General features: G+C 60.2%; 54 protein-coding genes, 3 tRNA genes and 1 pseudogene. 30 read left to right on the top strand and 28 right to left on the bottom strand.

Annotation, left to right across the window (positions count from 1 at the left end; all coding sequences use genetic code 11):
• Positions 1-123: 123 nt before the first annotated feature.
• The 4 genes from DUT91_RS12520 to DUT91_RS12505 form a co-directional block, all read right to left on the bottom strand.
• Positions 124-200 (bottom strand) — tRNA-Arg (locus DUT91_RS12520).
• Between the two features lie 47 nt (positions 201-247).
• Positions 248-553: an ETC complex I subunit gene (locus tag DUT91_RS12515; RefSeq protein ID WP_114440755.1), complete on the bottom strand. Its 306-nt coding sequence runs from the start codon at positions 551-553 to the stop codon at positions 248-250.
• A 31-nt stretch (positions 554-584) separates the two neighbouring features.
• A tRNA-Pro gene (locus DUT91_RS12510) sits at positions 585-661 on the bottom strand.
• Positions 662-937: 276 nt separating this feature from the next.
• A complete protein-coding gene (locus DUT91_RS12505; RefSeq protein ID WP_114440754.1) occupies positions 938-2,119 on the bottom strand; it encodes a cystathionine beta-lyase in 1,182 nt (393 codons plus the stop codon).
• A 165-nt stretch (positions 2,120-2,284) separates the two neighbouring features.
• Here DUT91_RS12505 and DUT91_RS26165 point away from each other — a divergent pair, with 165 nt between their 5' ends.
• From DUT91_RS26165 to DUT91_RS12475, 5 genes are all read left to right on the top strand, one after another.
• Entirely contained in the window at positions 2,285-3,088 is an 804-nt protein-coding gene (locus DUT91_RS26165; RefSeq protein ID WP_200834959.1) for a phosphatase PAP2 family protein, read from the top strand.
• 263 nt (positions 3,089-3,351) lie between these two features.
• Positions 3,352-4,383, top strand: a complete 1,032-nt coding sequence (locus tag DUT91_RS12490; protein WP_114440752.1) for an amino acid ABC transporter substrate-binding protein — start codon at positions 3,352-3,354, stop codon at positions 4,381-4,383.
• 199 nt (positions 4,384-4,582) lie between these two features.
• Entirely contained in the window at positions 4,583-5,776 is a 1,194-nt protein-coding gene (locus DUT91_RS12485; RefSeq protein WP_114440751.1) for an amino acid ABC transporter permease, read from the top strand.
• 1 nt (position 5,777) lies between these two features.
• Positions 5,778-6,947: an amino acid ABC transporter permease gene (locus tag DUT91_RS12480; RefSeq protein ID WP_114440750.1), complete on the top strand. Its 1,170-nt coding sequence runs from the start codon at positions 5,778-5,780 to the stop codon at positions 6,945-6,947.
• A gap of 69 nt (positions 6,948-7,016) precedes the next feature.
• Positions 7,017-7,766 (top strand): amino acid ABC transporter ATP-binding protein, encoded by a 750-nt coding sequence (locus tag DUT91_RS12475; RefSeq protein ID WP_245419726.1) that lies wholly within the window; start codon positions 7,017-7,019, stop codon positions 7,764-7,766.
• Positions 7,767-7,903: 137 nt separating this feature from the next.
• Here the strand turns inward: DUT91_RS12475 and DUT91_RS12470 are convergent, their stop codons facing one another.
• Complete coding sequence (locus tag DUT91_RS12470) at positions 7,904-9,193, bottom strand: FAD-dependent monooxygenase (protein WP_200834958.1); 1,290 nt, start codon at positions 9,191-9,193, stop codon at positions 7,904-7,906.
• Positions 9,194-9,242: 49 nt separating this feature from the next.
• On the bottom strand, positions 9,243-9,497 hold the full coding sequence (locus DUT91_RS12465; RefSeq protein WP_114440748.1) for a zinc-finger domain-containing protein: 255 nt from the start codon (positions 9,495-9,497) through the stop codon (positions 9,243-9,245).
• Positions 9,498-9,774: 277 nt separating this feature from the next.
• Between DUT91_RS12465 and DUT91_RS12460 the strand changes: the two genes are divergently transcribed.
• Together DUT91_RS12460 and ppx are read left to right on the top strand one after the other, a co-directional pair.
• Complete coding sequence (locus DUT91_RS12460; protein WP_200834957.1) at positions 9,775-12,003, top strand: RNA degradosome polyphosphate kinase; 2,229 nt, start codon at positions 9,775-9,777, stop codon at positions 12,001-12,003.
• Positions 12,000-13,517 (top strand): exopolyphosphatase, encoded by a 1,518-nt coding sequence (ppx, locus tag DUT91_RS12455; protein ID WP_114440747.1) that lies wholly within the window; start codon positions 12,000-12,002, stop codon positions 13,515-13,517. Before DUT91_RS12460 ends, ppx begins: the two co-directional genes overlap by 4 nt.
• Before the next feature lie 251 nt (positions 13,518-13,768).
• Here ppx and rnd read toward each other — a convergent pair whose 3' ends face one another.
• Complete coding sequence (gene rnd / locus DUT91_RS12450; protein ID WP_114441160.1) at positions 13,769-14,923, bottom strand: ribonuclease D; 1,155 nt, start codon at positions 14,921-14,923, stop codon at positions 13,769-13,771.
• Between the two features lie 257 nt (positions 14,924-15,180).
• On the opposite strand from rnd, the gene aspS reads away from it, so the two are divergent.
• Positions 15,181-17,088 (top strand): aspartate--tRNA ligase, encoded by a 1,908-nt coding sequence (gene aspS, locus DUT91_RS12445; RefSeq protein WP_114440746.1) that lies wholly within the window; start codon positions 15,181-15,183, stop codon positions 17,086-17,088.
• 153 nt (positions 17,089-17,241) lie between these two features.
• Here aspS and DUT91_RS12440 read toward each other — a convergent pair whose 3' ends face one another.
• A complete protein-coding gene (locus tag DUT91_RS12440; protein ID WP_147272179.1) occupies positions 17,242-18,444 on the bottom strand; it encodes a hypothetical protein in 1,203 nt (400 codons plus the stop codon).
• Positions 18,445-18,737: 293 nt separating this feature from the next.
• Here DUT91_RS12440 and parC point away from each other — a divergent pair, with 293 nt between their 5' ends.
• Complete coding sequence (gene parC / locus DUT91_RS12435; RefSeq protein ID WP_114440744.1) at positions 18,738-20,987, top strand: DNA topoisomerase IV subunit A; 2,250 nt, start codon at positions 18,738-18,740, stop codon at positions 20,985-20,987.
• 1 nt (position 20,988) lies between these two features.
• Here parC and DUT91_RS12430 read toward each other — a convergent pair whose 3' ends face one another.
• The 4 genes from DUT91_RS12430 to hemB form a co-directional block, all read right to left on the bottom strand.
• Positions 20,989-21,888, bottom strand: coding sequence for a DMT family transporter (locus tag DUT91_RS12430; RefSeq protein ID WP_114440743.1), 900 nt, complete (start codon positions 21,886-21,888; stop codon positions 20,989-20,991).
• Between the two features lie 108 nt (positions 21,889-21,996).
• Positions 21,997-22,743, bottom strand: coding sequence for an arginyltransferase (locus tag DUT91_RS12425; protein WP_114440742.1), 747 nt, complete (start codon positions 22,741-22,743; stop codon positions 21,997-21,999).
• A 125-nt stretch (positions 22,744-22,868) separates the two neighbouring features.
• Positions 22,869-23,339 (bottom strand): RDD family protein, encoded by a 471-nt coding sequence (locus DUT91_RS12420; RefSeq protein WP_114440741.1) that lies wholly within the window; start codon positions 23,337-23,339, stop codon positions 22,869-22,871.
• A gap of 116 nt (positions 23,340-23,455) precedes the next feature.
• Positions 23,456-24,499: a porphobilinogen synthase gene (gene hemB, locus DUT91_RS12415; RefSeq protein ID WP_114440740.1), complete on the bottom strand. Its 1,044-nt coding sequence runs from the start codon at positions 24,497-24,499 to the stop codon at positions 23,456-23,458.
• Positions 24,500-24,676: 177 nt separating this feature from the next.
• Between hemB and DUT91_RS12410 the strand changes: the two genes are divergently transcribed.
• The 3 genes from DUT91_RS12410 to ldtR all read left to right on the top strand — a co-directional run bounded on the left by DUT91_RS12410 (position 24,677) and on the right by ldtR (position 26,874).
• On the top strand, positions 24,677-25,762 hold the full coding sequence (locus tag DUT91_RS12410) for an enoyl-CoA hydratase/isomerase family protein (protein ID WP_114440739.1): 1,086 nt from the start codon (positions 24,677-24,679) through the stop codon (positions 25,760-25,762).
• Positions 25,759-26,181: a DUF6163 family protein gene (locus tag DUT91_RS12405; protein WP_114440738.1), complete on the top strand. Its 423-nt coding sequence runs from the start codon at positions 25,759-25,761 to the stop codon at positions 26,179-26,181. The genes DUT91_RS12410 and DUT91_RS12405 overlap by 4 nt, the downstream gene beginning before the upstream one ends.
• A gap of 177 nt (positions 26,182-26,358) precedes the next feature.
• A complete protein-coding gene (ldtR, locus tag DUT91_RS12400) occupies positions 26,359-26,874 on the top strand; it encodes a transcriptional regulator LdtR (protein ID WP_114440737.1) in 516 nt (171 codons plus the stop codon).
• 67 nt (positions 26,875-26,941) lie between these two features.
• Here ldtR and DUT91_RS25785 read toward each other — a convergent pair whose 3' ends face one another.
• Complete coding sequence (locus tag DUT91_RS25785) at positions 26,942-27,112, bottom strand: hypothetical protein (RefSeq protein ID WP_160113642.1); 171 nt, start codon at positions 27,110-27,112, stop codon at positions 26,942-26,944.
• 149 nt (positions 27,113-27,261) lie between these two features.
• Here DUT91_RS25785 and DUT91_RS12395 point away from each other — a divergent pair, with 149 nt between their 5' ends.
• The 9 genes from DUT91_RS12395 to DUT91_RS12355 all read left to right on the top strand — a co-directional run bounded on the left by DUT91_RS12395 (position 27,262) and on the right by DUT91_RS12355 (position 37,146).
• On the top strand, positions 27,262-28,548 hold the full coding sequence (locus tag DUT91_RS12395) for a L,D-transpeptidase family protein (protein ID WP_114440736.1): 1,287 nt from the start codon (positions 27,262-27,264) through the stop codon (positions 28,546-28,548).
• A gap of 191 nt (positions 28,549-28,739) precedes the next feature.
• Positions 28,740-30,059 (top strand): serine hydroxymethyltransferase, encoded by a 1,320-nt coding sequence (glyA, locus tag DUT91_RS12390; protein WP_114440735.1) that lies wholly within the window; start codon positions 28,740-28,742, stop codon positions 30,057-30,059.
• Positions 30,060-30,148: 89 nt separating this feature from the next.
• Positions 30,149-30,631 carry a transcriptional regulator NrdR gene (gene nrdR / locus DUT91_RS12385; RefSeq protein ID WP_114440734.1) on the top strand — a complete coding sequence of 161 codons (483 nt, stop codon included), beginning with the start codon at positions 30,149-30,151 and terminating at the stop codon, positions 30,629-30,631.
• A gap of 19 nt (positions 30,632-30,650) precedes the next feature.
• Positions 30,651-31,772 carry a bifunctional diaminohydroxyphosphoribosylaminopyrimidine deaminase/5-amino-6-(5-phosphoribosylamino)uracil reductase RibD gene (ribD, locus tag DUT91_RS12380; protein ID WP_425373794.1) on the top strand — a complete coding sequence of 374 codons (1,122 nt, stop codon included), beginning with the start codon at positions 30,651-30,653 and terminating at the stop codon, positions 31,770-31,772.
• Positions 31,772-32,386 (top strand): riboflavin synthase, encoded by a 615-nt coding sequence (locus tag DUT91_RS12375; protein ID WP_114440732.1) that lies wholly within the window; start codon positions 31,772-31,774, stop codon positions 32,384-32,386. Before ribD ends, DUT91_RS12375 begins: the two co-directional genes overlap by 1 nt.
• A gap of 262 nt (positions 32,387-32,648) precedes the next feature.
• A complete protein-coding gene (locus DUT91_RS12370) occupies positions 32,649-33,110 on the top strand; it encodes a 6,7-dimethyl-8-ribityllumazine synthase (protein WP_114440731.1) in 462 nt (153 codons plus the stop codon).
• A 3-nt stretch (positions 33,111-33,113) separates the two neighbouring features.
• Positions 33,114-33,617: a transcription antitermination factor NusB gene (gene nusB / locus DUT91_RS12365; protein ID WP_114440730.1), complete on the top strand. Its 504-nt coding sequence runs from the start codon at positions 33,114-33,116 to the stop codon at positions 33,615-33,617.
• On the top strand, positions 33,614-34,831 hold the full coding sequence (locus DUT91_RS12360; protein WP_114440729.1) for an MFS transporter: 1,218 nt from the start codon (positions 33,614-33,616) through the stop codon (positions 34,829-34,831). The genes nusB and DUT91_RS12360 overlap by 4 nt, the downstream gene beginning before the upstream one ends.
• Before the next feature lie 161 nt (positions 34,832-34,992).
• Positions 34,993-37,146 carry a sodium-translocating pyrophosphatase gene (locus DUT91_RS12355; protein ID WP_114440728.1) on the top strand — a complete coding sequence of 718 codons (2,154 nt, stop codon included), beginning with the start codon at positions 34,993-34,995 and terminating at the stop codon, positions 37,144-37,146.
• An 86-nt stretch (positions 37,147-37,232) separates the two neighbouring features.
• Here the strand turns inward: DUT91_RS12355 and DUT91_RS12350 are convergent, their stop codons facing one another.
• Complete coding sequence (locus DUT91_RS12350; protein WP_200834968.1) at positions 37,233-37,733, bottom strand: outer membrane protein assembly factor BamE; 501 nt, start codon at positions 37,731-37,733, stop codon at positions 37,233-37,235.
• Between the two features lie 100 nt (positions 37,734-37,833).
• Between DUT91_RS12350 and DUT91_RS12345 the strand changes: the two genes are divergently transcribed.
• From DUT91_RS12345 to DUT91_RS12320, 6 genes are all read left to right on the top strand, one after another.
• Positions 37,834-38,394 carry a ubiquinol-cytochrome C chaperone family protein gene (locus DUT91_RS12345; RefSeq protein WP_114440727.1) on the top strand — a complete coding sequence of 187 codons (561 nt, stop codon included), beginning with the start codon at positions 37,834-37,836 and terminating at the stop codon, positions 38,392-38,394.
• A 38-nt stretch (positions 38,395-38,432) separates the two neighbouring features.
• The gene (locus DUT91_RS12340; protein WP_114440726.1) at positions 38,433-38,987 is read left to right on the top strand and encodes a YceD family protein; all 555 of its coding nucleotides are present in this window, start codon (positions 38,433-38,435) and stop codon (positions 38,985-38,987) included.
• Positions 38,988-39,081: 94 nt separating this feature from the next.
• Positions 39,082-40,149, top strand: coding sequence for a phosphate acyltransferase PlsX (gene plsX, locus DUT91_RS12335; protein ID WP_114440725.1), 1,068 nt, complete (start codon positions 39,082-39,084; stop codon positions 40,147-40,149).
• Positions 40,150-40,216: 67 nt separating this feature from the next.
• Positions 40,217-41,188: a beta-ketoacyl-ACP synthase III gene (locus tag DUT91_RS12330; protein ID WP_114440724.1), complete on the top strand. Its 972-nt coding sequence runs from the start codon at positions 40,217-40,219 to the stop codon at positions 41,186-41,188.
• Positions 41,189-41,304: 116 nt separating this feature from the next.
• Positions 41,305-41,625 carry an integration host factor subunit alpha gene (locus tag DUT91_RS12325; RefSeq protein ID WP_114440723.1) on the top strand — a complete coding sequence of 107 codons (321 nt, stop codon included), beginning with the start codon at positions 41,305-41,307 and terminating at the stop codon, positions 41,623-41,625.
• A 224-nt stretch (positions 41,626-41,849) separates the two neighbouring features.
• Positions 41,850-42,389, top strand: coding sequence for a MerR family transcriptional regulator (locus tag DUT91_RS12320; RefSeq protein WP_114440722.1), 540 nt, complete (start codon positions 41,850-41,852; stop codon positions 42,387-42,389).
• Positions 42,390-42,877: 488 nt separating this feature from the next.
• Here DUT91_RS12320 and DUT91_RS12310 read toward each other — a convergent pair whose 3' ends face one another.
• From DUT91_RS12310 to DUT91_RS12300, 3 genes are read right to left on the bottom strand one after another with little or no spacing between them, the layout of a single operon-like run.
• A complete protein-coding gene (locus DUT91_RS12310; protein ID WP_114440720.1) occupies positions 42,878-46,069 on the bottom strand; it encodes an efflux RND transporter permease subunit in 3,192 nt (1,063 codons plus the stop codon).
• 26 nt (positions 46,070-46,095) lie between these two features.
• The gene (locus DUT91_RS12305) at positions 46,096-47,229 is read right to left on the bottom strand and encodes an efflux RND transporter periplasmic adaptor subunit (protein WP_114440719.1); all 1,134 of its coding nucleotides are present in this window, start codon (positions 47,227-47,229) and stop codon (positions 46,096-46,098) included.
• Between the two features lie 53 nt (positions 47,230-47,282).
• The gene (locus DUT91_RS12300; protein WP_114440718.1) at positions 47,283-47,903 is read right to left on the bottom strand and encodes a TetR/AcrR family transcriptional regulator; all 621 of its coding nucleotides are present in this window, start codon (positions 47,901-47,903) and stop codon (positions 47,283-47,285) included.
• Between the two features lie 249 nt (positions 47,904-48,152).
• On the opposite strand from DUT91_RS12300, the gene DUT91_RS12295 reads away from it, so the two are divergent.
• Positions 48,153-48,229: transfer RNA gene (locus tag DUT91_RS12295), tRNA-Pro, on the top strand.
• 125 nt (positions 48,230-48,354) lie between these two features.
• Here DUT91_RS12295 and DUT91_RS12290 read toward each other — a convergent pair.
• The 7 genes from DUT91_RS12290 to DUT91_RS27175 form a co-directional block, all read right to left on the bottom strand.
• Positions 48,355-48,966 carry a disulfide bond formation protein B gene (locus tag DUT91_RS12290; protein WP_425373788.1) on the bottom strand — a complete coding sequence of 204 codons (612 nt, stop codon included), beginning with the start codon at positions 48,964-48,966 and terminating at the stop codon, positions 48,355-48,357.
• Positions 48,963-49,226, bottom strand: a complete 264-nt coding sequence (locus tag DUT91_RS12285) for a hypothetical protein (RefSeq protein ID WP_114440717.1) — start codon at positions 49,224-49,226, stop codon at positions 48,963-48,965. The genes DUT91_RS12290 and DUT91_RS12285 overlap by 4 nt, the downstream gene beginning before the upstream one ends.
• Positions 49,227-49,338: 112 nt before the next feature.
• Complete coding sequence (gene rnk / locus DUT91_RS12280; RefSeq protein ID WP_114440716.1) at positions 49,339-49,776, bottom strand: nucleoside diphosphate kinase regulator; 438 nt, start codon at positions 49,774-49,776, stop codon at positions 49,339-49,341.
• 358 nt (positions 49,777-50,134) lie between these two features.
• A complete protein-coding gene (locus DUT91_RS12275) occupies positions 50,135-50,362 on the bottom strand; it encodes a hypothetical protein (RefSeq protein ID WP_114441156.1) in 228 nt (75 codons plus the stop codon).
• Positions 50,363-50,405: 43 nt separating this feature from the next.
• On the bottom strand, positions 50,406-50,837 hold the full coding sequence (locus tag DUT91_RS12270) for an SRPBCC family protein (RefSeq protein ID WP_114440715.1): 432 nt from the start codon (positions 50,835-50,837) through the stop codon (positions 50,406-50,408).
• Complete coding sequence (locus DUT91_RS12265) at positions 50,834-51,157, bottom strand: ArsR/SmtB family transcription factor (RefSeq protein WP_114440714.1); 324 nt, start codon at positions 51,155-51,157, stop codon at positions 50,834-50,836. The genes DUT91_RS12270 and DUT91_RS12265 overlap by 4 nt, the downstream gene beginning before the upstream one ends.
• Positions 51,158-51,274: 117 nt before the next feature.
• Positions 51,275-51,406, bottom strand: a complete 132-nt coding sequence (locus DUT91_RS27175; protein WP_281032611.1) for a glycine zipper domain-containing protein — start codon at positions 51,404-51,406, stop codon at positions 51,275-51,277.
• 155 nt (positions 51,407-51,561) lie between these two features.
• On the opposite strand from DUT91_RS27175, the gene DUT91_RS12260 reads away from it, so the two are divergent.
• Positions 51,562-51,948, top strand: a complete 387-nt coding sequence (locus DUT91_RS12260; RefSeq protein ID WP_114441155.1) for a DUF6152 family protein — start codon at positions 51,562-51,564, stop codon at positions 51,946-51,948.
• A gap of 10 nt (positions 51,949-51,958) precedes the next feature.
• Complete coding sequence (locus DUT91_RS12255; protein ID WP_114440713.1) at positions 51,959-52,429, top strand: DUF2214 domain-containing protein; 471 nt, start codon at positions 51,959-51,961, stop codon at positions 52,427-52,429.
• Here DUT91_RS12255 and DUT91_RS12250 read toward each other — a convergent pair.
• From DUT91_RS12250 to DUT91_RS12235, 4 genes and pseudogenes are all read right to left on the bottom strand, one after another.
• Positions 52,398-53,678 (bottom strand): O-antigen ligase family protein, encoded by a 1,281-nt coding sequence (locus tag DUT91_RS12250; protein ID WP_114440712.1) that lies wholly within the window; start codon positions 53,676-53,678, stop codon positions 52,398-52,400. The genes DUT91_RS12255 and DUT91_RS12250 overlap by 32 nt on opposite strands.
• Before the next feature lie 19 nt (positions 53,679-53,697).
• The gene (locus DUT91_RS12245; RefSeq protein ID WP_114440711.1) at positions 53,698-55,236 is read right to left on the bottom strand and encodes an undecaprenyl-phosphate glucose phosphotransferase; all 1,539 of its coding nucleotides are present in this window, start codon (positions 55,234-55,236) and stop codon (positions 53,698-53,700) included.
• 169 nt (positions 55,237-55,405) lie between these two features.
• Positions 55,406-56,572: a glycosyltransferase family 4 protein gene (locus tag DUT91_RS12240; protein ID WP_114440710.1), complete on the bottom strand. Its 1,167-nt coding sequence runs from the start codon at positions 56,570-56,572 to the stop codon at positions 55,406-55,408.
• A gap of 10 nt (positions 56,573-56,582) precedes the next feature.
• A pseudogene (locus DUT91_RS12235) lies at positions 56,583-56,711 on the bottom strand (polysaccharide export protein); the annotation flags it as partial.

The raw sequence follows: 56,711 nt of genomic DNA, 5'->3' as shown, positions 1-56,711 counted from the left end.
CCGATGGGCCGATGGGCCGAATCTGTCGCGGGAAGAAGGCTATCAGCCGTTTCTTCGCATTTGGTTACCGGCTGACGGGATGATCCGGCAAGCGCTGGGCGCAGCGCTAACTTGCTGAATTATTGGCGATCCCGACTGGATTCGAACCAGTGACCATCGGCTTAGAAGGCCGGTGCTCTATCCAACTGAGCTACGGGACCAACCGGGAAACCACTACACGCTCACGCCAACCCGTTCAATGGGCTGTTCAGTGCGTCCAGGGCTGCTGGCGATCATATTTGAAATTATCGGAATAGGAGAGCTTGCGCCGCTTGGTTTCTTTCGGCTCTTCGAGGCGATAGGCGATGCCGTTCTTCTCGGCATAAGCGACGGCTTCTTCCCTGGTGTCGAAAAAGAGCCTGATCTGGCTCTTCATGTCGCCGGAAGACGTGTAGCCCATCAGCGGCTCCACCTTGCGCGGCATCTCCGGCTCGAACTCCAGGAGCCATGACGTCGTCTTTGCCTTGCCCGACTGCATCGCGGTCTTGGCGGGACGATATATGCGTGCGACCATATCCAGACACCTTCGAGGCTTCTTGAAATATTGGTCGGAGCGGCAGGATTCGAACCTGCGACCCTCTGGTCCCAAACCAGATGCGCTACCAGGCTGCGCTACGCTCCGCCACATCAGGCGAATGTTGATTTCCCTAGAGATTCCGTATCCCCGACGCAAGAGGGAAATCGTTATCAGCCGCAGAAAGTCGAAAAGAAAGCGAATGCCGGGCCTTTCCTCACGCGAAAAGGCCCGGCGCAGGGAGGATGATGTACGCCGGGCCTCGCGCTGGCCTGCGATAATAGGATCGGCCCCCAGCGTATGGGATGACCGTGGATGAGTCGCAACTGCCGCGCTACTCCAATAAGTTGCCAAAAGACCGGGCAATCAACCCGGCAGGCGGCTTTATTCGGCCGCCGCTGCCGCCGCGAGCCCATTCTGCAGATCCGCGATCAAGTCCGCCGTGTCTTCGAGCCCGATCTGCAGCCGGATGATCGGACCTGGATAATCCGTCTTGCTGACGGTACGGTCGGCGAGGCTGACTTGCAGGGCAAGGCTCTCATAGCCGCCCCAGGAATAGCCGAGACCAAACAGTTCCAACGCGTCGAGGAAGGCGTGCGCCTTTTTCTTCGCCCCGCCCTCGAGCACGATCGAGAAGATGCCGGATGCGCCGGTGAAGTCGCGTTTCCAGATCGCATGTCCCGGATGGCTTTCGAGCGCCGGGTGCAAGACCGAAGCGACGCCCGGCTGCGTTTCGAGCCAGCGGGCGATCTCGAGCGCGCGTTTCTGGTGCGCTTCGAGCCTGACGCCCATGGTGCGCAGGCCGCGCAGGATCTGGTACGTATCGTCGGGGCTGACACAGATGCCGAGTGTCCCGTTGGCTTCCTTCAACGCCGGCCAGCAGCGTTCATTGGCCGACACCGTGCCGAGCAGTATGTCGGAATGGCCGGAGGGATATTTCGTCGCCGCATGGATGGAAATATCGACGCCATGGTCCAGCGGCCTAAAATAGACCGGCGTCGCCCAGGTATTGTCCATCATCACGATGGCGCCTGCCTCACGCGCCTTCGCCGCGATCGCAGGGATGTCCTGCATCTCGAACGTATTGGAAGCCGGTGATTCGGTGAAGATCACCCTGGTGTTCGGGCGGATGAGGGCAGAAATGCCGGCGCCGATCGCCGGATCGTAATATTCCACCGTGATGCCGAGCCGCGTCAGCATCGTATCGGCAAAATGCCGGGTGGGATTATAGATCGTATCGACGAACAGCGCGTGATCGCCCGCCGACAGGAAGGCAAGGAGAGGCACGGTGACGGCGGCTAGGCCCGAGGGAACGAGAATGGTCCCGGCCGAACCTTCGAGCGCGTCTATCGCCTGGCAGAGCGCGTCGCTCGTCGGCGTGCCCCGCGTTCCATAGGTGTATTTCTGGTTCCGCGTCGCCATGGTTTGCGCATCGGGGAAAAGCACAGTGGAGGCGCGGACGACAGGCGGGTTGATGAAGCCGTGATAATCGCGCGGATCGTTCCCGCCATGGGTGAGGCGCGTATTGATGCCTAGAGGCTTCTTCTTACCCGAGATATCTTCCATCGATGCGTCTCCTGCGCGCGGCCCATTTAATGACAAGGTATGGCGATAATCCTGCCGCGCTGTTCTTGCAACACCTGCCCGCACTCAATACCTGCCCAAGAAATGACGACCTGCCCAAGAAATGACGACCTGCCCAAGAATGACCGACCTGCCGAAGAAATGACGATGCAGAAGAATAAATCCACCTACAGCACCAACATCAGGGCCAATGTCCGACTTGCCTTCCGTTCGCTGATATCAGGTTTGCGGTCGCCGGTTGCCCCGGGTGCTCCATCTCCATGGACATGGTCCATGACGGCTGCGATCATCTCGCTGGTGCCGGTCCTTTATTTCCTGCATCCCTATGACGCACCGATCCTGCGCGCCGTATCCGCCAGCGAACTGCCCGGATTTTCCCTCCTGCGTGACCTGACGGATGTCGGCCGAACGCTGTTTTATCTCTGCATCGCGTTCTGCGTTCTGTTGTGGACCACGGGGAGGGACCGGCGGACGCTGGAGGCGCGCCAGAAAGCCCGGATCTATACGCTGGAGCGCCAGACGGCATTCGCATTCGCCGCGATCGGGCTGAGCGCAATCATCGTCAATCTGATGAAATACACCATTGGCCGGGCGCGGCCAGCGCTGATCGACACGCTCGGCCCGTCTTTTTTCGAGCCTTTTCGTGGCGGCCATCTCTTTGTCAGCTTTCCCTCGGGTCATTCGGCGACCGTCGGGGCCGTCATGGTCATCCTGGCGCTTTGGTTTCCCCGCTGGCGCTTTGCCGCCCTCGTCGCCACCCTCGCGCTGGCTTTCAGCCGCATCGCGGTGGCAGCTCACTATCCGACCGACGTGGTAGCCGGCTTTTCGATCGGTTTTCTGTTCACGCTTTTCCTCGCGCGCTTTCTTGCAAACCGGAATCTTGGATTTCTGATCGATCCCGGCAGACTGCTGCCGAAACGCCGGCGATACATCGAGGGCGAGCAGATATGACGTCCCGGATTTTCCGCGAGCGCCGCGAAACTCCCTGTGTATGCAGGCGGTTTTTCCGGACTTCACCTCCTGACAGTGCTGCTTTGGTTGTATAAACGCTAAAAGTCTTGACCGGAGGCGAATAATCGCCTTCGATGTCCGGGTGAATGGGAGCACGGCAGACATCTTGATATCTAGGTATTCGCTTGGGCGCGGATATCGATTTTCTGCATGATGCCCTTCTAACGGGAACAATAAGGCAACATAAAAAGGGTAATAGCCAAATGTACAAGACTGTTCTTCAAGGTGTCCTCGGCGCTGCGGCGCTCGCACTGACCGCGACGGCGGCCTCTGCTGGCACGCTGGATGACGTGAAAGCCAAGGGCTTTCTCCAGTGCGGCGTCAATACCGGTCTCGCCGGCTTTTCAGCGCCGAACGACAAGGGCGAATGGTCCGGCTTCGATGTCGATTATTGTCGCGCTGTCGCCGCGGCGATCTTTGGCGATCCCAACAAGGTCAAGTTCACGCCGCTGACGGCCAAGGAGCGCTTCACCGCGCTGCAATCGGGCGAAGTCGACGTCCTGATCCGCAACACGACCTACACCATCAGCCGCGATACGTCGCTGGGTCTCGATTTCCCCGGCGTCAACTATTATGACGGCCAGGGCTTCATGATCAACGCCAAGAAGCTGTCGGGCATCAATTCCGCGCTGCAGCTTTCGGGCGCTTCCGTATGCGTCCAGTCCGGCACGACGACCGAGCTCAACCTCGCCGATTATTTCCGCGCCAACAAGATGGAATACAACCCCGTCGTGTTCGAGAAGATCGAAGAGGTCAACGCAGCCTACGACGCCGGCCGTTGCGATGCCTACACCACGGACCAGTCGGGCCTCTATGCGATACGTCTCGGACTGGCTAATCCAGACGACCATGTCGTCCTGCCGGAGATCATCTCCAAGGAGCCGCTTGGACCTGCCGTCCGCCAGGGCGATTCGCAGTGGGGCGATGTCATCCGCTGGACCCATTACGCGCTGCTCAATGCCGAGGAATTCGGCATCACGCAGGCCAATGTCGAGGAGATGAAGAACTCCACCAATCCCGAGATCAAGCGTCTGCTCGGCAGCGAGGCGGACACCAAGATCGGCACCGATCTCGGCTTGACCAATGATTGGGTCGTCAACATCGTCAAGGGCGTGGGCAATTACGGCGAACTTTTCGAGCGCAATATCGGCGCAGGAAGCCCGCTGAAGATCGCACGCGGCCTCAATGCCCAGTGGACGAAGGGTGGTCTGCAGTACGGAATGCCGATCCGCTAAGCGTGAATCCCGGTATGGCTAAAACGGGAAGGTGGCGAATAGCTGCCTTCCCCTTTGGCCATGCCAACACATCGATCTGAGAACAGGAATGGGTTTCCAGATCGATGGTGGGTTCGATTATTTGCAGCGTCTCTATGCAGCATCATGAAGAATGCGCGGCGCTGTAACGAAAATGGGAATACAAAAATAAGAGGGGTACATGGCGTCTCAGGATATTACAGAATCCGGCCGTGAAAGCCCGGGCGTATCATGGCTGTACGACCCGAAAATCCGCGGCATAATCTATCAGGCCGTGACTTTTATCGCCATCATAGGGCTGATCTGGTGGATTGTCGGCAACACGGTTGCCAATTTGCAGCGCGCGAACATCGCCTCGGGATTCGGCTTTCTCAATGGCCGCGCCGGTTTCGATATCAGCCAGTCACCGATCGCGTATTCGAGCGATGCCACCTATGGCCGGGCGCTCCTGGTCGGCCTTCTGAATACCCTTAATGTGGCGGTCATCGGTATCGTGACCGCATCCATTCTGGGCTTCCTGATCGGTATCGGCCGGCTCTCCCGGAACTGGCTGGTCCGCAAGATCTGCCTGGTCTATGTGGAAATCTTCCGCAACGTTCCGCCCCTTCTGGTGATCTTTTTCTGGTATTTCGGCGTTTTGTCGGTGTTGCCGCAGGCGCGCGAAAGCATTTCGCTGCCGTTCAGCAGCTATCTCAACAATCGCGGCTTCTTTTTTCCCGTTGCCGTATGGGGGGAGAATGCCGGGTTGATCGGTATCGCGTTGCTGATCGGGTTGGCGCTTTCGTTCCTCGTCTTCCGTTGGGCGCGAAAGCGGCAGATGGCGACGGGGCAGATATTCCCCGTCTACCGCACCGCCGCTGCGCTCATTGTCGGACTGCCGCTGCTTGCCTTCGTCGTCACGGGCTTCCCGCTGTCGTTCGACTACCCCCAACTCGGCACCTTCAACCTGTCGGGCGGAACGCAGATAAGGCCGGAATTCCTGGCGCTCTTCCTGGCGCTTTCTTTCTATACCGCGGCCTTCATCGCCGAGATCGTGCGCGCCGGCATTCTGGGTGTCAGCAGAGGGCAGACCGAGGCTTCCTACGCTCTGGGTCTTCGTCCGGGGCAGGCGATGCGTCTTGTGGTGATCCCGCAGGCATTGCGCATCATCATTCCACCGCTCTCGAGCCAGTATCTCAATCTTACCAAGAACTCGTCGCTGGCCATCGCCATCGGCTATCCCGATCTCGTCGCCGTGGGCGGAACGATCCTCAACCAGACCGGCCAATCGATCGAAATCGTGGCCATCTGGATGGTGATCTATCTCGGCCTCAGCCTGATCACGTCAGGATTGATGAACTGGTTTAACGCTAAAATGGCCCTGGTGGAGAGATAAGATGACAAATTCCGATCTCACCCCCGATCTCAAATATGTGCGTACCGAAATGACGCACGGGATATCCCCGCCGCGCGGCGAGCACGGTCTGGCCAACTGGCTGCGCACCAATCTGTTTGCCACGCCGGTTGACGCCGCCTTGTCCGTTCTGGCCATTCTGGTCCTTGTCTGGCTGCTGCCGCCGATGATCAACTGGCTCTTCGTCAATGCTGTATGGACGGGAGCGGACCGCAGCGTCTGCACCACGGCGGCTCAAGGCGGCATCCAGCCGGAGGGCTGGTCCGGAGCCTGCTGGGCATTCGTCGATGCGAAGTTCCAGCAGTTCCTCTATGGGCGCTATCCCATTGATGAGCGCTGGCGTGTCAAGCTGGTCGCGGTGCTGTTCGTGCTGGCCCTTGTCCCGCTCCTCATCCCAAAAGTACCGCATAAGGGCCTGAACGCGCTCGTCTTCTTCTTCGTTTTCCCGATTGTCGCCTTCTTCCTGCTGGTCGGCGGCTGGTTCGGCCTTCCCTATGTCGAGACCCCGCTTTGGGGCGGCCTGCTGGTCACGCTGGTTCTCTCCTTCGTCGGCATTGCGGTTTCCCTGCCGCTCGGCATTCTCCTGGCATTGGGGCGCCGTTCGCAATTGCCTGTCATCAAGCTGTTTTCCGTCATCTTCATCGAGATGGTGCGCGGTGTGCCGCTGGTGACAGTCCTGTTCATGGCCAGCGTCATGCTGCCGCTCTTCCTGCCGCCGGGCGTCACTTTCGACAAGCTCCTGCGCGCGCTGATCGGCGTTGCCCTGTTCGCCTCCGCCTATATGGCGGAAGTGGTCCGGGGCGGTCTTCAGGCGATCCCGAAGGGGCAATATGAGGGTGCGGACTCACTTGGCCTCAATTATTGGCACAAGACCGCGCTGATCGTCCTGCCGCAGGCGCTCAAGCTGGTCATTCCCGGTATCGTCAACACCTTCATCGGCTTGTTCAAGGATACGAGCCTCGTCTACATCATCGGCATGTTCGACCTGCTCGGGATTGTCCGGCAAAACTTCGCCGATGCCAATTGGGCGTCGCCGCAGACGCCGGCGACAGGGCTGATCTTTGCCGGGTTCGTCTTCTGGATTTTCTGTTTTTCGATGTCGCGTTATTCTATGTTCATGGAACGCCGCCTCGATACAAGTCACAAGAACTAAGGGAACTTTTTGATGAAAGCTCAACAAAGCGTGGTCGATGCGGAAGAGATCAAGGTCGATCCGTCCCGCATGCAGATTTCCTCCACCGACGTGGCCATCGAGATCGTCAACATGCACAAATGGTATGGTGATTTCCATGTGCTGCGCGATATCAACCTGAAGGTGATGCGCGGCGAGCGCATCGTGGTCTGCGGCCCGTCGGGCTCAGGCAAGTCGACCATGATCCGCTGCATCAACCGGCTGGAGGAACACCAGAAGGGGAAGATCATCGTCGATGGCATCGAACTGACCAATGATCTCAAGAAGATCGATGAAGTGCGCCGGGAAGTCGGCATGGTGTTCCAGCATTTCAATCTGTTCCCGCATCTGACCATCCTGGAAAACTGCACGCTCGCGCCGATCTGGGTTCGCAAGACGCCGAAGAAGAAGGCGGAAGAACTCGCCATGCATTATCTCGAGCGCGTCAAGATCCCGGAGCAGGCCAACAAATATCCGGGCCAGCTCTCCGGCGGCCAGCAGCAGCGCGTGGCGATCGCCCGCTCGCTCTGCATGAACCCGCGCATCATGCTGTTCGACGAACCCACCTCGGCGCTCGACCCGGAAATGATCAAGGAAGTGCTCGACACCATGGTGTCGCTCGCCGAGGAAGGCATGACCATGATCTGCGTCACCCACGAGATGGGCTTCGCGCGCAAGGTGGCGAACCGCGTGATCTTCATGGACCAGGGCCAGATCGTCGAGCAGAACTCGCCGGCAGAATTCTTCGACAACCCGCAGCACGAGCGCACCAAGCTGTTCCTCAGCCAGATCCTGCATTGAGGTCATTCAGGAGGGTGTTCACGCCGTAATACCCCCCTCTGGCCTGCCGGCCTCTCCCCCTCAAGGGTGGAGATTACGCCTTCATTGGATGCAGGCTGCCAATCACCGACGTCAGAGAATAAGCACCCGGATTTGCGTCAGCCAATCTCCCCCCTTGTGGGGGAGATGCCCGGCAGGGCAGAGGGGGGTATTGCAGCCCCGACCTCGACCGGCCCAAACCCGGTTCCATCATACCCATAAAGCCAGTCCAGATCGGCAAGGAAGCGCTCCGGCGGACGTGACCGCAGAAGCATGTTGCGCCCAAGCGCGAATGGCCCGGCGGCGTGATATGCGAAGCGGTTCAGCAAACCACGCCTGGTGACGCTTGCGATCCGCGTCAGCCGCGCACGGTTAAAACGGGCGAGCGACGCCGGCCAGCCGGTTTCCTCGCCGGATAACGCCGCCGCAAGCGCGCAGGCATCCTCGATTGCCATCGCCGCGCCCTGTGCCGCGAAAGGCGTCATGGCGTGCGCCGCATCGCCCAGAAGCACCACCCGCTCGCTCAAGGTGAAGTGCGGATGGGCGATCTGAAAAAGCGGCCAGAATGTCCATTGCTCCGCCGCACGGATGACATCATGGATGGCACGGTGCCACCCCGAGAAAGCGGCGGAAAGCGCAATGCTGTCGCCTTGGGAGGACCATTCGCGGCCAGGATCGCGCCCTTTGGTAATGGCGACGAAGTTGAAGGATTTCCCGGCCCTGACGGGGTAGGCGATGAAATGCACGCCACGGCCAAGCCATGCCGAAACGCTGTTGCCTTCCGGCAGCAGGTTTTCGAAAGCCTGCGGCAGGGCCGCGCGCGGCAGGCTTGCCCGCCAGGCGATGTGGCCGGTGAAGGCGGCGCCCGGGCGATGCTCCCCGGCGGAGCGCCGTGTCGACCATACGCCGTCACAGCCGAGCAGCAGCGCGCCGCGATGTTCCTCGATGCGGTCTCCGGCGTCGATCTGCACCGTCGCTCCGTCCTGGTCTGCGCGATGGGAAACAACGTTCGAGCCGAGGCTGAGCGTGATGTCGGGGTGTTCGCTGACCGCGGCGACCAGCGCGGCCTGCAGATCGGCGCGATGGCAGACGAGATAGGGAGCGTTCCAGCGGGCTTCCGCCGCATCGCCGAGTGCCATGCGCAGGAGGGTTTCGCCGCTTGTTCCGTTTTGCAGATAGAGGGCGTCGGGGATGACCGCATGCGCCATGAGACGCTCGAGCACGCCGAGGCGGGCGAGCAGACGCGTGGCATTGGGGGCAAGCTGCAGGCCGGCGCCGACATCCGAAAGCCGGGGCGTCTTGTCGAAAATGGCGACGGAAAAACCTTTCGCCGCAAACGCCAGCGCCGCCGTCAACCCGGCAATGCCGGCGCCTGATATGATGATACGGTGCGCGGCGGAAGCTGTCATGATCTTGGCTGCAGCTCCACGTTCCACGCGCCCGGTTTTATCGCGCCGATCAGACCGCCTTGAGGTCCGCTTCGACATAAAGGCAGCCGGCGGGAATGGTCTCTTTCGGGCCAAGCGCCGGATTGTAGCGATAGAGCGTCGAGCAATAGGGGCAGACGATCTCCGCTTCGTCGCCCATGTCGAGATAGACATGCGGATGGTCGAAGGGCGGGTTGGCGCCGACGCACATGAATTCCTTCACGCCGATTTCGACGACGGGATGACCGGCATCATTGTGGAAATGAGGAATACCATGATCGGACATGTTGCGCTCCAGCGTCCGGAGCGCCGCGCGTCGTATGCGCAAGGGACGCCCCAACCATTTTGAATTGACCGATGATCCCTGGAAGGCGATTTCTTCTCCGGGATCATGCTATAATCAGCGTGTGTGTTACCGCGATTGATGTGTTTTCGGAAGTGATTTGTATCAATTCGCGAGACATTTCAAGCCGAGTGCTATCAAACTGTCATAAGACTTTCATAGGTTCCGTGACCGATCCGGACCGTCTGAGGTGGGCCGGACAGAACCGGAGTGGGATGAGATGAACGAAGCGAACACGAGTGCAATTGAGGAAGCCGCGACCAGGATCGAAATGGAGGCCGCCGCCGCGCCGGGAGAACCTTCCCTGCTGGAAAGCCCGGACCGTTTCGTCAATCGCGAGTTTTCGTGGCTGCAGTTCAACGCCCGTGTGCTGGAGGAGGCCCGCAACGCAAAGCAGCCGCTTCTGGAGCGCGTGCGCTTCCTCTCCATTTCGGCGGCCAATCTCGATGAGTTCTTCATGGTCCGCATTGCCGGTCTCGCCGGGCAGGTGCGCGCCGGCATCGCAACGCGCAGCGCCGACGGCCGCACGCCGCAGGAACAACTCGATTTCGTGCTGGAAGAGGTGAGTAGCCTCCAGGCGGCGCAGCAGGAGAATTTGCACAGCCTTCTCGAGGAGCTTACCCGCGAGAATATCGAGATCGTCAAACCCGAGGCGCTGACCAGGAGCGAAAAACTCTGGCTGGAAGACCATTTTCTCGAGACGATCTTTCCTGTCCTCACACCCCTGTCGATCGACCCGGCGCATCCCTTTCCGTTCATTCCCAATCTCGGCTTCTCCATGGCCCTGCAGCTTGCCCGCCGTGCCGACAATCAGCCGATGACAGCGCTCTTGCGCCTGCCGGTGGCGCTGAAGCGCTTCATCCCGCTTCCCACCGAAAACAGCCAATTCCGGTTCATCTCGCTGGAAAACGCGGTGGGCCTTTTCATTGGCAAGCTTTTCCCGGGTTATGAGGTGAAGGGCGCTGGCACCTTCCGCATCATCCGCGACAGCGATATCGAGGTCGAGGAGGAGGCGGAGGATCTGGTGCGCCTGTTCGAAAGTGCGCTGAAGCGCCGCCGCCGCGGCCAGGTCATCCGCATCGAGTTCGACAGCGAGATGCCGGAGCCTCTGCGCATCTTCGTCGCCAGCGAACTCGCCGTACCGGAAAACCGCATCAGCGTGCTGAAGGGCCTGCTGGCGCTCAACATGATCTCCGAAATCGTCTCTGTGCCGCGCGCCGACCTGAAATTCGTGCCCTACAACCCGCGCTTCCCCGAGCGTATTCGGGAGCATGGCGGCGATTGCTTCGCAGCGATCCGCGAAAAGGATATCGTCGTTCACCATCCCTATGAATCATTCGACGTAGTGGTGCAGTTCCTGCGCCAGGCGGCGGCCGATCCCGAAGTTCTGGCGATCAAGCAGACGCTCTACAGGACCTCGAACGACAGCCCCATCGTCCGCGCGCTGGTCGATGCGGCGGAAGCCGGGAAATCGGTGACGGCGCTGGTCGAGCTGAAGGCGCGCTTCGACGAGGAGGCCAATATCCGCTGGGCGCGCGATCTGGAGCGGGCCGGCGTTCAGGTCGTCTTCGGGTTCATCGAGTTGAAGACCCATGCGAAGATGTCGCTGGTGGTGCGCCGCGAGGATGCAAAGCTGAGAACCTATGTGCATCTCGGCACCGGCAACTACCATCCGATCACCGCGCGCATTTACACCGATCTTTCCTTCTTCACGAGTGATCCGGTCATCGCGCGAGATGTCTCCCACCTTTTCAATTTCATCACCGGCTATGCGCAGCCTGCCGAAGAGATGAGCATCGCTGTTTCGCCGCTGACATTGCGGGACCGAATCCTGAAGCACATCGATGACGAGATCGCCCATGCGAAGGCCGGCCGGCCTGCCGCCATCTGGATGAAGATGAACTCGCTCGTTGATCCACAGATTATTGATGCCCTCTATCGGGCGAGCCAGGGCGGGGTGGAAATCGATCTGGTGGTGCGCGGCATTTGCTGCCTGAGGCCGAAGGTCACCGGGCTTTCCGACAATATCAGGGTCAAGTCCATCGTCGGCCGCTTCCTCGAACACAGCCGCATTTTCTGCTTTGGCAACGGTCACGGCCTGCCTTCGGAGAAGGCGATCCTCTATATCGGCTCCGCCGACATGATGCCGCGCAATCTCGATCGCCGGGTGGAGACACTGGTGCCGATCACCAATGCGACGGTGCATCAGCAGGTGCTCTCGCAGATCATGCTCGCCAACATCATTGACAATCAGCAGAGCTACGAACTACTTGCCGATGGTACCTCCCGCCGGATAAAACCTGCCGAGGGGGAAGAAGCCTTCAACGCGCAGGAATATTTCATGACCAATCCAAGCCTGTCAGGGCGCGGTAAATCGCTGAAATCCTCGGCGCCGCGCCTGATTGCCCATCGCAAGCGCGCCAGAGCCGAGAGAAACAGGACCGCATGAGTCTTCCTCTGGCTCAGGGACGCCTCAAAGGGCGCCAGCCTGTCGCTGTCATCGATATCGGATCAAACTCGGTCCGCCTCGTCGTCTATGAAGGCGTCGTCCGCTCGCCGACGGTGCTTTTCAACGAGAAGATCCTGTGCGGTCTCGGCAAGGGACTGGCGAGGAGCGGCCGGCTCAACGATAAATCTGTCGACAGCGCATTGAAGGCGCTGCGACGCTTCCGGGCGCTCTCTGAACAGGCCGGGGCCTCGTCGCTGCACGCGCTGGCCACCGCAGCCGCGCGCGAGGCGGAGAACGGCCCGGCCTTCATCGCGGAGGCCGAAGCCGTTCTGGGCGAACACATCCAGGTGCTTACCGGCAAGGAAGAGGCTTATTATTCCGCCCTCGGCGTCATCTCCGGCTTCCATAATCCCGACGGAATAGCCGGCGATCTCGGCGGCGGCAGCCTCGAACTGGTCGATGTCCGCGGCTACACCATAGGCGACGGCATCACGCTTCCCCTAGGCGGGCTTCGCCTTCAGGATCTGTCGAACGGAAAGCCTGCGGAAGCGGCCAAGATCGCCCGTGAACAACTCGCCAAGGCTACGCTTCTGGAGCAGGGCGAGGGCCGCATCTTCTATGCGGTCGGCGGCACATGGCGAAACCTCGCCAAGCTGCATATGAGCGCCAAACATTATCCGCTGCATATCATGCACGCCTACGAGATCGACCCGCACGAAGCGCATAACTTCCTGCTCCGCGTCGCCAGGGGCGATGTCGACCATATGCGCGGCATCGAAGCGGTATCGAAAAGCCGCCGGCAATTGCTGTCCTATGGATCGACGGTGCTTCTGGAAACCGTGCGCCGGATGAAGCCGTCGAAGATCGTCTTTTCAGCGCTCGGCGTGCGCGAGGGCTACCTCTATTCGCTCCTGTCCAAGCAGGAACAGCGGGCCGACCCGCTGCTGGCCGCGGCGGAGGAGACGGCCATTCTGCGCGCCCGTTCGCCGCGTCACGCGCATGAGCTCGCCGACTGGACCGAAAAGGCTTTCGCCGCGCTCGGGTTCGACGAGACCAGCGACGAAGCGCGCTACCGCAAGGCTGCCTGTCTGCTCGCCGATATCAGTTGGCGGGCACACCCCGATTATCGCGGGTCGCAGGCGCTTAACCTCATCGCGCATGGCTCGTTCGGCGGCATCGATCATCCCGGACGCTCCTACATGGCGCTTGCCAATTACTTTCGGCACGAGGGCGTGGTGGATGATGCGGTAGCGCCGGAAATCCTCGCGCTGGCCACGCCGAGGCTTCGCGAGCGGGCAAAGCTGCTGGGTGCTCTCCTGCGCGTCGTCTATCTCCTGTCGGCATCAATGCCCGGCATCATTCCGCACCTGCAATGGCGAGAAACCGAAAACGGTGGTCTGGAACTGCTGGTCCCCCGGAGCCATGGCGATCTCGTAGCCGAACGCCCGGAAGCCCGGCTGCAGCATCTGGCGAAACTCGTGGGGCGGGAGTTGCATCTGGCAGTTGGGGATTAGCGCATTTCAGACTGAAGTGGAAAGGCTGGCGGGACAGCGCCCCCTCTGTCCTGCCGGACATATCCCCAGCATTGGGGGGAGATCGTGCCTTCATCCACATTGCTGCTAATCGCAGACGTCGACGGTAAGCACCGCTATCGATGCAAGCCAATCTCCTCGTTGCGGGGGAGATGGCCGCCCCTCGATAAGTTCAGGAGGGCAGAGGGGGGTGCGTCAAGCCCGCAACGCTAGACCAGGTCCACCCAACCACTTCAATCCAGCGTAACCGCCGTGATTCGACGGTTCACGAATTTGATTCCGATCTCGCCGCTGATGAGCTTCAGCGCCTTTTCGCCAAAGACCTCGCGGCGCCAGCCATGCAGCGCGGCGACGTCGGCGTTTTCGCCTTCGGCGGCGATTCTGTCGATATCGTCGGAATTGGCGACGATCTTGGCGGCGACGCCATATTCCTCGGTGACCAGCTTCAATAGCACCTTGAGGAGATCGGCTGCCGCGCCGGCGCCTTCCGGCGAATGCGATTGTTTCGGCAATCGCGGCATCTGGTCCCGCGGTATCGCCAGCGCCTCATTGACGACGGCGATCAGTCCGGTGGCCTGTCCGGAGCGTTCCCAGCCCTTCGGAATGGTCCTGAGCCGCCCGAGTGTCTCGGCGTCTATCGGCTGCTGCTGGGCGATCTCATAGATCGTGTCGTCCTTGATGACGCGGCCGCGAGGCACGTTGCGCTCGCGCGCCTCGCGTTCCCGCCAGGCTGCGACGGCTTGCATCACCGCGAGTTCCTGCGGCTTGCGCAACCGGGACTTCAGGCGCTTCCATGCGTCGTCGGGGTGGAGGTCATAGGTCTCACGCGCGGTCAGGATTCCCATTTCCTCGCTGACCCAATCGGAGCGACCCTCCTCTTCGAGCTTCGCCTTCAGGTGCAGATAGATGTCCCGGAGATAGGTGACATCCGCCAGCGCGTATTCGAGCTGCTTGTCCGAAAGCGGCCGCCGGCGCCAGTCGGTAAAGCGGGAGGACTTGTCGAGATTGACGCCGGTCACCCGGTTGACGAGCTGATCGTAGGAGATCGCATCGCCGAAGCCGCAGACCATGGCGGCGACCTGCGTGTCGAACACCGGGTGCGGAATGAGATTGCCCAAATGGAAGATAATCTCGATATCCTGCCGCGCGGCATGGAACACCTTCATCACCTTTTCATCGGCCATCAGCGCGAAGAAAGGCGTGAGGTCGAGTTCCGGCGCCAGCGCGTCGATCAGCGCCGCATGGTCGGGCGAAGCCATCTGGATGAGGCATAGCTCAGGCCAGAATGTCGTCTCCCTAATGAACTCGGTATCGATTGTAATGAAATCGGATTTCGAAAGGGCGGAAACGGCCTCTTCGAGGCCTTTTGTCGTGGTAATCAGGTTCATGAATTTTTCTATAACCAATGCAAAAAGATTTGTCGCGGGCGAATGCACATTTTGTCTTTATGAGGGCAACGAAGGCAAGGTTTGCCGGACGCCCCTGATGACACCTTGACAAAACCAAGCCAAAATGCGCTTGTCCGCCGGAATTTTAGAGCATGATCCCGAACGAGTTGCAGAGTTTCGGACAAGGTCATGCGGCTGGAATAAAGCGCCTAAGCGCAGTCATCTGTGCATCATTTCCAAATTCAGAGGCAGACATCATGCACCGTTACCGCAGCCACACCTGCGCAGCCCTTCGCAAGTCGGACGTCGGCTCGACCGTCCGCCTGTCAGGCTGGGTTCATCGCGTCCGCGACCACGGCGGAATTCTCTTCATCGATCTGCGCGATCATTACGGCCTGACGCAGATCGTCGCCGATCCCGATTCGCCGGCGTTCAAGGTCGCCGAAACGGTTCGCGGCGAATGGGTGATCCGCGTCGATGGCGAGGTGAAGGCCCGCACCGGCGACACCATCAATTCCGGCCTGCCGACGGGCGAGGTCGAGATTTTCGCGCGCGAGATCGAAGTGCTGTCGACGGCGAAGGAACTGCCGCTGCCGGTGTTCGGCGAGCCGGATTATCCCGAGGATATCCGCCTCAAATACCGCTTCCTCGACCTGCGCCGCGAGACGCTGCACAAGAACATCATGAGCCGCACAAGCATCATCGCGGCCATGCGCCGGCGCATGGGCGAGGTGGGCTTCACAGAATTCTCGACGCCGATCCTGACCGCGTCCTCGCCCGAAGGCGCACGCGACTTCCTGGTGCCGAGCCGCATTCATCCGGGCAAGTTCTATGCGCTGCCGCAGGCGCCGCAGCAGTACAAGCAGCTCATCATGATGTCCGGCTTCGACCGCTATTTCCAGATCGCGCCCTGCTTCCGCGACGAAGACCCGCGCGCCGACCGCCTGCCGGGCGAGTTCTACCAGCTCGACGTGGAAATGAGCTTCGTCGAGCAGGAAGATATCCTGACGACCATGGAGCCCGTACTCAAGGGCGTCTTCGAGGAATTCGCCGGCGGCAAGCCGGTGACGCAGAAATTCCCGCGCATTGCTTATGATGAGGCCATGCGCAAATACGGCTCCGACAAGCCGGACCTGCGCAATCCGATCATCATGGAAGCGGTGACGGAGCATTTCGCCGGTTCCGGCTTCAAGGTCTTCGCCAACATGATCGCCAGCGATTCGAAGGTGGAAGTCTGGGCAATCCCGGCAAAGCGTCGGAAAACCGATCACGAGCCAATCGGTCGGGCTTTTTGTGACCGAATGAATGGTTGGGCCCAATCGGAAGGCCAGCCAGGATTAGGCTACATCTTCTGGCGCAAGCCAGAAAATCCACTCGCGATTTCCAACGAAGAATTCAATGAATTTGATAGCAACGAGCAATTTGCACAACGGAAACGCCAAGAGGATGCAGCGCAAGAGGCGCTTCCAAAGTTCGAAGGCGCAGGCCCGCTCGCCAAAAATATAGGCCCGGAGCGTACCGAGGCGATACGCAAACAACTGGGCCTTGAGGCTGGCGACGCCTGCTTCTTCGTCGCCGGCGACCCGAAGAAATTCGTCGCCTTTGCCGGCGCTGCACGCACCCGCGTCGGCGAGGAACTGAACCTCGTCGACCGCGACCGGTTCGAATTGTGCTGGATCATCGATTTCCCGTTCTATGAGTGGAACGAGGACGAGAAGAAGGTGGATTTCGGCCATAACCCGTTCTCCATGCCACAGGGCGGCATCGAGGCGCTTGAGGGAGCGGATCCGCTGTCCATCAAGGCGTTCCAGTACGACATGGTCTGCAATGGCTTCGAGATCGCATCCGGCGGCATCCGCAACCATCTGCCGGAAACCATGGTCAAGGCGTTCGAGATCGTCGGCTTCGATCGGGAAGCGGTGGAGGAGCGCTTCGGCGGCCTCTATCGCGCTTTCCAGTACGGCGCACCGCCACATGGCGGCATGGCGGCCGGCATCGACCGCATCGTGATGCTGCTGGTCGGCGCGAAGAACCTGCGTGAGATCACCATGTTCCCGATGAACCAGCAGGCCTACGATCTGCTGATGAACGCGCCGTCCGAAGCAACGCCGGCACAGCTGCGCGACCTGCATATCCGGCTCAGCCCGGTGAAGAAAGACGCGTAACGACGGTCATAACCGATTCAGATAGTTACAAAAAAGCCCGGCAGCGATGCCGGGCTTTTTGGGGAATCATGTTGTCGAACGGATTGGCGCTTCTTCTCACCCCCTCTGGCAGGCCAGAGGGGGTAATAGCACCCGCATCCAAAACCACTCCGCCTACTTATTCGCCGTGACCGTCACGCCGAGCACATCCGGCAGCTTTTCCGGCTGCGCCGTGCCGGTGGCCATCAAAATGGCGACAGGAACGGGCGAGGGGGGCGCTGCGCGGATTTCAAGCGATTTCGGGTTGTCGAGATAGGCGCTCACCGCCTCGGTCACCTGGCTTGCGAATGCGGCATTCCGCAACTGTCCGGCGAACAGCGGCAGGACGGCCTTCATCTGGTTGACCAAGGTTGAGCGTTCAGCGCCCTGCTGCTTGGCGTAATAATCCAGAACCTTGTTGGTGAGCGAGGCGTCGTCGAAACGCACCGTCGCGCCGCTGACCGTCAATTGCTGCAGGAGCCCGAGCATCGCAAGCCCGCCGGCCTCGCTGTCAGGATCGGCGGCGATCATCGCCTGCGCTTGCTGCAGCTCCTTCATGAAATCAAGTGTGTAGCCGCCGAGATCGAATTTCAGACCGAGCGTCCCGCCATCGTCCATGACGAGGTCGAACTGGTTGAGCTGGAAGCGCCCATCCGACACCGACCATGTCCCCTTCGAATCGATATGGCCGTTGATCTTCTGGTAGCCCAGCGCCGTCAGCGTCTCCTTTGCCTTCGAAGGCTGGATCTTGCTCAGATCGACGGCGATCTTGTCGACATCCCAGGTATAGTCGATCGGTTGGCCTTCCTTGTAGGGCGAGATTGTAGCCACGATATCCTGCAGCGTGGCAACGTCGTTACCCTCATGTGTCAAAATCATCTGATCGATTTCGGCCTTCTCGTAATAGACAACGCTGGCCAGCGGACCGGTCGAGCCCTTGGCCGCAAGACGAAGATTGTCGAGCTCCATGCCCTTGAGTGCAATGGTCATGCCCCCGAAGGGGACCGACATGTCGGGCACATCCGCCTTGCCGATCTGGTAGCCGCCGTCCGGCGCGTCCGAGACGTCGCTGAGCACGATATCGCCGACATTGAAGGGTTTTTCCGTAGCGGGCGTGCCCGGTGCTTTGACCGAGACACCCTTCAGGGTCACTGTCGAGCCGCTGGTTTCCACGCTCTGATAGTTGAGTTCGCTGCCTTGCGTGGCCTGGAGTTCCTTCAGACGCTCCGCCACGGCATTGCCGTCGAATGCAAAGGCCGATCCGGCCATCAGGAGTGACAGCGCGGACGCCGCCGCAAGATTGCGTGCCGTTGATTTCAGCGGGGATAGGGCGGACATGGCGACTTCCTCATTGGACGGTGAGCGTTTTTCTACAATATCGCCCCCGGATTCGAAATGGTTTTCCGAGAGCTGGTGCAGGTTCAATCGCTTGGGATAATGGCATAGGCGGGGCCGATTGGCCCGCATTCTCATCAACCGCGGTTAAAAGTGCGTGCCAAAAGGCTTCGCTCGATCCCATATCCGGCGCGAGAAACCGAATCGCGTTGGATTGTGCGGAAAAACACGGCCCAAAACCTGCATTCGCGCCATATTGACTTGCCGCAGAATCACCCGCTTGCTAACCCCTTTCCATGGGAAAAAGCCTGATTCCGCCTGATGGTGGGCACGACAACATAGAACCGGTCGACCTGAAGTCGGCGCTGGAAGAGCGTTATCTCGCATACGCGCTTTCGACCATCATGCACCGCGCGCTTCCCGATGTGCGCGACGGCCTGAAGCCCGTGCATCGCCGCATCATGCACGCGATGCGGCTTCTGCGCCTCAATCCCGATTCCGCCTATGCCAAATGCGCCCGCATCGTCGGCGACGTCATGGGCAAATACCATCCGCATGGCGATCAGGCGATCTATGACGCACTCGTCCGTCTGGCGCAGGATTTCGCGGTGCGTTATCCCCTGGTCGACGGGCAGGGCAATTTCGGCAATATCGATGGCGATAACGCCGCCGCCATGCGCTATACCGAAGCGCGCATGACCGATGTGGCGATGCTGCTTCTCGACGGCATCACCGAAGACGCGATCGATTTCCGCCCGACCTATAATGAAGAGGACGAGGAGCCGGTCGTCCTTCCCGGCGCCTTTCCGAACATACTGGCGAACGGCTCCTCCGGTATCGCCGTCGGCATGGCGACATCCATCCCCCCGCACAATGTCGCCGAACTCTGCGATGCCGCACTTCACCTGATCGAGAAGCCGGACGCCGCCGTTGACGAGCTCGTCGCCATGGTGCCTGGCCCGGATTTCCCGACCGGTGGCATTCTGGTCGAGCCGCCGGAACAGATCCGTGAAGCCTACCGGACGGGCAGGGGCTCGTTCCGCCTGCGCGCACGCTGGCACAAGGAGGACGGCGGGCGCGGCACGTGGGTCGTGGTCGTCACCGAAATTCCCTATCAGGTGCAGAAATCGCGCCTGATCGAGAAGATTGCCGAACTGCTCATCGCCAAGAAGCTGCCGCTGCTGGACGATGTGCGCGACGAATCCACGGAAGACGTGCGCGTCGTTCTGGAGCCGAAGAACCGCTCGGTCGATCCTGAACTGCTGATGGAATCGCTGTTCAAGCTGACCGACCTGGAAAACCGCTTCCCGCTCAACATGAACGTCCTGTCGCAGGGCAAGGTGCCGAACGTCCTGTCGCTGCGCGACGTGCTGAAACAGTGGCTCGAACACCGCAAGGAGGTGCTGGTCCGCCGTTCGCGCTACAGGCTCGCTGAGATCGAGAAGCGGCTGGAAGTGCTCGCCGGCTATCTCATCGCCTATCTCAACCTCGACGAGGTGATCCGCATCATCCGCCAGGAGGATCATCCCAAGCAGGTATTGATGGAGACGTTCAGCCTGACCGACAATCAGGCCGAGGCGATTCTCAACATGCGCCTGCGCTCGCTGCGCAAGCTCGAGGAGTTCGAAATCCGCAAGGAGTTCGATGGGCTGACGACCGAAAAGAAGCAGATCGAGGAGCTTCTGGCCTCGGATGCCAAGCAATGGCAGACGATCGGCTGGGAAATTGCCAATGTCCGCAAAAAATATGGGCCGGAGACGCCGCTCGGCAAGCGCCGCACGACATTCGCCGAAGCGCCGAGCCACGATCTCGACGACATTCATCATGCGATGATCGAGAAGGAGCCGGTCACGATCGTGGTCTCCGAAAAGGGCTGGCTGCGCGCGATGAAGGGGCATCTGGCCGATTTCACGACGCTGACCTTCAAGGAGGGCGACAAGCTCAAGCTCGCCTTCCATGCCGAGACGACCGACAAGATCCTGATCTTCACCACCGGCGGCAAGTTCTACACCATCGGCGCCAACACGCTGCCCGGCGGGCGCGGCCATGGCGAGCCGATCCGCATCATGGTCGACATGGAGAACGACCAGGATATCGTGACGGCCTTCGTGCACGATCCCGCGGCCAAGCTGCTTCTGGCTTCCTATGAGGGCAACGGCTTCATCATTCCCGAGACGGAAACGGTGGCCAATACCCGCAAGGGCAAGCAGATCATGAACGTGAAGGCGCCCGACGAGGCCAAGATCTGCAGCCGCATTACGGGCGATCATCTCGCCATTGTCGGCGAAAACCGCAAGCTGCTGGTGTTTCCTCTCACGGAAATTCCGGAAATGGGCCGCGGCAAGGGCGTTCGCCTGCAGAAATACAAGGATGGCGGCATTTCCGATCTCCGCACATTCGCGCTTGCGCAAGGGTTGACCTGGCAGGACGCTGCCGACCGCACCTTCACCCGCAGCAAGGATGAACTGGCCGAATGGATCGCCGCCCGCGCCACCGCCGGACGCATGGTGCCCAAAGGCTTCCCGCGTTCGGGGAAATTCTCCTGATCTACAGCGGATAACGCGGCAAATTGCTCCGGGCGCGGCGCGCGTCGCGCAATTGCCAGAGCGAGTGGACGACGAGCGTGACGATCAGGATCAGCCCGCCGACCAGGCTCTGGCGGCTCGGTGTCTCCAGAAAGATGATCCACACCCAGACCGGCGCGAGGATGGTTTCCAGCAGATAGAACATGCCGACCTCCGGCCCGGAAATATATTTCGGCCCGGTGGCGAGGCAGAGGAAGGCGATCGGCATCATGATCGCGCCGTCGAGGAGTATCCACTTCGGATCCGCGATCGCAAAGCCCGTATGGGTGAGCACCATGAATGCTGCCAGGAGGAAGGGGATGCAGGTGGAAAGGATCGCCGTCAGCCCCATATCCTCTCCGGTCGAACGGCTGATCGTGATGGCCGAGGCCATCAACAGCGTGGACAGGACCGCGACAAGGTCGCCCAGCCAGCGCCCCGACGAAAAGCCTTCGCTGACGATGATCGCAACGCCCAGGAGCATGAAGACCATCGCGATCAGTGTGACCGGTTTCGGTCTTTCCTTGAGGAACAGCCAGGAAAGCAGCGCCGCGAACATCGGATTGAAGGCGAGGATGAACACGAGATTGGCCGTCGACGTCATGAACACGGCGGAGAGGAAGGCGATAGAGGAAAGGCCATAGAGGAGGCCGACGAAATAGCCGGCCCGCGTTGGCACGAGTGGTCTGGCTTTCCCGCTCATGAACGACCAGATGGCCCAGATCAAAAGTGCCGCCGCGAAAGTGGTAGCGCTGCGCACCATCAGGATCGACCAGCTGTTGCCGTCGGAAAGCTTGATGAGCGGGATGTCGAAGGTGAGAAAAAGACCGCCTATGCCCGTGATGATCAGGCCCTTGCGATGATCGAACTGTGGCGCTGGCACGCGGTGGATTTCCCTGATTTGACGATGGAAAGCGCGCCGAATCGCGCCAACGCGGCAATATCTATCAAATTAAGAGAATGTTGTGAGGGATATCGAAGCCGACAGCCGTCAATCGCGCCGTTCCCACCCCTTCGGGCCGAGATGTTCCTGTGGCTTGAAGCGGATCTTGTACTGCATCTTTTTGGAACCCTCGACCCAATAGCCGAGATAGACATGCGGCAGCCCCAGGGCGACCGCGCGCTGGATGTGGTCGAGGATCATGAAGGTCCCGAGCGAGCGATCGACGATCTCGGGGTCGTAGAAGGAATAGACCATCGACAGACCGTCGGACATGACGTCCGTCAGCGCCACCGCGAGCAACTCGCCTTCGCCTTTGTGGCTGATGAAGGAATCCGGTCCCCGGCGGCGATACTCGATGATCTGCGTGTTGACATGCGTATCCTCCACCATCATCGCATAGTCGAGGACCGTCATGTCGGACATGCCGCCCTTGCGGTGGCGGGCGTCGAGATAATGGCGGAAGAGCGAATATTGTTCGGTCGAGGGCTCGGCCCGGTGGCTGTAACCGATCAGATCGGCATTGCGCTTCCATATCCGCTTCATCGAGCGGTTCATCCCGAACTCGCCCGCCAAGATGCGCACCGATACGCAGGCGCGGCAGGTCTCGCAGGCAGGCCGGTAGGCGATGTTCTGCGAGCGACGAAAGCCGCCCTGCGTCAGAAGATCGTTGAGTTCGTTCGCCTTGTCACCGACGAGATGCGTGAACACCTTCCGCTCGAACTGACCTTCGAGATAAGGACAAGTCGAAGGGGCGGTCAGAAAGAACTGCGGCGACTGTTGCGGTTGGTGAGTCATTCAATATCCGGTACACGCAAAGGTAATCTCAGCATGGACCCGTCTTGGAAAACGTCAATAGAAATCAATCTGTCATGCTTTCGGATGGCGGAAAATTGAACATTCCCGCCATCCCTAAGGGGATGTCAGGGATCGGTGCGCACCACAACCGTGCCCAGAAGCAGGTCATGCAGGGTTCTCTTGCGGTCGAGAAAGAGTGTCGCCAGCAGAATCAGCGGCGTCAAAATCACATTGCCGGCCCAGAACAGAACCGTATGGACGATCGCCAGCATGCTGTCGACAGGCTGCCCGTCGAGCCGTTCGAGCTTGACCCCCATCATCTGCATGCCCTTCGTCGCCTGGCGTGAACCGCCCAGCGTCATAGCGACATAGCCGAGCGCCACGACCGGCGCCATGATGCCATAGAGCGTCCAGCCGAGCCCAAGCGTCGCAACGCCCAGGATGGCGATGATGATGGCCACGGGAATGCAAAGCAGACCGACCAGCAGATAGTCGATCAGGAATGCGAATATCCGGCGCGTCCGCACACCTCTGTAGAGACGGCGGTCATCAAGGCGCGACGGGACGATCTCGCCGTTCAATACATTATCAGTCATCTCAGTTTCCCGGGTAACGGGCTCCTCTAACCGGCTTGAAACGATCCGGCGAACCGAAAATGGGAAATGGTGACGGCTTTTTCAAGAAAGCGCGCGGCAACACGGCCTTTTCATGGTTAAATCCCGCGCGCGAGCCTTTCGGCGACGTCGACGGCAAAATAGGTCAATATGCCGTCGCAGCCGGCGCGCTTGAAGGCGAGGAGGGTTTCCATCATCACCCGCTCCTCGTCGATCCAGCCATTGGCGCCCGCGGCCTTGATCATCGAGTATTCGCCCGAGACCTGATAGGCGTAGGTCGGCATGGCGAAAGTGTCTTTCAGGCGGCGGGCGATATCGAGATAGGGCAGGCCCGGCTTGACCATGATCATGTCCGCGCCCTCGGCCAGATCCTGTTCCGCCTCGCGGATCGCCTCGTCGCTGTTCGCCGGATCGATGTAATAGGTCTTCTTGTCGCCCTGTAAGAGCCCCGACGTGCCGATTGCCTCGCGATAGGGGCCGTAGAAGGCGGAGGAGAATTTCGTCGCATAGGACATGATGGCGACGTCGTTGAATCCGTTACGGTCGAGCGCCTCGCGGATCGCGCCGATCCGCCCGTCCATCATATCCGAAGGCGCGATGATGTCTGCGCCCGCCTCGGCCTGCGCCAGCGCGCCGCGCACGACCATCTCCACTGATTCATCGTTGACGATGATGCCGTCGCGCAGAATGCCGTCATGGCCGTGGCTCGTGAACGGGTCGAGCGCCGCATCGGTGATGATGCCGATCTCGGGCACTTCTTTCTTGATGGCGCGCACGGCGCGATTGATGAGATTGTCCGGGTTCGCGACATGGGATCCGGTCACATCGCGGAATTCCAGATCCTCGTGAGGGAAGGGCGCGATGGCCGGGATGCCTAGCTTCGCCGCTCTTTCTGCCTGCCGCACCGCCATATCCACCGAAAACCGCTGGACGCCGGGCATGGCCTCGACCGGTTCGCTGTGGTTGCTTCCCCCGCAAAGGAAGATCGGCCAGATAAGGTCGTCGACGGTCAGGCGATGTTCCTGCACCAGCCGGCGCGACCAGTCCGCCTTGCGCATTCGGCGCAGCCGGCGGCCCTGGGTGATCTCGTCCACGCTGCGGTTTCCACCGGTCTGCCGCATTTGGGAAAAGGCTTTGTTCATTTTCGTCTCCCTTCCGGGGCGTAGATGGGCTTGCAATGCCTGGATAGACAAAAGGCTTAGATAGGAATGTGACAGGGGTTTATCACGGGAAGAGAGATGAAACCAAGCCGAATGCCATGTGCGGCATTGACGCGGAGGCTTTCCCTTTCTACCCCTTTCTTTAAACGGGAGTCGGACGTGGAAGTGGATTTTGGCGGACAAGGCGAGATAGCATTCGAGCGGCGGGGATATGCGGGGCTCGTCCGCCTGACGCGACCGGCCTCGCTCAACGCGCTGACGCACGGCATGATAAAAGCGCTCAGGCGTGCGCTCATCGCATGGGAAGCCGATCCGCAGGTGGCCTGCGTCATCGTCGAGGGCGAGGGAAGGGCCTTCTGTGCCGGGGGAGATGTGGTTGCTGCCTTTAATGCCGGCCGCAACGGCAGTCCGCCTTATGAATTCTTCTCCGACGAATACCGGCTCAATGCCCATATCGACCGCTATTCCAAGCCTTATATCGCCTTTCTCGATGGCATCGTCATGGGCGGCGGCGCCGGTATCTCCGTGCACGGATCGCATCGCGTCGTGACGGAAAACACCCTTTTCGCGATGCCAGAGGTTGGAATAGGTTTTTTTCCTGATGTCGGCGGCAGCGCCTTCCTGCCGCATCTCCCCGGTCATTTCGGCGCCTATCTCGCCCTGACCGGCAACAGGATACGCCAGGGCGACTGCCTGGGCAGCGGTATCGCCACCCACGCCATTCCCGCGGCGGAGATTCAGCGCATCCGCTCCAGGCTCGTCGATACGGGCGATGTCGAGGCGACTTTCGCCAATATGGCAGATATGCCCGGGCCGGATTTCGAGACAGGCGCACAGACGAGAGAACTGATCGCGCAAAGCTTTTGCGAGCTGACGCTTGAAGCCTGTATTGCAGCCCTTTCAAAAAAGGCTCAAGCCGGCAGCGAAACAGCGCAAGACATCCTGGCCATTCTGGAAAGCCGGTCGCCAACCAGCCTTCACGTCACGTTCCGGCAGATCGCCGAGGGCAGGGCGCTCAAAATGGATGATTGCATGAGAATGGAATACCGCATTCTCAACCGCATGCTTGAAGGCCATGATTTCTACGAGGGCGTGCGCGTCGCGCTGATCGACAAAGGCAGCACGCCGCAATGGAAGCCGGCGCGGCATGAGGAAATCGCGCCCGGTGATATCGACGCTTATTTCGCGCCGCTCCCGCAAGGGAACCCACAAGGGGACCCAAAAGGGGAATTGACGCTGCCATGATGGAAGAGCAGTTGCGTCAGCGCATCGAGCCGTCACTTGCCGAATTGGCTTTCATCTGGTTCGTGCGGCTTCTGGCAATCTATTGCCTCGCGCTGGGTGTCGCCTACTGGATAAGACTGATCGGCCTGCATCAGGGCCTGCTCTGGCGTTTCGATCTGATGCCGTGGCAATGGCAGACGGCGGCGGTTTCGCTGGCGGTGCTTTTTCCCGTGGCGGCAACGGGCCTTTGGATGCGGGCGCCATGGGGCCCCGTGATCTGGTTTGTCGCGGCTGCGATCGAGACGTCGATGTATACGGTTTTCGAACGCATCTTTTCCGGCAATCCAATGGTCGGCATTACCAATGTCCTGATCCTGCTTCTCTATATCGCCTTCCGCGTGGTGATCTTCTTTCAGAAGCGCCAGCGTCGAAAGAGCTGATTTCCCGGGCGATGGGCGGGGCGAAGCAATGAAGTAAGCGATTGTTAAGCCTAGAATTGCTTCTTCTTTGGTAAGCTACTGTTAAGTCTGTGTTTTAATTCGAATTTTATGCGTGCCGGATATTGTCCCTCTCAACGGTGAGAAAAAAACACCGACACAACAGAGAGGCTAAAGGCAATGAACAACACCCAGCGCAAGACGGGCGCCGAAGCGCGCCTGCCCAAAGAAGAAACCGCTCTCCGCACGCTTTATCTCGAAGCATTGCAGCTTGTGGAGCGCCTGCACCGCCGTCTGCTCGACGTGGTCAAGGACGAGTTCGACCGCAATGGTCGAAGCGATATCAATGCCGTTCAGGCGCTGTTGCTGTTCAATATCGGCAATGCCGAACTGACGGCCGGCGAACTGCGCAGCCGCGGCTATTATCTCGGCTCGAACGTCTCCTACAACCTGAAGAAGCTTGTCGACATGGGCTTCATCCATCACCAGCGCTCCCGCATCGACCGTCGTTCGGTGCGCGTCAGCCTGACCCCCAAGGGCTCCGAGGTGGCGGAACTGGTTGCCGGTCTCTATGAGCGCCACATCTCCTCGATCGAGCAGGTCGGCGGTATTCGCGCCGAAGAGTTCCAGAACATGAACAAGTCGCTGCAGCGCCTCGACCGCTTCTGGAACGACACGATCGCCTATCGGATGTGATCGTTTCGGCCCATGCCGGGATCCTTAGGACGGCGCCTCGGTATAGCCCGCAGACGTTGCAGAAATGTCACGCGCACAAAAGTCCGGCATGCTCGCCGGGCTTTTTGCTTTCATCGAGCCGCTTTGGTCTTTTCAGCGCATGTTGCGACATGATTAAGCCATAAACGCGGGCATATGCGAAGAAGAGGAACGCGGAAGTTTCCGCGCCAGTTTCCAAGGGGAACAGTTCCTGCGCCAATGCGTTCCTGGCCACAAATGGCCTGGAGAGGAACGCCGGTAAGCAGTTGCCAATTATTAACGTTACCCTTGGTATTTTGCGGCCATATTCCGTCCTGACCGACGGCTTGGAGAACTTTGCACACGATGAGCAATTCAGGGAAATCGCCGATGAAGAATCTGCGGAAGAATCTCGAATCTTCCAAATTGGATCGCCGCCTGTTCCTGCGGGGCGCGGCAACCGCCGGATTATCGGTATTCGCCACCCACGCCTTCGCCCAGCCTATCATCAATGACGTTCTGGCTGCGCCGCGGCGCGGCAATTGGGACGATCAGTTCGACGCCCGCGCCTCGGGTGCCGAAAAGGTGGCGTCGAACCAGCCGATCATGAGCCCGGCCACGGTTTCTTATGTGCAGAACGCCATCGGATATTACAGCAATATCGTTGGTCAAGGTGGCTGGCCGCAGGTTCCGGGTAACGCGAAGCTTCAGCTCGGCGTGGTCGATCCGGCAGTATCCGTCCTGCGCAAGCGGTTGATGATCGCAGGCGATCTTTCTGAAAGCGCGGGACTTTCCAACGCGTTCGATACCTATGTCGATGCGGCGGTCAAGCGCTTCCAGAGCCGACATGGCCTCCCGGCCGATGGCGTGATGGGCCAGTTCAGCTATGCGGCGATGAATGTCAGCGCCGATGTCCGGCTTGGCCAGCTCCAGACGAATTTGCAGCGTCTCAGCGAACTCGCCAACAATGTTGCCGAGCCGCGCTTCGTCATGGTCAATATCCCCGCCGCGCAGATCGAAGCGGCGGAGAATGGGCGGGTCATGCAGCGCCACACTGCGGTTGTCGGCAAGATCGACCGGCAGACCCCCATCCTCGTTTCCAAGATTCATGAGGTTATCCTCAATCCCTACTGGACCGCGCCGAAGTCGATCATCCAGAAGGACATCATTCCGCTGATGCGCAAGGATCCGACCTATCTCACGCGCAACAAGATCCGCCTCTATAATGGGCAGGGCCAGGAAGTTGCGCCGGAAATGATCGACTGGAGCACTGATGAGGCCGTGAACCTGATGTTCCGTCAGGATCCGGGCAAGATCAACGCCATGTCCTCGACCAAGATCAATTTCCATAATTCCCATGCGGTCTATATGCACGATACGCCGCAGAAGACCCTGTTCAACAACCTCATGCGCTTCGACTCCTCCGGTTGCGTCCGCGTCCAGAACGTGCGCGATCTCGATGTCTGGCTGTTGAAGAACACGCCTGGCTGGGATCGCCAGACGATCGAGGCGACGATCAAGTCGGGCGTCAACACCCCGATCCAGGTTGCCGATCCGGTTCCGGTGCATTTCATCTATGTCACGGCCTGGTCGACCGGCGATGGCGTCGTGCATTTCCGCGACGACATTTACCAGCGCGACGGCGCCTCCGAACTGGCGTTGGGCACCAATACCTGAGCGTCACGCGCGCACATGTGAATGAAAGGGTCGCCATGGGGCGGCCTTTTTTTCGTTTATGACGGTTTTCAACCATTGCTTTTCGCGACCCGGCCATTGGCCTTGGTCAGCGAAATATGATAATGCGCCGTCATACTTTGACCTTTGACCGGCATCGACCTTTTGACCGGCAACCCGGAGGGATAGCTACCATGTCGCAGGCGAACGCTGCCTCAGCGCAGGCATTTTCGGAAACATTCTTCAACGCCAGCCTTGAGGAAACCGATGTCGAACTGTTCGGCGCGATCCGTAACGAACTTGGCCGCCAGCGGCATGAGATCGAGCTGATCGCTTCGGAAAACATCGTTTCCCGCGCCGTTCTCGAGGCGCAGGGCTCGGTAATGACCAACAAATATGCCGAAGGCTACCCGGGCAAGCGCTATTATGGCGGCTGCCAGTTCGTCGATGTGGCAGAGGAACTGGCCATCGAGCGGGCCAAGAAGCTGTTCGGCGCGGAATTCGTCAACGTGCAGCCGAACTCCGGCAGCCAGATGAATCAGGCCGTGTTCCTGGCCCTGCTGCAGCCGGGCGACACCTTCATGGGCCTCGATTTGAATTCCGGCGGCCATCTGACGCACGGTTCCCCGGTCAACATGTCGGGCAAATGGTTCAACGTCGTTTCCTACGGCGTGCGTAAAGATGACAATCTGCTCGACATGGACGAGGTCGAGCGCCTCGCCAACGAGCACAAGCCGAAGCTCATCATCGCCGGCGGCACGGCCTATTCCCGTTTCTGGGACTGGCAGCGCTTCCGCCAGATCGCCGATTCGGTCGGCGCATATCTCATGGTCGACATGGCGCATATCGCCGGTCTCGTCGCCGGCGGCGTCCATCCTTCGCCGGTCCCTCATGCCCATGTGGTCACAACGACCACCCACAAATCGCTGCGCGGCCCGCGCGGCGGCATGATCCTCGCCAATGATGCCGAGATCGCCAAGAAGATCAATTCAGCCGTATTCCCAGGCCTCCAGGGCGGTCCGCTGATGCATGTCATCGCGGCAAAGGCTGTGGCCTTCGGCGAGGCGCTTCGCCCGGAATTCAAGACCTATGCCCGTAATGTCGTGGAAAACGCCCGCGCTCTGGCTGAAGTCCTGAAGCAGAACGGCCTCGACATTGTCTCCGGCGGCACGGACAACCATCTCATGCTGGTCGATTTGCGCCCGAAGAACGCCACCGGCAAGCGGGCGGAAGCCGCCCTTGGCCGCGCCAACATCACCTGCAACAAGAACGGCATTCCCTTCGATCCGGAAAAGCCTTTCGTCACGTCAGGCGTCCGCCTCGGCACGCCCGCCGGCACGACGCGCGGCTTCGGCATCGCCGAGTTCCAGGAGATCGGCAATCTGATTTCGGAAGTGCTCGACGGGCTGAAGGTGGCCAATTCAGACGAGGGTAATGCCGCCGTGGAGAAGGCCGTGAAGGACAAGGTCGTGGCGCTCACCTCTCGCTTCCCGCTCTATCCCTACCTCGGCTGATACGCGGCAGTGCATATGGGAACTGATCAGTTCCCATATGGGGCTGATATGACCTAATCTGCCATCAAGAATCACGGCGGAAGAAGTTCATGCGTTGCCCATATTGCCAATCGGAAGACACACAGGTGAAGGATTCCCGCCCCGCGGAAGACGGGGCGGTGATCCGCAGGCGCAGGGTCTGCTCGGTTTGCGGCGGGCGCTTCACCACATTTGAGCGCGTTCAGTTGCGCGAATTGCTGGTGGCCAAGAAGAGCGGCCGTCGCGTTCCCTTCGACCGCGACAAGCTGATGCGCTCGGTCGAGGTGGCGCTGCGCAAGCGCCAGGTCGATCCCGAACGCGTCGAGCGCGCTATCTCGGGCATTGTCCGCCAACTGGAGAGCTCCGGCGAGGCGGAGGTGGAGTCCGAGGAGATCGGCCGCCTTGTCATGGATGCGCTGAAAGGCATCGATGACATCGCCTATATCCGCTTTGCTTCCGTATACCGCAATTTCCGCGAGGCGAGCGATTTCCACAATGTCATCGACGAATTGACCGTCAGGGACAAGCTGCCCGACGGTTTCGCGGACGATTAAACCCATGTCGGATCAGTCAATGCCGGGGGCTTCCTCAGCAATCAGCGCAGACGATCTGCGGTTCATGGCCGCCGCCATCCGCTTTTCCCGCAGGCATCTCGGCCTGACCGGCACGAATCCGTCGGTTGCCACGCTGATCGTGCGCGACGATGGCGACGGGCCTGTCATCGTCGGGCGCGGCGTCACGGCGATCGGCGGCAGACCGCATGCCGAACCTCAGGCGATTGCCGAGGCGGGCGAAAAGGCGAGGGGCGCTACGGCCTATGTGACGCTGGAGCCCTGCGCTCATCACGGCCGCACGCCGCCCTGCGCCCATGCGCTGGTCACGGCGGGCGTGGCGCGTGTCGTCGCCGCCGCGACTGACCCGGATGACCGGGTTTCCGGAAAGGGATACGCCATATTGCGCGAGGCCGGCATTGAGGTGGTCGAAGGCGTTCTGGCCGAAAAGGCCGCCGACCTGATGGCGGGTTACTTGATTCGTTCGTGCAGGAAGCGCCCGGAAGTGACTCTGAAGCTTGCGGTTTCCGCTGACGGCATGATCGGCCGCAAGGGCGAAGGACAGGTGCCGATCACCGGTCCGGTGTCGCGGGCGCAGGTGCATCTGATGCGGGCCGAAGCCGATGCAATCCTTGTCGGGATCGGCACGGCGTTGGCCGACGATCCGATGCTGACCTGCCGCCTGCCGGGGCTTGAACACCGCTCGCCGATCCGTATCGTGCTCGACAGCGATCTGCGCCTGCCGCTTTCCTCCGCGCTGGTGCTCTCCGCATCCGCCGTTCCCCTGTGGATCGCCTGCGGCGCCGACGCCGATCCCCGCAAGAAGCAGGCGCTGATCGATGCCGGTTGCCGTATCCTGGCGACGGAGAGCATCAATGGCCGCATCGCCCTGCCGGAGTTGCTGGAGGATCTGGCCGCGCAGGGCATCGCGACCGTCATGGTAGAGGGCGGCGCGAAAACCGCTGAATATTTCCTGGGCGAGGGGCTGGTCGATCGCATTGCGCTTTTCGAAAGTGCCGATGCGATCGGTACGGAGCAGGGGCTTGCCATGCCCGATGTTCACTCCCATATCGGCGGTTTCAGACCGTCCCGCGAAGCGCATTTCAGCGCCGATCGTTTCACCGAATTCATGAGGAAGCCCTGATGTTCACAGGTATCATTACGGATGTCGGCAAGGTCGATCGGATCAAGCCGCTGAATGAAGGCATCCTGCTGCGGGTCGAGACGGACTACGACCCTGACACGATCGAGCTCGGCGCGTCGATTTCGTGCTCCGGCGTCTGCCTGACCGTTGTGGGGCTTCCCGAAAAAGGCTCCAACACCAAATGGTTCGAAGTCGAGGCATGGGAAGAGGCGCTGCGCCTGACTACGATCGGTGGGTGGAAAACGGGAACGCCCATCAATCTCGAACGGTCCCTGAAGCTCGGCGACGAAATGGGCGGGCATCTGGTCTCGGGCCATGTCGATGGGCAGGCGGAGATCGTCGAGCGCAGGCAGGAGGGCGACGCCGTCCGCTTCAGGCTGCGCGCGCCGGACGCATTGGCTCCCTTCATCGCGCAGAAAGGCTCCGTCGCCCTGGATGGGACCTCGCTGACCGTCAATGGTGTCGATGGCAATGAATTCGACGTGCTTTTGATCCGCCATTCGCTGGAAGTCACCACTTGGGGTATGCGCAAGGAGGGCGATCGCGTGAATATCGAGATCGATCAGCTCGCGCGATACGCTGCGCGGCTTGTGCAATATCCGAAACAGGCATGATCCCGAAAAGTTGCAGACTTTTCGGATAAGATCATGCGATAAGCAAAATCCTGGGCATCATCCCGAACCGAAGCTCAGCGCCAACAACCGGCTGCAGGCTTTTCGGATGCGATCATGCGGTTAAAAGAAGACTGGGGCCGGATGCATGATTGAAATTGATGGCATCCTGCTTTAGAGCCATTGCCGAACGGCGGCCTTCGATTTTCCGCCAGCTTTCAGCGTCGACTGCAAGGCGGTCCGCATACCTGTCATGGAGCTTTTAATGGCCAAGAAAAAGGCGCGCGCGCCGCATCTGCTTATTGTCGAGGCGCGATTTTACGACGACCTCGCCGACGCGCTCCTCAACGGCGCCAAGCTGGTACTCGACGAGGCCGGCGCGACCTACGATGTGGTGACCGTGCCCGGTGCGCTGGAGGTACCTGCCGTCATTTCCTTCTCACTCGATGGCGCCGGGGGAGGTGGGGCCGAGTATGACGGCTATGTCGCCCTCGGCTGCGTCATTCGCGGCGAAACCTATCATTTCGACATCGTGGCCCATGAATCCTCCCGTGCCCTGATGGATCTCGCCATCGAGGAGGGCCTTGCCATCGGCAACGGCATCCTGACTGTCGAGAACGAGGAGCAGGCTTGGGTCCGGGCCCGGCGAGAGGACAAGGACAAGGGTGGTTTCGCCGCCCGCACCGCGCTGACGATGATCGATCTGCGCAAGAAACTGGGAGCCTGACCGATGGCTTCTTCTATTGAAGGACGGCCCTCTGACGCCCCCCGCCCGGCCAACAAGCGCGGCGCTGCCCGCCTGGCAGCCGTACAGGCGCTCTATCAGATGGACGTCGCCGGAACCGGCGTGCTCGAAGTCGTCGCCGAATATGAATCCTTCCGTCTCGGCAAGGAGGTCGATGGCGCGCAATATCTCGAAGCCGACCCGCAATGGTTTCGCGCCATCTTGTCCGGGGTTGTGGCCGACCAGCTGACGCTCGATCCCATGATCCGCGAAGCGCTGACCGAGGACTGGCCGCTGTCGCGGCTGGATTCGACGCTGCGTGCCATCCTGCGTGCGGGTAGCTGGGAGTTGAAGGACCGCAAGGACGTTCCGACTGCCGTCATCGTTTCGGAATATGTCGATATCGCCAAGGCTTTCTACACTGAGGATGAGCCCAAGCTGGTGAATGCCGTCCTCGACCGTCTCGCCTTCAAAATTCGCGGCGAGAGCCGCGGCGCGAAGGGCGCGTGAGCGGGGCGGCGCTAGCCGAAGCGAAACGAACCGCCCTCATCCTGGCGGCGGCGCAGTCCATTGTCGGCAGCGCCCCGCCCATCGCGATCTCCATGGGTGGGCTCGCGGGCTATTATCTCCTGGACCTCGACAAATCGCTGGCAACCGCTCCCGTGACCGGTTTCACTCTCGGTACGGCGCTCGCCATGCTTCCCGCCGCAGCCCTCATGCGGCTTGTCGGCCGGCGCAACGGTTTCATGTCCGGAGCCGGCATTACCGCGCTTGGCGGTCTCGTTGCCGCGTTTGCGCTGTTTGACAGCAATTTCTGGCTGTTTGCGGCCGGTCTTCTGCTGATCGGCGCCGGAAGCGCCTTCGTCCAGCAATATCGCTTCGCGGCAACCGACAACGCGCCGCTTTCCTTCAAGCCCAAGGCGATCTCCTGGGTGCTGACGGGGGGCGTCTTCGCCGCCATCATCGGCCCGACCGCGGTGATCTATACGCGCGAGCTTTTCACCCCGATCATGTTTGCGGGCTCGTTCCTGGCGGTCGCCGTCATGGGCGTGCTGGGCATGGGAATCCTTTCCCTGCTGCGCCTGAAAAATCACGTCACGGCGGCGGTGGAGGACGATACCCTGCCGGCGCGGCCGCTTCGTGCCATTATCTCCCAGCCTCGCTTTGTCGTGGCGCTGCTCTGCGCCATCGTCTCTTACGCCCTGATGAGCTTCGTCATGACCGGTGCGCCGCTTGCCATGGTCGGCTGCGGGTTTTCGGCCGACGAGGCCACGCTCGGCATCCAGTGGCATGTCCTCGCCATGTTCGGACCGAGTTTCTTCACAGGACGCCTCATCGCCCGCTTCGGCAAGGAGACGATCGTCGCAACCGGGCTCCTCCTGCTGCTCGCCTGCGCCGCGGTCGCTCTGTCCGGCCTGGAGCTGTGGAATTTCTGGCTGGCGCTGATCCTGCTCGGCATCGGCTGGAACTTCGGCTTCATCGGCGCGACAACGATGGTGACGGATACCTACCGCCGCTCGGAAAAGGGAAAGGTCGAGGGATTGCACGACTTCCTGCTGTTCGGAACGGTAGCCTTCGCCTCCCTGATGTCGGGCAAGACGTTGACGGCATTCGGCTGGGATGCGCTGAACTGGATTGTCTTCCCCGTGGCCGGTGCCTGCCTTTTGGCATTGCTGGCGCTCTTCGCTTATGAGAGACGTCAGATCTCGCTTCCTGCGGAGTGATTGCTGGCAGCAGCAAGCGCATATCGGCCGGTCATCTTCGCCCAATAACTATATCTTGACGTTTGCGACGCTGTTTCGCATCCTCTCCACCGTGCGGCGGAGGGGGTATCTTCATGCTGTACTGAAACATAGGCCCAGGGAGGAGCTTTGGGCCAAAATAAATGGGAGTTGGCATGGCAGTTCTTCTTCTCGTCATTGCCTGCGGTTTGCTTGCGGTCCTCTATGCGGTCTGGGCAACGCGATCGGTGCTTTCAGCCGATCAGGGCAATGCTCGCATGCAGGAAATCGCAGGCGCCATCCGTGAGGGTGCGCAGGCCTATCTTACCCGGCAATATACGACTATCGCCCTCGTAGGCGTCGTCGTCTTCATCGCCGTCTGGCTTCTTCTGTCGTCTACGGCGGCCATCGGCTTTCTCATAGGCGCTGTTCTGTCGGGGCTGACCGGCTTCATCGGCATGCATGTCTCGGTGCGCGCCAATGTCCGAACTGCCCAGGCCGCGTCCCGCAGTCTGGCGGACGGGCTGGAAATCGCGTTCAAATCCGGCGCCATCACCGGTCTTCTGGTTGCCGGCCTGGCGCTTCTGGGCGTCTCTGTCTATTATCTCGTTCTGACCGAATGGCTTGGCCATGCGCCGGCCGACCGCACCGTCATCGATGCGCTGGTTTCGCTTGGCTTCGGCGCCTCGCTCATCTCGATCTTCGCGCGTCTCGGCGGCGGCATCTTTACCAAGGGCGCGGATGTCGGCGGCGATCTCGTCGGCAAGGTCGAGGCGGGCATTCCCGAGGATGATCCTCGCAACCCGGCCACGATCGCCGACAATGTCGGCGACAATGTCGGCGATTGCGCGGGCATGGCAGCAGATCTGTTTGAAACCTATGCCGTAACCGTCGTCGCCACCATGGTGCTCGCGGCGATCTTCTTCGGCGGCAGCGCTTCGCTTGCGACGATCATGGTCTACCCCCTGGCGATCTGCGGCGCCTGCATCATCACATCCATCGCCGGCACGTTCTTCGTCAAGCTTGGCGCCAATGGCTCGATCATGGGCGCTCTTTACAAGGGTCTGATCTTGACAGGCCTTCTGTCGATCGTCGGCCTGGCGCTCGCCACGTCGTTCACCATCGGCTGGGGCGAGATCGGAACGGTGGCGGGTATGGCGATCACCGGCGCCAATCTCTTCATATGCGGGCTGATCGGCCTTGTAGTAACTGGATTGATCGTCGTCATCACCGAATATTACACCGGGACCAACAAGCGCCCGGTCAACTCGATCGCCCAGGCATCGGTGACCGGCCATGGCACCAACGTCATCCAGGGGCTGGCCGTGTCGCTCGAATCCACGGCGCTTCCCGCCCTGGTCATCATCGGCGGCATCATCTCCACCTATCAGCTTGCCGGCCTGTTCGGGACCGGCATCGCCGTGACCGCCATGCTGGGTATCGCCGGCATGATCGTCGCGCTCGACGCCTTCGGCCCCGTGACCGACAATGCGGGCGGCATCGCGGAGATGGCGGGTCTCGATCCGGAAGTGCGCAAGTCGACTGACGCGCTCGATGCCGTCGGCAATACCACCAAGGCCGTTACCAAGGGCTATGCCATTGGCTCGGCCGGGCTGGGCGCGCTGGTGCTTTTCGCGGCCTATTCCAACGATCTGGCCTATTTCGCCGCCAATGGTGCGACATATCCATATTTCGCCGACATGGGCCCTGTTTCGTTCGATCTCTCCAACCCCTATGTGGTGGCCGGACTGATCTTCGGCGGCATGATCCCTTATCTCTTCGGCGGCATGGCCATGACGGCGGTGGGAAGAGCAGGCGCGGCCGTGGTGCAGGAGGTTCGCCGCCAGTTCCGCGAAAAGCCCGGGATCATGACCGGCAAGGACCGGCCTGATTATGCCCGGGCGGTCGATCTCCTGACCAAGGCTGCCATCCGGGAAATGATCATTCCGTCGCTGCTGCCGGTGCTTGCGCCGATCGTGGTCTATTTCGGCGTGCTGTTGATTTCCGGTTCCAAGGCGTCCGCCTTCGCCGCACTTGGCGCATCGCTTCTCGGCGTCATCGTCAACGGCCTTTTCGTGGCAATTTCGATGACGTCGGGCGGCGGCGCATGGGACAATGCCAAGAAAAGCTTCGAGGACGGGTTCGTCGATGCCGACGGGATAAAGCACCTGAAGGGCTCCGAAGCGCACAAGGCTTCTGTCACCGGCGATACCGTGGGCGATCCCTACAAGGATACGGCTGGCCCGGCGGTCAATCCGGCGATCAAGATCACCAATATCGTGGCCTTGCTGCTCCTGGCGGTGCTGGCGCATTCATGAGAATTTGAACACGGCTCATAAAGAAACCCGCGGAAGTGATTCCGCGGGTTTTGTTTTTCTGACTTGCGAAAGCGGGCAGGGCCGGGTCAGCGTCCGGTCGTTGGCAGCGAAGGTGCCTTGCCCGCGCCGGCCAGGAGATTGCCGAGGAAGGACTGGTCCTTGCCTCCGGTAGGCGTTGTGCGTGAGATGAAATCGAAGACCTTGCCGTCCTGCAGCCCGTATTGCGCGATTTGCGCGACTTTGCCGTCCTTGTCGAAATAGATGGCAAGGATGCGCCGGTCGATCGTCTTCGGCTTCATGAACTGGGCAGCCCGATAGCGCTTCTCTGAAATATAGTAGAAGACTTCATTGTCGAACGTCGCCGTGGTCGATGGCGTGCCGAGCGAGAGGAGCACCTGCTCGCGGCTCGACCCGACAGGAACAGAATCGAGCGCCTGCTGATCCAGTACATAGCCCTGGGTCAGCGTTTCGGCGGGGTTGAGCGATGCCGCGGTGTTGCATCCGGTCAAACCAGCTGAAAAGAGAATGGTGGTCCCGACAAGAATGGCTTCTCTTGTCCGAATACCCTTGAAAATCCGCTGCAACAACGACATCTCCATTTTCATTACCCAATCTGGCACTTTCGCCATCGGGAGAACTTCGGTAAACCACCTTGCTTCTGGATGCAACAAGCACGGTTCACCACTGATGATTCTCAATCTTTTCAGCCGCAAGTCGAAGGCGAATGAGGCAATTACCCTTGCCGTCTATGACGCGATCGTGGCGGCGGCGCGGCAAACGCGGTTCTATGCACAGTTTCATGTGCCGGATACGCCACTTGGCCGCTATGAAATGCTGTCGCTCCACGTGTTCCTCGTCATGCATCGGCTGAAAGGCGACAATGCAGCGCTTAGCGCCATCAGCCAGGAGATTGCCGACGAGTTCTTCCGCGATGTCGATCATTCCCTGCGCGAACTGGGCATCGGCGATCAGGGCGTGCCGAAGCGCATGAAGAAGCTTGCGCGCATGTTTTACGGGCGCGTCGGCGCCTATGAGGCGGCGTTCGCCGAGAATGATCGCGAGGCGTTCGCGGCGGCGTTGACACGCAATGTCCGCCCGGATCTGGAATTCTGGCCGGGCGCAGCACCCCTTGCCGCCTATGCTTTCCAGGCAAGGGAAGCGCTGCAGGGGCAGCCTGACGAGGAATTGGCGCGTGGCAGGATCGGTTTTCCCGATGCCGGGGAATTGGCATTTCCTGAAGTGGCCTGAAAGAAAGCCTGAAAGAAAGATCGAGAAAGAATATTCGAATGAACGATAGCCCCGCCCTGAAATTCCCGGTTTCCGTGAACAATCTGCCGCAAAAGGGCATAATTGTAACCATCAAGGCGGATGAGCGGGAGCGCGGAGCGCTCGCCAGGGATCATGGCCTGGAAGCGGTGAAGTTTTTCGCGGCTGAGTTCCACGTATTGCCCTGGAAGAAGCAGGGTGTGAAGGTGCAGGGCCGGATTGATGCCGATATCGTCCAGTCCTGTATCGCCACCCTTGAGCCCCTCGATGCCAGGATCGCCGAAAAGGTAGATACAGTGTTTGTGCCGGAGGATTCGAAGCTTGCCCGCATTCGTCTGGACGAAAGCGGCGAAATGCTGATTGACGCGGAAGGACCGGATATGCCGGAAACCTTCTCCGGTGACCACATCGATATCGGTGCCGTGGCAGAGGAATTTTTCGATCTCGCCATCGATCCCTATCCCCGCAAACCGGGTCTTCCCGAACAGATACTGCCTCAGGAAACCGTGACACCGGACGTTGAAAAGCCGGTTTCACCCTTCGCCAAACTTTCCCATTGGAAGAAAAAGCCGTGATATTCGGCTTTGCAGCATTGAAATTCCGGTTGTTTGTGATCGCAAAAGCGCTATTTTCGCCGCACTTGCAAAGGCACCGGGACAGGATAACAGAGTGATCAGAATTTCGATCGACGCGATGGGAGGCGATTTCGGCCCAGAGACCGTCCTCGCCGGCGCGGCAATAGCGCTTGAGCGCCACCCGGATATACGCTTCGTCATCTATGGCCTCGCGGAACAGGTCGAACCTGTTCTGGCGCGTCATCCCAAGCTCCAGGCTGCGTCCACATTTCACGCCAGCGAGATCGCCATCCGCATGGACGAGAAGCCGAGCCAGGCCCTGCGCAACGGTCGCGGCAAATCCTCCATGTGGCAGGCGATCGAGGCGGTGAGGGACGGCGCGGCTGATGTCTGCGTTTCCGCCGGCAATACCGGCGCGCTGATGGCGATGTCGAAATTCTGCCTGCGCATGATGGCCAATGTCGAGCGCCCGGCAATCGCGGCGATCTGGCCGACATTGCGCGGCGAGAGCATCGTGCTCGACGTCGGTGCGACCATCGGCGCCAATGCGCAGCAACTTGTCGACTATTCCGTCATGGGAGCGGGCATGGCCCGCGCCCTGTTTGAGATCAAGCGCCCCACCGTCGGCCTGCTGAATGTCGGCGTCGAGGAGGTCAAAGGCCTCGACGAGATCAGGGAGGCCGGACAGATACTGCGCGATGTCCCGCTTGCCGGCCTTGAATATTCGGGGTTCGTCGAGGGCAACGATATCGGCAAAGGCACCGTCGATGTCGTGGTGACCGAGGGTTTCTCGGGTAATATCGCGCTGAAGACCGCTGAAGGCACGGCACGGCAGATGGCGGATCTTCTACGCGCCGCTATGAGCCGGACCTTGATGGCGAAGATCGGCTATCTCTTCGCCAAGGGCGCATTCGACCGGGTGCGCGAGAAGATGGATCCGCGCAAGGTCAATGGCGGCGTGTTCCTCGGATTGAACGGCGTTGTCATCAAAAGCCATGGCGGGGCCGATGCGGAAGGCTTCGCCGCCGCGCTGGAAGTCGCCTATGACATGGTGCGCAACGAGCTTTTGAAGAAAATCTCCGCTGATCTGAGCCAATTTCACGAAAGCCGCCCTCTTGCCGCCACGGTTGAGGGCGACGCCGAGATCGAAGATCAGCAATAACGCCATAGTCTCCAGCTTTCGTGCAGGTCCGGTTTAAGCGGGCTTTGTATATGACAGGAAAACAAGCATGATCAGATCCATCGTTCGAGGCGTTGGCGCGGCAACCCCCGCCCGCATCATGAAGAACGCCGATTTCGAAGGCATTGTCGAGACTTCGGACGAATGGATCGTCCAGCGCACCGGCATCAGGCAGCGCCATATCGCGGGCGACGGCGAGACCACGGTTTCGCTCGGTACCGCCGCGGCGCGGGCCGCACTCGAAAATGCCGGATTGCTACCGGCCGACATCGACTTGATTGTCCTCGCGACATCGACGCCCAATCATACGTTTCCCGCAAGTGCCGTCCAGATCCAGAAGGAACTTGGCATCACGCACGGCTTTGCCTTCGATGTGCAGGCGGTGTGCAGCGGCTTCATCTATGCTTTGACTACCGCCGACCTCTATATCCGCGGCGGGCAGGCAAAGCGCGTGCTGGTGATCGGGGCAGAGACCTTCTCGCGTATCCTCGACTGGACCGACCGTACCACCTGCGTCCTTTTCGGTGACGGCGCCGGCGCTGTCGTTCTGGAGGCGGGCGAGGGCCACGGCCTGACGTCCGATCGCGGCGTTCTGGCAACGAATTTGCGTTCCGACGGTTCGCATAAGGAGAAGCTTTACGTCGACGGCGGCCCATCGACGACCCGGACGGTGGGCCATCTGCGCATGGAAGGCCGCGAGGTGTTCAAACATGCTGTCGGAATGATAACAGACGTGATTGAAGCCTCGCTGGCCGAAGCAGGCATTACGGTTGACGATATCGACTGGTTCGTGCCGCACCAGGCAAACAAGCGTATCATCGACTCTTCAGCCAAAAAGCTGGGTATCGCGGAGAAAAAGGTGGTTATTACAGTTGATCGCCACGGCAATACCTCTGCCGCGTCGGTTCCACTGGCGCTCGCGACAGCCGTTGGCGACGGACGCATCAAGCAGGGCGACCTGGTGCTTTTGGAAGCGATGGGCGGCGGATTTACCTGGGGAGCCGTTCTCCTGCGCTGGTGAACCAGCTTTTATCGCCCTCACCAGAGACTCGCGGCTTGACCCCGCTGGAATTCATTGTGTAACGTCCCGTAACTTAACTATATTCTTGAGCAAACGCTAACCAAGCAGGTTTCGTCATGGGGGGAAAGACTGTCACGCGGGCTGATTTGGCAGAGGCCGTTTACCGCAAGGTAGGTCTTTCCCGGACAGAATCGGCTGCGCTGGTAGAGATGATACTCGACGAAGTTTGCGATGCGATCGTGAATGGCGAGACGGTTAAGCTTTCGTCCTTTGCGACATTCCACGTCCGCGAGAAGAACGAGCGTATCGGGCGTAACCCGAAAACCGGGGAGGAAGTGCCTATCCTTCCGCGACGTGTGATGACCTTCAAGGCGTCGAATGTGCTCAAGCAGCGTATTCTGCAGGCGCATCAGACCCGTCAGGGCAAATCTGATTGAAAACGCGGCTTTTTTTGCAAATTTCATAAAACAATGGTTGGTAACGGTATCAGGTGCTTGAAAGATCGAGCATAAATCGCTGATATTAGAAGCGAATCGTAGAGCCTGGAGCTCACGCCCAATTGGGCGCGCCAGCAACGCTCCAAGTTTTTATATCTGCGCGTCGTGCTTACCGAGGGCGATTCCGGTTTTAAGGCCGATGCTGTAGCCGGAAGGGGAAGCGCATGGACAAGAGCCCCGATGCTTTCAGGACGATAAGCGAAGTCGCCGAAGACCTCGGCTTGCCCCAGCATGTGCTGCGCTTCTGGGAAACGCGGTTTACCCAGATCAAGCCGATGAAGCGCGGTGGTGGACGCCGTTATTACCGTCCGCTCGATGTCGAACTCCTGAAGGGCATTCGCCACCTCCTCTATGATCAAGGCTATACGATCAAGGGCGTGCAGCGATTGCTGCGCGAGAACAGCTCCCAATTCGTCATCGCGCTCGGCAATGGCGATCTGGCTGCCGTCGAGGCGATCTCACGGCAAAAGCAGGTTGCGGCGGCCAAGGAGGCCGCCGACGACGAGGCGGACGGAACGCATGTCTTGCCGGCTGGCATCGCCAAGCCGCAGCCGAGCAGAAAGCTCTTCGGCCTTTTAAAGGGTGAGGAAGATGGTCCGATCGGCGCAGACGACAAACGCTTGTCCAAAGACAACCGTACCCTGCTGCAGGAGGCGCTTTTCGATCTCCTTGAATGCAAGCGCCTACTCGATCAGGTTCGCTGACGACGCTTTTCCAGGCCGATGATCCTCACATGGTGGGCCTGGGCGGCGCTGGGCCAGGTGCTGGAGCCGGTTGAGGATCGGGTGCCGGTTGCGGTACCGGATTTGGATCCGGAAATGGTCCGGGCCCCGGCGGAGTCGGTCGGGGGCCATTTCCTGCATGCCAGGTTCCCGTATGCAGTGGCGGCTCGTTGTTTTCATCGGGATTGGGAACGGGCACTTCGTCCGGCAGGACATCGGGCTTCGGCTCCTCGATTGGCTCTGGTTTCCATGTAGGAGAAGGCATCGGCCGATCTCGATCTGGAACCGGCTGTTTCGGATCGGGCATTGGATACTCCTTTCTCTTCACAGAGAACCCGATGGCCCGCAGATGGTTCCGCTGGAGCATTTGAGATTGAAGTAAAAACGCCATCCCGCGGCGTTTTATTTAAAAATCAACCGCTTTAGAAATCGGATCCTTCAGCATAGCGCTTCGTGAATTCGTTGAACGGTCACTCCGCCGCCAATGCCTGTCGGTACTCTTCCTCCGACCCGTGCGGCGATGGAGCTTGATCGCTCAAGCGGGATTTCGGCTCCCGCCCGAAGAAGAGGGCGTAGGCTGCGGGCAATACAAGGATGGTCAGGACCGTCGCTACCAGGATGCCGCCCATCATGGCATAGGCCAGCGGGCCCCAGAAGACGCCGCGCGAGATGGGGATCAGCGCCAGCACGGCGGTCAGCGCCGTCAACATGATCGGGCGGAAACGGCGGACCGCCGCCCCGACGATCGCCTCCTGCCGGGGCATGCCGGCGGCGATATCCTGGTCGATCTGGTCGACGAGGATGATCGAATTGCGGATGATGATGCCGAGCAGGGCGATGACGCCGAGAATGGCGACGAAGCCGAACGGCGCGCCGCTGATCAGAAGCGCCGCAACTGCGCCGATGATGCCGAGCGGGCCGGTTGCCAGCACCAGCATCGCCTTGCCGAAATGCTGCAACTGCACCATCAGGAGGAGGACGATGACAAGGAGCATGATCGGCGCCTTGGCGGCGATCGACGCCTGGCTTTCGGCGCTGTCTTCCAAACCGCCCTGTATTTCCACCCGGTAGCCGGGAGCAAGCCCGGCGCGCAATCCCTGCAACTCGTGATCGAGCTTCAGCGCCACATCGTTCGGCTGGACGCTGTCCGGCACTACGGCGCGAACGGTGATGGTCGGAAGACGGTCGCGCCGCCATTCCACGCCTTGTTCCAGAACGGGAACGACCTTGGCGATCTGCGACAGCGGGATGAAGCCGCCGAAATCGGTCGGGATGTAGACTGAATTGATGGCAGACAGCAATCTGCGGTTTGCGTCAGGCTCGCGGGCGACGATCGAGACCGTTTCCTCGCCGTCACGGAAATCGCCGAGCGGCGCGCCTGTGGTGGTTGCCTGCAGCATCTGGCGGATGCGCTGCGAGGTCACGCCGAGCGCACGGGCGCGGTCCTGGTCGATGACCAGCTTCATGGCTGGAACGGGTTCGAGCCAGTCATCATGGATCGCGCTGAGCATCGGGGTCTCGTGGAACTTCTGCTTCACCTGGTCGGCGATGCGGCGGACCTCCGCCCGGTCCGGGCCGGTGACACGGAACTGCACAGGCCAGCCGGTCGGCGGACCGAGGAACAGCCGGTCGACCTTGGAGCGGATCGACGGAAAATCCTCCGCAAGCACGCTCCGCAGCTTGACGATCAGCCGCTCGCGGGCAGGCTCGTCCTTCGCCATGATAAGGAGCTGGGCGAAATTGGAATTAGGCAATTGCTGGTCGAGCGGCAGGAAGAAGCGCGGCGCGCCTTCGCCGATATAGGTGGCGATGAAGCGCTTGTCCGGGTCGTCCATCATGCGGGCTTCCAGCTTCTTCGCCTCGGTCTCGACCTCCTTGATGCTGGTGCCCTCCGGCAGCCAGAGATCGACGAGGATTTCCGGGCGCGACGATTGCGGGAAGAAGTTCTGCGGGATGAACTGGAATGCCCAGAAACTGCCGAAAAAGGTGCCGAGCGTCAGCGCGATCACGATGATGCGATGGCGCACCGCCCATCCGACCGTCGACCGCAGGCGACGGTAGAAGCGGGTGTCGAATGCGTCATGATGGCCGTCATTGTGCTGGCGCTGCTTCAGGATCATGTTGCCGAGCCAAGGGGTGAAATAGACGGCGACGAACCATGATATGACCAGCGCGATCCCCACCACGTAGAACAGCGAGCGGACATATTCGCCGGCGGTAGAGGCGGCAAAGCCGACGGGAATGAAGCCGGCGGTGGTGATCAGCGTGCCCGTCAGCATGGGGAAGGCGGTCGAGGAATAGGCAAAACTCGCCGCGTCGATCTTGTCGAGCCCTTCTTCAAGCTTGCGTTCCATCATCTCGACGACGATCATCGCATCGTCGACGAGCAGGCCGAGCGCAATGATCAGCGCACCCAGCGAAATGCGCTGCAGGTCGATGCCCAGCTCGTACATGATGGCGAAGGTGGCGGCGAGGACCAGCGGAATGGTGATGGCGATGACCAGGCCCGAACGCCAGCCGATCGACAGGAAGGACACGACGAGAACGATGATGAGGGCTTCGCCGAGGGCCGTCATGAACTCGCCAACTGCCTCAGTCACGACTTCCGGCTGGTTGGAGATCTGGTTGATCTCGACGCCGTGGGGCAGGGTGCTTGCAAACCGCTCATAGGTCGCTTCCACCGCCTTGCCAACATCGATGACGTTGAACCCCTTGGCCATGACGACGCCGATCTGGACGCTGTCCTCTCCGTTGAAGCGGAACTTGCGAGCGACGGGATCTTCCAGCCCGGCGGTCACATCAGCGATATCGCCGAGCCGGGTGACCCGGTCGCCGGAACGCAGGCGCAGTTCGCGAATATCGGCGACCTTGTCTACACCGCCTTCCACCGCAATGCGCACGGAGCGCTCGCCGGTATCGACCCTGCCGGCCGGGTCTATGTTGTTCTGGCCGGCGAGAGTATCGCGCAAATCATTAAGCGTCAGGCCGCGCTCGGCCAGCGCCTTGGACGACACGTTGATGAAGATCTTTTCCGGCTGATCACCGATGATGACGGCTTTTTCCACACCCGGTGTCGTTAGCAGCATGTCACGCGCCTGGATGGCGTAGCGCTTCAACTCGGGATAGCTGAAGCCCTGTCCGGTCAATGAATGCAGCGTGATGAACGTATCGCCGAACTCGTCGTTGAAATAGGGGCCGTAAAGCCCGGATGGGAGTTCGGCACGGATATCGCCGATCTTCTTGCGGACCTGGTAGAAGGCATCCGCCACATCCTGCGCATTGGTATCGCCCTTGATCTGGAGCGTGATGGTGGCGCTGCCGGGGCGGGTATAGGAGCGCACGAAATCGAGATGCGGCGTTTCCTGCAGCTTGCGCTCGATCTTGTTGACGACCTGATCCTGCATTTCCTCCATTGACGCGCCCGGCCAGGCTGCCTGGATCACCATGATGCGGAAGGTGAAGTCGGGGTCTTCCTTCTGCCCCATGTTCATCAGGCCAAAAGCTCCGGCCAGAATGATCAGGCCGAACAGGAAGCGCGCAATGCTGGGATGACCGATCGCCCAGCGCGAAAGATTGAACGGACGCTTGCCGCCGGGCGCGCCGCCGGTCTCCGGGGCTTTCGAGGGATGGTCGGTGGATGGGCCTGATGTCGGGGTGGTCATCGCGTCGTTCCGTTTTCGAATGCCAATCAGCGGGTCAAATTGCCGGAAGTGCTGCTTTCGGCAACACGCTCCTGCTGGTCGGGCGCTTTGGGCAGCAGCTTGACCTTCAAATCCTCACGCATGAACTGCGTGCCGGCCGTCACGACGATATCGCCGGGCCGCAGCCCATCGGCGATGCGCGCCTGTGTCCCGTCGAAATCCTCGACCTTCACGGGGCGGGCATGCACCGTCTCCTTCGTGCGATCGACCGTCCAGACGAGCGCGTGTTCGCCATCCTTTGCAAGAGCGCTGAGCGGCACCGAGACGAGGGAAGGGCCGATCTCGGCTGATGTGGAAACGGAGGCCGTCATGCCGAGCAGCACGCGGTCGTTCTCGGGCAGGCTGATGCGCACGGAGAAGGTACGCGAGCGCGGATCGGCGCTGCCCGAGACTTCACGCACCTTTCCGGGCAATATCAGGCCGTCATTCGACCAGATGGTCACCTGAACCGTCTTTCCCGGCTTGAAGGCGAAGATGTCGGTTTCAGGAACCGCGATCTCCACTTCCTTTTCGCCGTCGGCGGCAACGGTGATCACCGGATTGCCGGCGGCCACGACCTGTCCGACTTCGGCGTTTACCGCAGTGACGATACCGGTCCTGTCGGTGTGAAGCGTGCCATAGGCCACCTGATTTCGGGCCTGATCGAGCGCCGACCGGGCCGCATCCCGGGCCGAAATCGCCTGATTGTAGCTGAGCTCCGCCTGTTCGAGCTGCGATTTGGGGGCAAATTTCCTGGTGAAAAGCTCCTCGGCCCGTTTGCGCGAGAACGCGGCCGTTTCAACCTGCCGCTCGGCGGAGGCAAGGCTCGCCTCGGCGGAGCGGACGGAGAGCGCATAGTCGGTGGTGTCGACCCGCGCCATCGGCTCGCCCGCCTTCACGCGGTCGCCGATATTGACGAGCCTTTCGGTGATCTTGCCGGTCACGCGAAAGCCGAGCGCCATTTCGCTGCGGGCTCGCACGGCCCCGGAATATTCCAGCGCCCGGCTTGTCTGGGTGGCGGCGACTTCCATCACCTTCACTGGCCGAACCGTCTCGGTCACCGTCTCGGCTTTTTCTTCCGAACAACCCGAGAGGAAAAGCGCCGAAGAAAGCAGCATCGATGCGATAAGCGAATGTTTCATGAGATTTCTTCCCGCTGCGCTCGTGCGAGCGCCAATGAATTGCCGATACGCGCTCATGCCTTCAGCGCCCGAATCGCGAAATCGACCAGGTCTTCAGGACGAGCCCGGTTATCTTTAAGGATGCACTGGGCGACCAGTTGAGGATGGCATAGCGTGGCGATGCTGGCGCCAAAACACTTCGAGGCGACGCCCGAGTCCCGTTCCACGAATTCGCCGGCTTTGATGCCATCGGCGATAATGCGCTCGAGAACTTCGTTCAGCCGGTCGATATGTTTGTCGATGACGTGCCAATCGCGTTCGATGGCGACGATGACCATCTCATGGACCTTCTCCTCGTCCAGCATCGTTTCGACCGTGAGGCGATGCTGATCGAGCGCGTAGCGGCGCAACCGTTCCGTCGCGCTAATCGGCAGTTCCGCCGTATGGAGCGCGAGCTGGTAGCTTCCAGCCAGCATGCGCGCGCAGATCGCCTGATGTATCTCAACCTTGGACCCGAAGAACCGGTAGATGTTCGCGGTGGACATGCCAAGGTCACGGGCGATGTCGGCAACCGTCGTCTTGCCATAGCCGAAGTGCCGGAACAGCCGTTCGGCCGTATCCAGGATACGGGTGATGTTCTCCTGCCGACCAGCAATCTCGGATGTCGGATCACTCGATATGGATGGATCGGTCATTGATGCTCCTGATTGCTGACGAATTTCGTATTTCGTCATTCGTAAATGCTCATCGACTGCATGTCAAGCGGAGCAGGATGGCGAATTACGCGCTGGGAGACGGTTTCTGTAAGCCGGGTGTACCGGCGGATATTCCGAGGGAATTTTGGTGCTGGGATTTTTCCACAAGCGCATTTTTTGCGTTTTGTTCCAAAAACCTGATTTAGGCCTTGCGAAAAAATCAATGATAATCTACGGCTTTCGACGGTTCGGAGCGTAGCGCAGCCCGGTAGCGCACTTGACTGGGGGTCAAGGGGTCGTGGGTTCGAATCCCGCCGCTCCGACCAATCTTTTCAAAGACTTAGCACGAGTTGAATAGCGTCACCCCATCTTGGGGTAACGCGGGAATAAGTTTGTCAGCAAAACAGGGTAAACCCCGGCCGCTCCAGGCGCGAAACGAATTTCGTCAGGTTTATTTCAGCAGCGCATAGCCGAAGGTGTGGCACTCCGCGAGGCCGCATTGCAGCACAACCGAGCCGAAATTGACCAGCCCGATGGCGATGACATAGAGGCTGAGCAGTGTGGCGAGCGTGCGGATGAGTGGATAGTCGGAAAGCCGTGCATTGCGCAGATTGTCATTGCCGCCCCAGAGAAGAAGCTTGAGCGCATAGGCGATCAGCAGAGCGAGCGCGATGAGGATCGACCAGACCGGCATATGCAGGCCGAAGATGGCGGTGCCGATATATTCATGGCCGGGTCGCGGGTAGATATCGAGCAGCGTCTGGCGCACCGATACAACCAGCAGGAAGATCGTGAACAGCAGGCCCAAGCCGGTATTCTGATAGGAAAAGCCGTTGCGGAACTGCTGCATGATCCCGAAGCAGACGCCGAGCAGCGCCACCCGCTGCAATAGGCAGAGCGGGCAGGGCAGTTCGCCCCAGGCATATTGCATCACCATCGCCGTGGTCAGGATGGCGGCAATGGCAGCCAGCATTCCCAGGAGATAGAGATAGTGGAAAACGATGGGCTGTGAGACCGGCTGGGCGAGGCTCGCCGCGTCTCTGGTCATGGTCTTGCGGCTCATAGCAGGCCTCCGCGCGTTTGCACCGTGGAGTGGGTGATGGAATGATAGGCGAGGACATGTTGCGCGACGGGCGGTGTGTCCATGTGCCGGGTCTGGATCCACGGCATGCGGTAGCCATAGGTGGAACTGTGAATTTCCCAGAGGAACTCCTTCAGCGCCACGGCGAGGCACAAGAAAATGCAGAGCATGGCGATGGAGCGGCGCCCGAACCAGCCAAGCACGAGTGCAAGCGACAGCAACGCGAAAACAGCAACCATCATGAGATCAAACTCCTTGTTGGTTGTATTGAGCGCTACAATTGTCAAATCGCGGTTAACTTGAGATCGTGTCGCAGAATTCTTGCAAGATCAGTAAATCCGCTCCATCGGCGGGTTAGCTGTTCTGGGATGCCAGGTCGCCTGCGACGGGCTCGGGCTGCTCGACCTGCACGACTGTCAACTCGTGCTTGCGGCCGTCACGCGCCGTCCACATGATCGACTGGCCGATCGAAAGACCGATAAGAGCGGCACCGATCGGAGTGAGGATGGAGATCCTGTTCTGCGCGATATCAGCTTCGCCCGGAAAGACCAGCGTCACCCGCCTTTGCTGGGCGTTATCGGAGCGAAACTCCACCGTCGAGCCCATCTGGACGACATCTGCGGGAACGGAAATGGCCGGTACCACCTTGGCCCTGTCCAACTCTGCCTGCAATTCCTCCGCGACCTCGGCAAACTGGCTCTGGGCGCCGGATGCAAGATTGGTAAGGCGCTTATAATCGATATCGCTGACAATGATCCTCGGCTTGCGGCTGCTCTTCTTCAATTGGGTCATAATTCCTGAATTCTCCTGATACGCCATGCGAGGCGCGTACAGCGCGAAGCCCACGCTGGCGTGAAACATACTGGTGCTGGGTGAAATGCCTCGAAAGATGAGGTTGCGCGCGATGCGGTTTAAAAACATGCGTCCCCGGAGCTCGGGGCGCATGACCGAGCCCAGGGGCTATAAATCCGCGATGGGGTGAACCCGGAAAATCATGGCGCAGATGCTAGTCATACCCACAGTGTGGCGGCTTCTGCATGATTGTCAAGCCGGGGCGGGAGAGACTGCGCCCCCGCTGGCTTTCTCATGTTTTGGTGTGCCGGTTCTGGGTGGGCCGACACTGCCTTCCGGGCGTTGCCGCCCGTTTCGGTCAAGCTTCTCCGCTGATGCCCCGTGCGCTGCGCCATTTCGCGGCATAGGGTAGCGCGAACATATAAAGACCGCTGAACAGGAGCAAAAACAGCGGCGGCAGTGGAGAGTAGACCACCCAGGCGGGAGGCTCTCCCCATCCCATCGCGACGAAATTGGCGATGACCGTCACCGTAAAGGCGATGGACAGCCAGCGGTGTAACGGCCGAATCCAACTATTCCAATTCAAGAAAACCTCCTCTGATGCGAGCCGAAGCGCAATATTGAAGGCATCAATTTGCCCGCGCCGCGACATCCTCCAATTTTGCAAGGAATTGCGGCCAGCCGGCCTTTGCGCCTCCGTAGGCCTGCTTCTGATCCGGTCGGAAGCCGGATTGCTCCACGCGCAAATGGGTTCCCGTGCTCGTCGGAGTAAGCGTGAAGGTCACCACGCTCGTCAGATTGAAAGCCGCATCGTCATGCGCAAAATTCCAGGTGTAGGACAGCGTTCTGTTCGGCTGCACGGCGAGGATCTCGCAGTCCAGCACGCCGCCCCATTCCCCACGAAGATTGAAGCGGTGGCCTATCTCAGGCTTGAAGTCGTTCTTCATGAGCCATTCCTCGATCAAATGTGGTTGCGTGAGCGCGCGCCAGATCTTTTCCGGCGGATAAGGTATTTCGCGCTCGACAATGACGGAAAGCACTTCGCTCGTTGTTTCGTTCATTGGTCCATCCTTTTAAGCAGATCTTCGAGCTGGTTGAACCGGCTCTGCCAGAACCCGGTCATTTGGCTCGTCCAGTCGATCAGGGGGGAAAGCGCACCAAGCTCGGCACTGTAATGCGTCTGGCGGCCTTGGTGACGGTCGCGGACCAGCCCGGCCCGCTTCAGGATCGCGAGATGCTTTGAAACGGCTGGTTGCGAGATTCCGGCCTGGGCCGTCAGAGCCCCGACGGTCTGGTCTCCGTCACGGCACAACCGCTCGAAGATGGCCCGCCGCGTCGGATCGGCGAGTGTTCTGAAAATCTCATCATGGGACTGTGACATCGTAACCCATAGCTTATCGGTTATGAATTAAACCAATAACCAGGAAGTTATATGTATGTCAAGCAGGCACGGAGATATGCATTCAGGAGGTCATTGAGATCGCGCGACGGGTTCATGCTATTTTTTCTGGATGGCCTGTCCCAGGGCTGCGCCAATGGCGATCCCTATGGCAATCCCGATCGGTACGTTGTCGAACGCTGTACCGATGATAGCGCCAACGCCGACGCCAAATGCGATTCCCAGTGTCATGAAGACAATATACAAAGTGAATGTGGCGACATACAAAGTGAATGTGGCGACGATTTGAGGTTATTTGCGTTGACGGCGCATCCGGAAAAAGCGCGGCCTGTCATTGACGTGCCGCCGCGCCATTCTACCTCATGGGGAGGCACATGGAGGCGAAGATGACGACGAACATGTTAGGCCGCTTTCTCGGTGGCGGCATCCTGGCGATGCTAATCGTATCAGGTGCAGCGGCGCATCACGGCTGGTCCTGGGCCGAGGCCGACCAGATCGAGTTGCGAGGAACGATCCGTGACATCTATATCGGCCCGCCGCATCCCACCCTCGATGTCGAAACTGCCAGTGACGGCATGTGGCGCGTGGAACTCGCCAACCCCAGGCAGACCGAGCGGGCAGGGTTCATGGAAGGCTCGGCAAAGGTAGGCGATGAGGTCCTCGTGCTCGGAAACCGTTCCACCGATTCCTCGGAGAAGCGGTTGAAGGCCGTGCGGATCACGATTGCCGGCAAGGCCTACGATCTCTATCCCGAGCGCATAAAGACGAAATGACGATGCCTTGATGGAACTGCTGCAGGCGCTCTCCGAATGGCCGGTTGCGGTTGCTCTGCGGCGATCCACGATCGCCTATATACTCGTCAACGCGGCGCATATTTTCTTCATTGGGCTGCTTGTCGGCTCGATAGTGACACTCGACCTCCGGATATTCGGATTGTTCAAGCGCTTTCCTCTGGCAGTTCTCGGACCCCCATTGCAGCATATGGCCGCGGCAGGCATCGTGCTTGCCACGCTCACCGGCTTTCTGCTCTTTTCGGTTCGTCCGGCCACCTATATCCAGAACACCGCATTCCTGACAAAGATCGGGGTGGTTGGCCTCGGGATCGCCAATGCGCTCCTGATCAATCGCAGTCCCCAATGGCGGCATGCTCTTGCCAGCGGCGAAATTACCGTGCCGCTGCGGATTGCAGCGTTGCTGTCGGTTGGGTTCTGGGCCGGCGCGGTTATTGCCGGCCGTTGGATCGGCTTTCTATGATTTTCCCCATGCGCCGCTCGTTCTCCTGATAACGGTTCTCCAGCGCCACACAGCCCCAGATGATGCCGATCAGCAGATAGAAATGCCGCCAGTGATCGGTGTCGATCACATTGCCGACCATGACATGCGTCAGATACGTCAGATAGGCGCAGAGGAGAAAGGGCTGCCAGGGACGGTCGCGCAGGAGTATGCGCAGACCCATGCCGATGGTCAGCATGGTCATCGTCAGGAAGGCGATGAAGCCGAGCCAGCCATAATCGAGCGCCGCCTTCAGCCAGATATTGTGCGTGTCTTCTCCATAGATCGGGCCGAACTCCAGCGGGCCGATGCCGAGCGGGTGCTGGACCGCCATCACCAAGCCGTACCAATGGCGAGCGAAGCGGCCGATACGGTCGCTGTCATAGGATTGCACCAGTTGCGCGCGCTCGAAGAACAGCTCCGCCACGCGCGGTATCTGCAACGAGGCGGCGAGGGCAAGACCTATGATCAGCAGCGCAAGAATGGCGAGAATGATCAGCTTGAGACGAAACTTGTTGCTGCGGTTACGGATCGCCAGGATCAGCGGCAGGAGGATCATGGCCACCGCCAGCATGCCCCATGCCGCGCGAGAGAACGACAGGAAAAGCCCGAAGACGATGATGAGGAGGGGAAGGAGATGCAGCGGCAGGGCGCGCAGTCTCCCCGTCAATATCTGATGGATGCTCCAAATCATGGGCAGAATCAGAAACGGCCCAAAGACGTTGGGATCCTGAAATGCTCCCTTGGCGCGCCCGTAGAGCGTGAACATGTCGGCGCCGGGGAATGCATCGAAATAGCCGAGAATGCCGCACACCGATGTGATCAGGGCGGCAAGATAATAGGCGCGGAAAATTACCTGGAGCCGCCGATAGTCGGCTTCGATGATGGCGGCAAAGAAAACAGCCGTGAACGCCAGGAAGAGCGATACGGCTATATAGAGCGGCGCGCTCTTCAGATCGGGCATCTGCGTCGCCGATATCACGCCGCCGAAATTGAACAGAACCAGCAGCGCCAGAAGCACTGCGGCGGTGCGCGATATCCTGAGGCCGAACAACGCCCATATGGCGATGAGCCCCGCCATGTAGAGTTCGTAGGGTGCGGGCTCGTTGATCACGAACCCGCTCAGGAAGACGCCGAGACCGATGGCCGCCTTCGTTATCAGCCGGACGAGCGCCCGGTTGACCGCCGCCCGATCGGGAGCAGGCGGCGAACCGGGCTTGCTTGTCGCCATCGCGCTCAATTAGGCCCCCTCAATAGGCATTGTCCGTGTTGAGAAGGCGGATCGGGGTCAGGAACAGGATCTTGAGATCGAACCAGAGCGACCAGTTTTCGATGTAATAGAGATCGAACTCCGTCCGCATCTTGATCTTTTCGGCGTTGTCGATTTCGCCACGCCAGCCATTGATCTGCGCCCAGCCGGTAACGCCCGGCTTGACCTTGTGACGGGCGAAATAGCCGTCCACCACCTCATTATAGAGCACGTTGTGCGAAAGCGCGGCGATGGCATGGGGGCGGGGCCCGACGAGCGACAGCGTCCCCACCAGCGAATTGAAGAATTGCGGCAACTCGTCGATCGACGTCTTACGGATGAAACGTCCGACCCGCGTCACCCTCGGATCGTCCTTGGTCACGGCCTTTTTGGCCGTCGGATCGCATTGCTCGATATACATCGAGCGGAACTTCCAGACCTTGATGATCTCGTTGTTGAAGCCGTGGCGCTGCTGCTTGAAGATGACAGGCCCCTTGCTCTCCAGCCGGATGGCGAGAGCCGTCAGAAGCATGATGGGGGAAAAGACGATGATCCCGAACAGGCTGAACGCGATATCGAAAGCGCGCTTGGCGACATAGTCCCAGTCGTTGATCGGCTTGTCGAATATGTCGAGCATCGGCACCGCGCCGATATAGGAATACGCGCGTGGGCGGAAGCGAAGATGATTGGTATGCGCCGACAGCCGGATGTCGACCGGCAGCACCCATAGCTTCTTGAGCATCGACAAAACGCGCGCCTCTGCCGTTATCGGCAGCGACACGATCAGCATATCGATATGCGCGATGCGGGCGAACTCGATCAGCTCCGATATGTTGCCGAGCTTCGGGTAGCCTGCGACGATGGGCGGGGAACGGCTGTTGTCACGGTCGTCGAAGATGCCGCAGATGCGGATGTCATTGTCCGGCTGCTGCTCGAGCGATCGGATCAGCTCCTCGGCGTTCTTGCCGCCGCCGACAATGACCGCGCGCCGTTCCATCGTGCCGTTGCGCGCCCAGCCGCGGATTTTCCGCGCGATGATGAAGCGCAGGGCGATCAGCAGGGCAAGGCCGGTTCCGAGCCAGGTAACAAACCAGAAACGCGAATATTCCTCCGAGGTTTTCAGGAGAAATCCGGCGAGTGCCAGGATCGCAAAGACACTGATCCAAGTTATCAGCAGGCGTCCGAGATGATGCGCGGGATGGCGCAGCGCCGTGATCTGATAGCCGTCCGACATCTCTATCAGCAGCACGTAGAGAAGCGCGCCGGCCAGGATGACCAGCGGATAAACATAAGCGAGGTGCGTGCCGAGCCCGACATAGATCACAAAAATCGCCAGGCCCGAAACCAGCACGAGCCCGAATTCGGTCATGCGCATGAGTCCGCTGACCATGACAGGCGAAATGGTATCGCGGCGATATTGGTGGGCAACCTGACTGGCTGTCGGATTGAGCTTGACCGGCTGCGATGCGTCGCTTGCGGCATCGTCTAGTCGGGTGAGGGCTTCCCTGTTGAAAGGTCCGCTCGGATCTTTTTTACTCATTGCTGCGCCTTGCCCCAAGATCGCGAAAATCTCGCTGCTTATATATATCCGGCAGCAACTAAGAAAGGCTTGATGTCGTCAGCCCCGGACACGCGAAACCTTTACAACTCTTGCGAACAGCTCTGATCGGTGTCTGAGCTCTTCAGAGGCCAAGTCAATTGCACCGTGATCAAACGCGCTCCACCAGCGCGGCCCGGTAAACCTCCTCGATGGCCTGCGCCATCGCAGCAGCACCGAACCGCCGTCTTATATCCTCGTGGTTTGGCATCCCTCTGCGATAGGCGGAGGGATCAGCGGCAATCTCGGCCATCTTTTCCGCCAGCGCCTTTACAGTGGGCGCGACCAGCGCGGACGGTTCCATGGCGAGGATCTCCGGTATGCCGCCGACATGGGTGGCGAGGATGGGCTTGGCGGCGGCAAGCGTTTCAAGCACGATATAGGGCATGGCTTCTGCGCGGGAGGGAACGACGACCGTCCGCCCCAGCCGGAAAGCCTCGCGCACGGGCATGGGGTCGCGGAACTGCACCCGATCGGCAAGCCCGAGCTCTCCCGCAAGCCTGATATAACGCGGCTTGTCCGCGCCATCGCCGACGAGAACCGCGGAAAGCCGGCGTTTGGCCAGCCGTTCCGCCTCGGCGATCGCGCCGATGAACATATCGGGGCCCTTCAGGTCGCGCATCATGCCGACATAGAGAAAATCGGCCGCCTCGGCCGGCGCCTCGACCTTCACGAAATCCGCATCCGTCAAACCATTATAGATGACGACGCTGGGACATTTCGGCCGCCCCAGCTTCTGGATATAGCTGTCGCGCTCATATTGCGAGACGAAGATGATGGCATCGGTGAGCGGCTCCATCATCCGCTCGGCGGCAAAGACCAGCTTTCCCTCAAGCTCGTCCTTGCCGAAATGCAGGCTGCCGCCATGCGGCGAATAAAAACGGGCTACGCGAGACCTTGAAACCCGTAGGACTGAGCCGAATATGCGCGAGTAGACGCCGCCCTTGGCGCCGTGCCCATGCAGGATATCCGGCCGCAATTTCTTGATGACTGCAAATGTCTTGATGCCGGCGAACATGTCTCCCGGCCCGATATGGCGTTGCATGGCGATGCGGTGCACGCCGAGTGCCAGCTTGTCCCGGATGCCGTCGAACAGATGGTCCTCATAGGCGCCCCCTGTCGATGAATCACAGATGATGCCGACCTGGTGTCCCGCCGCCGATTGCGCGGTCGCGAGGTCCCGCACATGCCGGAAGATGCCCCCGACCGGCGAGCGGAAGCAATGGACGATGCGCAGCGGCCGAAAAACGGGTTCACCGGGAGGCTGTTCATCGATCATCGATCACGTATCAGAACAGGCGTTCGCGGACATAGATTGTATCGCCCGGCAGGAGGGGATCGGTGATGAGGACGCGGCCTGTGATGATCTTGCCGTTGAATTGCCTGGTGATGTCGACATCGCCCTGGTTGGCGCGCGG

It is taken from the genome of Paramesorhizobium salinisoli, from assembly GCF_003335045.1.
In the GTDB taxonomy this organism is placed as follows: domain Bacteria; phylum Pseudomonadota; class Alphaproteobacteria; order Rhizobiales; family Rhizobiaceae; genus Paramesorhizobium; species Paramesorhizobium salinisoli.
The sequence above is the reverse complement of the archived record's forward strand: the minus strand, read 5'-3'. Positions and strand labels throughout refer to the sequence as shown.

Coding starts and splice junctions, on each gene's coding strand:
- DUT91_RS12255 (WP_114440713.1), top strand. CDS start 51,959: ATGGAACTGCTGCAGGCGCTCTCCGAATGGCCGGTTGCGGTTGCTCTG.
- ldtR (WP_114440737.1), top strand. CDS start 26,359: ATGAACAACACCCAGCGCAAGACGGGCGCCGAAGCGCGCCTGCCCAAA.
- rnd (WP_114441160.1), bottom strand. CDS start 14,923: ATGAACCTGATTACCACGACAAAAGGCCTCGAAGAGGCCGTTTCCGCC.
- DUT91_RS12480 (WP_114440750.1), top strand. CDS start 5,778: ATGACAAATTCCGATCTCACCCCCGATCTCAAATATGTGCGTACCGAA.
- DUT91_RS12265 (WP_114440714.1), bottom strand. CDS start 51,157: ATGTCACAGTCCCATGATGAGATTTTCAGAACACTCGCCGATCCGACG.
- DUT91_RS12375 (WP_114440732.1), top strand. CDS start 31,772: ATGTTCACAGGTATCATTACGGATGTCGGCAAGGTCGATCGGATCAAG.
- DUT91_RS12460 (WP_200834957.1), top strand. CDS start 9,775: ATGAACGAAGCGAACACGAGTGCAATTGAGGAAGCCGCGACCAGGATC.
- DUT91_RS12245 (WP_114440711.1), bottom strand. CDS start 55,236: ATGAGTAAAAAAGATCCGAGCGGACCTTTCAACAGGGAAGCCCTCACC.
- rnk (WP_114440716.1), bottom strand. CDS start 49,776: ATGACCCAATTGAAGAAGAGCAGCCGCAAGCCGAGGATCATTGTCAGC.
- DUT91_RS12470 (WP_200834958.1), bottom strand. CDS start 9,193: ATGACAGCTTCCGCCGCGCACCGTATCATCATATCAGGCGCCGGCATT.
- DUT91_RS12345 (WP_114440727.1), top strand. CDS start 37,834: ATGATTCTCAATCTTTTCAGCCGCAAGTCGAAGGCGAATGAGGCAATT.
- DUT91_RS12490 (WP_114440752.1), top strand. CDS start 3,352: ATGTACAAGACTGTTCTTCAAGGTGTCCTCGGCGCTGCGGCGCTCGCA.
- DUT91_RS12305 (WP_114440719.1), bottom strand. CDS start 47,229: ATGAAACATTCGCTTATCGCATCGATGCTGCTTTCTTCGGCGCTTTTC.
- hemB (WP_114440740.1), bottom strand. CDS start 24,499: ATGAACAAAGCCTTTTCCCAAATGCGGCAGACCGGTGGAAACCGCAGC.
- glyA (WP_114440735.1), top strand. CDS start 28,740: ATGTCGCAGGCGAACGCTGCCTCAGCGCAGGCATTTTCGGAAACATTC.
- DUT91_RS12370 (WP_114440731.1), top strand. CDS start 32,649: ATGGCCAAGAAAAAGGCGCGCGCGCCGCATCTGCTTATTGTCGAGGCG.
- DUT91_RS12290 (WP_425373788.1), bottom strand. CDS start 48,966: ATGAGCCGCAAGACCATGACCAGAGACGCGGCGAGCCTCGCCCAGCCG.
- ppx (WP_114440747.1), top strand. CDS start 12,000: ATGAGTCTTCCTCTGGCTCAGGGACGCCTCAAAGGGCGCCAGCCTGTC.
- DUT91_RS12405 (WP_114440738.1), top strand. CDS start 25,759: ATGATGGAAGAGCAGTTGCGTCAGCGCATCGAGCCGTCACTTGCCGAA.
- DUT91_RS12505 (WP_114440754.1), bottom strand. CDS start 2,119: ATGGAAGATATCTCGGGTAAGAAGAAGCCTCTAGGCATCAATACGCGC.
- DUT91_RS12355 (WP_114440728.1), top strand. CDS start 34,993: ATGGGAGTTGGCATGGCAGTTCTTCTTCTCGTCATTGCCTGCGGTTTG.
- DUT91_RS12515 (WP_114440755.1), bottom strand. CDS start 553: ATGGTCGCACGCATATATCGTCCCGCCAAGACCGCGATGCAGTCGGGC.
- nrdR (WP_114440734.1), top strand. CDS start 30,149: ATGCGTTGCCCATATTGCCAATCGGAAGACACACAGGTGAAGGATTCC.
- DUT91_RS12425 (WP_114440742.1), bottom strand. CDS start 22,743: ATGACTCACCAACCGCAACAGTCGCCGCAGTTCTTTCTGACCGCCCCT.
- DUT91_RS27175 (WP_281032611.1), bottom strand. CDS start 51,406: ATGACACTGGGAATCGCATTTGGCGTCGGCGTTGGCGCTATCATCGGT.
- DUT91_RS12320 (WP_114440722.1), top strand. CDS start 41,850: ATGGACAAGAGCCCCGATGCTTTCAGGACGATAAGCGAAGTCGCCGAA.
- nusB (WP_114440730.1), top strand. CDS start 33,114: ATGGCTTCTTCTATTGAAGGACGGCCCTCTGACGCCCCCCGCCCGGCC.
- DUT91_RS12420 (WP_114440741.1), bottom strand. CDS start 23,339: ATGACTGATAATGTATTGAACGGCGAGATCGTCCCGTCGCGCCTTGAT.
- DUT91_RS12285 (WP_114440717.1), bottom strand. CDS start 49,226: ATGATGGTTGCTGTTTTCGCGTTGCTGTCGCTTGCACTCGTGCTTGGC.
- DUT91_RS12270 (WP_114440715.1), bottom strand. CDS start 50,837: ATGAACGAAACAACGAGCGAAGTGCTTTCCGTCATTGTCGAGCGCGAA.
- DUT91_RS12240 (WP_114440710.1), bottom strand. CDS start 56,572: ATGATCGATGAACAGCCTCCCGGTGAACCCGTTTTTCGGCCGCTGCGC.
- DUT91_RS12440 (WP_147272179.1), bottom strand. CDS start 18,444: ATGTCCGCCCTATCCCCGCTGAAATCAACGGCACGCAATCTTGCGGCG.
- DUT91_RS12250 (WP_114440712.1), bottom strand. CDS start 53,678: ATGGCGACAAGCAAGCCCGGTTCGCCGCCTGCTCCCGATCGGGCGGCG.
- DUT91_RS12300 (WP_114440718.1), bottom strand. CDS start 47,903: ATGACCGATCCATCCATATCGAGTGATCCGACATCCGAGATTGCTGGT.
- DUT91_RS12340 (WP_114440726.1), top strand. CDS start 38,433: ATGAACGATAGCCCCGCCCTGAAATTCCCGGTTTCCGTGAACAATCTG.
- ribD (WP_425373794.1), top strand. CDS start 30,651: ATGCCGGGGGCTTCCTCAGCAATCAGCGCAGACGATCTGCGGTTCATG.
- DUT91_RS12465 (WP_114440748.1), bottom strand. CDS start 9,497: ATGTCCGATCATGGTATTCCTCATTTCCACAATGATGCCGGTCATCCC.
- DUT91_RS26165 (WP_200834959.1), top strand. CDS start 2,285: ATGCAGAAGAATAAATCCACCTACAGCACCAACATCAGGGCCAATGTC.
- DUT91_RS12475 (WP_245419726.1), top strand. CDS start 7,017: ATGCAGATTTCCTCCACCGACGTGGCCATCGAGATCGTCAACATGCAC.
- aspS (WP_114440746.1), top strand. CDS start 15,181: ATGCACCGTTACCGCAGCCACACCTGCGCAGCCCTTCGCAAGTCGGAC.
- DUT91_RS12310 (WP_114440720.1), bottom strand. CDS start 46,069: ATGACCACCCCGACATCAGGCCCATCCACCGACCATCCCTCGAAAGCC.
- DUT91_RS12485 (WP_114440751.1), top strand. CDS start 4,583: ATGGCGTCTCAGGATATTACAGAATCCGGCCGTGAAAGCCCGGGCGTA.
- DUT91_RS12330 (WP_114440724.1), top strand. CDS start 40,217: ATGATCAGATCCATCGTTCGAGGCGTTGGCGCGGCAACCCCCGCCCGC.
- DUT91_RS12395 (WP_114440736.1), top strand. CDS start 27,262: ATGAAGAATCTGCGGAAGAATCTCGAATCTTCCAAATTGGATCGCCGC.
- parC (WP_114440744.1), top strand. CDS start 18,738: ATGGGAAAAAGCCTGATTCCGCCTGATGGTGGGCACGACAACATAGAA.
- DUT91_RS12325 (WP_114440723.1), top strand. CDS start 41,305: ATGGGGGGAAAGACTGTCACGCGGGCTGATTTGGCAGAGGCCGTTTAC.
- DUT91_RS12260 (WP_114441155.1), top strand. CDS start 51,562: ATGACGACGAACATGTTAGGCCGCTTTCTCGGTGGCGGCATCCTGGCG.